This window comes from Mesobacillus harenae (assembly GCF_013343715.1).
GTDB classification, from domain to species: domain Bacteria; phylum Bacillota; class Bacilli; order Bacillales; family Cytobacillaceae; genus Mesobacillus_A; species Mesobacillus_A harenae.
Window position 1 is genome coordinate 115,344 of the sequence record NZ_JABUNR010000011.1, and the last position, 43,161, is coordinate 158,504.

The window sequence follows — 43,161 nt, forward strand, 5'->3', positions numbered from 1 at the left end:
TAGTAGCCGGTATTAATCATCAGGTGCATTAATAAAAGAATGCCCAAATTGGAGAGCACAGACTGAATCAAGAGAATCACCTCTGTTCCAAAAAACAGTAATATATACCTATTTTATAGGAATCATTTAAAAAAGCACTTATGATTGAATGAAAATTGTGAAAAATTATTGAACAATCGATTTATTCGGGAATTAATACATGCTTTTACAAGATTTGCTATAATAAGACATAATAATCATTAATCTATCCTTTGTAGGAGCTTTTATATGAGTGTATTATCAAAAAATCCTAAGCTGATTTTCGAAGAAGTAAAGGCAGTTAAGTTTTTTCTTTGGACGTTTTATATTATTTTACTTATTTATGACTTTTTTTATTACTTTTTTTACCCTTTCCAAATGGATGATCCAGTAGGCTTTCCGGATGGGAGTATAGGCTTCTTCCTTCACTTTATACTGGTGCTTATCCTGCCAGCATCTATTTATCTAGTAAAAAGAGGAAAGCCCGAACTTATTAAATACTTATACTTAATTACATATATCATTCTAGACTTTATAAACAATTTAATGATTTTCTGGGGAAGTTCAAAGGAATTTACCGGGGGGCATATAATAGAGATTTTCTTTATTTTATTTTCTCCGATATTTGTGAATAAACGTTTTTTTTGGATGGTATCTGCAGGGATTTTCGGTAAATACATTCTATTCGGACTGCTTTTACAGGCAGAAAGAGTTATCTTTCCGCTACTATTAATCGTATTTATGGCAGCAATTTCTTGGGTTCTCTTATCGACTTTTATTTCCTATGTGAAGGCAATCACTTCTGTGCATGAGGACCTGCGAAGAAAAGAAAAGCTTGCAGTTATCGGGCAGATGGCAACAGCCATTGGACATGAAATTAAAAATCCTCTTTCCGCTTTGCGGGGGTTTATCCAGCTAGAGCAGGAAAGAAATAAGGAAACGGACAATTACTACCGCATTATGCTAAGCGAAGTAGACAGAATAAATATAATTGCTACTGACTTACTAATTTTAGGAAGACCTAAAACTATTGTAAAAAGGCATGCGAATATTGAGGAGGTTATCTACTATGTAATCTCGATTCTTAAATATTTTGCTGAGGAACGTAATGTAACAATTAAAGTTTTACAAGAAAAACCGATTCCTCATTTGTTATGTGATGAGAATCAAATTAAGCAAGCGTTTATTAATATTATTAAGAATTCCATTGAAGCAATCTCTGATGGTGGTTACGTCAATATTAAATTCAGCAGTGACGGAAGTTTTGTTAAAGTTGTTGTTGAGGATGATGGCTGCGGTATACCAAGGGAAGATCTGAATAAAATTGGCGAGCCTTTTTATACCCTTAAAGAAAATGGAACTGGGCTTGGGTTGATGGTAACAAAGAAAATAATAGATGAGCATGATGGAGAGATCGCGATTGATAGCGAGGTAAATCAAGGGACAATAGTAAGCATCCTGTTACCGCTCTGACAATCCTTAAGTGCTAATTTCAAAAGCAAAGAAAATTCAGTAGAAAATCTATTCTGTAATTTAAAGGAATAGATTATAATAAAATAGATTGATGTCGAATTTTGTAAATTTTCTTTTCGAAAATGCTCCTTTAGAACTAAACTTTTTCTCTAAAGTGGCGATATGAAATAAGTAGATATTCTACAACTTTAGTGGGGTCTAATATGCCAAGTAAAATAAAAGATTCGAATTTTAAGAGTGAGGAACAAAGTGCTGTCTTATGGTTCATTGGCATTTTTTACATCATTTCTATTGTCTATGATGTTTTCTATTATTTTATATATAAAAAATACATACTTCATATCGAACCCGGTTTGCCCAGTGTCTTCGGTTACTGGTATTACCTCTGTTTATTTACACTGCTTCCTATCGTTTATTATCTGAGCAATAAGAAGCCCTACATGGTAAAGTATCTTTTTTTTACGAGCTATATCATATTGTCGATATTGAACGATGGATTTACCTATATGGGAAATCCAGTTGAATATAAAACCGGCAATATCGCAGAAATACTTCTCATCTTATTTTCACCTTTGTTTGTTAACCCGAGATTTTTTTGGTTTATATTCCTAGGTACTGTGCTGAAGTATCTTTTCGTGGGTGTGCTCCTGCAGACTACTCAAGTTTTTTTTCCAACAGTCATTTTATTGGTTATTTCTTTTATTGCTTACGTGCTGTTAAAAAGATTTCAGGGATATGTTGCAGCAATTAAATCATCATATGATAAACAGCTAGATGGGATTGTTAAGGGTGTTATTGCAACAATAGAATTGAAGGATCCTTATACAAGAGGCCATAGTGAAAGAGTTGCCTACTATGCAAAGTCGTTAGCCATTGCTACAGGGAAGTTTAGTGAGGATGATTTAACTTCCTTCCATTATGCTTGTTTGCTCCATGATATAGGGAAAGTAAATATACCGGACTCAATTCTTATGAAGCCCGGTAAATTATCAACAGAAGAGTATGAGGTTATTAAAACGCACCCAGTTGTGGGAGCGGAGGCCATTAGAAAAGTTAAAGGCCTAGGTGACAATATTGATGTTATCCTTTCCCATCATGAAAGATGGGATGGAAAAGGGTATCCTGAACAGCTGTCAGGGCAGAAAATTCCGGTGCTTGCAAGAGTCGTTTCGATTGCAGATGCATTTGACGCAATGACTTCTTCCCGGTCTTACCGCTCGGCTTTATCTGTAGAGGATGCTTATGAAAGAATTATTGAAGGACATGGAACGCAATTTGACCCTGAACTTGTAAAGGTTTTTAAAGACATCTATCCCGCTTGGGTTGATTTTCATAAGAATTATGAATGGCCAGAAGAGGTTGCCAGAAGTATTGTCTGAGAGGGGGTGACTCCATGAAAATCCGCAAATTAAAAAAAATCAAAACAACATGCTGGTGGTGTAACTTCATGCCGCGTATATAGTATTTTTGGAAGGGGTGCTTGCTACTGCAATGCATCCCGTATTTTTATTAGGAAAGTATAAAATTTTGAACATTGACTACTGTCTAGCTCCAGCGCCTAGCCCCTCGAGTCGCTTCGGTCCAGGCTGATGAAGTTCAAAGAACGACTTCACCGTCTGGCTCTCCACCGCTTGTCGGGACTGTTCAAGGTGCTTGCGCTTTTGTTCTTATTAAGGATGTTTTTATATGGAAATCAATTACCTATCCAAAATAACACTATATCCCTTAAAAGCCCGGGCTGATAAGAAGAATTATATTGTTGAGGATCTCTCGAACGATGAATTCTATGAAATGCCAAAGGTATGCGTTGATGCCATTGAACTGATTAACAGTGGGTTCGATTTAGAATATATCGAGCAGAATTTGAAAAAAACCCACCCTGAAGAAGACGTTAATATTATTGAATTTGTTAAGCAGCTGGCGGATCTAGAATTGATAAAAGAGATTAATGGGGAAGCAGTTGACCGAAGCGAAGGGACAACGAGCCCAACAGGTTATAAATGGATACCACCCCTTGTTGGCAAGTTTTTCTTTAATAAATATACAGCTGGAATACATATAGGTTTAATTATAGTAAATATCACTTTGCTTTTAATAAACCCCTATTTATTTCCTCATTACCAGGATATCTTTATATTTGATTTGATGATGGAAAATATCGTTGTCTGGGTGCTGATTACCTTCTTGCTAGTCTTAATTCATGAATTTGGACATGTTCTGGCTGTAAGAGCCTACGACTTTCCTACCAAAATAGAACTAGGTCACCGGCTATTCTTTGTAGTTCTGGAAACAGATATGACAAAGGTCTGGCAGCTGCCTCCCCGAAAAAGAAATCAGCTCTACTTCGCAGGTATTTACTTTGATAATATTTTGTTGTTCATTGCCTTAATTGGCCAAATGATGCCATTAAATGTGGTGGTAAAGGCACTGCTAGCAATAATGGTTTTCGATAACGTATTAAGGATTCTGTATCAATTTTGTATTTATATGAAAACTGATTTTTATTATGTTTTAGAAAATGTTACCGGTTCGTACAACCTAATGGATAATGGGAATCAATATTTAAGGAAATGGTTCCCTTTTCTACCCGAGGATCAATCTACCGAAGCTTTCAAAGGGGAAGAAAAATTAATACGCCCATATGTTTTCTTTTACTTAATAGGGATTGCTGTTACGATTGCTGTTTGGTTTTATTATTATTTACCGCAGTTAAAGTATGCTTTTAATCAAATAACACCAGGATTTAGTGCACCGCTGGGGAGTATTCCTTTTTGGGATGCTATTATATTTATCATACAATTTCCAATCGTGATTGCTCTGCTCCTCTACTCCTGGTCAAAAAAATACGTCCATAAACAGTAAATAAGGTGCTCTGTAGAAAGACACCTATAATTAGAGTATATTAGAAAATAGGTTCAAAGTGAATGGAACCTATTTTCTTTCATTTTTCTTGATGCTTTGGCAAGGCTTTTCTCTGTGAGGTCTGTTTTTTCGGTTTAAACCGTTTTAAATGTAGATCTCTCATAATATTTAGGATTGCCCTGAGTATCATCAAAATGCTGCCGCCCAAAAAAAACAAAATGGAAATAGTTTGGCTTACATTTGTTAAAAATAATATACTTCCTGTCAAATATAAGACTCCTAGCAAAACATCGTTTAGCAATGACAAAACTTTGTATCTCTGCCTAATAATCATTTGGTACTTCCCAATTGAAATGTAGACGTCCTCCTGATGACCATGGTCCTCTTTTTTTATCTGCATTAGACATTCCTCCTGAAGTGCTTTTCTAGCGGGTTTTCATTTGAAACCGTATTACAAAAAAGCCTGTAGACGGGGTCTGAACTTAAGACCATTGTCTACAAGCTAAGCCAGCTCGCGGGCATCTGTCTTTTACTTTGAATCAAAACCTTTTATGAAGTCTATTAAAATGTCTTTATAGGTATAAAGCGAGTCAAGGACGACGTTCTCTTCATTTCCATGCCAGTTTATACCGCTTGGGCCAAACTCAATGGCGGGAATTCCCTTTTTGGAAAAGAAACTTGTGTCCGCAGCCCCGTGCTGGCCGAAAAAGACCGCCTCTTTAGAGATGTGCTCTTCGACAACCGGCTGCAGGGCTTGCACAAATGGATCTTCTCTCTTTGTTTCAACAGGCCTGCCGACCATATTGACAAGAACCTTTCCATCGGCAGCATCCTCGATCTGCTGGATAATTTCATCTGCGGTTTGACCGGGTAAATAGCGGATATCAAAGAAGAGAGTGCAGGTTTCCGGGACTTTATTATAAGCATCTCCGCCGTTAATCTTCGCCAGGTTCACAGACGGGGCTTTATAGAATTCCGAACTTACTCTTGTGAAGGGGAGTTTAAGAATTTCACCATAGACCTCATAAGCTTTTTCAATTGCATTGACACCTTCCCATGGACGGCTGCCATGTGCAGGTTTCCCGGCGACTTCGATATCCAGGCGCAGTGAACCTTTTGCCTGCAGGGCAATGCCGAGGGTAGTCGGCTCTGCACAAATAACAAAATCCCCAGTATAGCCATTTTCAACTAAATAGCCCGAACAGTTAAAGCCGCCAATTTCTTCGTCAGAAACAATTTGCAGCTGTAATTTCACCCCGAGTGGCTCGTCCTTAAGCTTTGCCGCAGCATACATCATTGCTGCAACTCCTGCCTTCATATCGGCAGCTCCTCTTGCGTATAACCGTCCATCTTCTTCAACAGGGACGAATTGTTCCTCATGGCCGCTGACAACATCAACATGGCCATTTAATACAACCGTTTTATCCCCTTCGCCAATCTCACATACAATCATTCTATATCCGTTGTTTTCAAGCATCTCGGCAGGTAAGCCCTGCTCCTTGAGCCATTGGTTACAATATTCAATTGCTTTGTTAGCCCCAGCCTTTGTGGAACTATCTATTAAAATGAGTTCCTTTAATAGTTCTGTTAATCTCTCCATAATACGCCTCCTGATATAAGAAGTCTTACTGTTCTTTACCACTAGAGACTAGAGTGAATCATAACAAAATTTTCAAGTGTTTTGTGGGCTCTTTTATTTGGGGCGAAATAAATGAATTCGAAATCTTTTAATCCTAAAAGGGGGCAGGATAGGAAATTGATTATAAGTACCCAGGAAGAGGCCATACGGGAATAAAACAGTTCGAAAATTCAGGGCTATTGGAGCATTTCTAAAATAATGAATCTATTTAATAATTAAATAGGTTTGACTATTATAAACTTCAAAAGGAGCTGTTTTGCCTTGAAAAAGCCTATTCAAAAGTTTGGCAGAAAAGTTTTGGCAACTACTATGGCTTTATCGGTATTATCAACGCCGATCACATGGAAGTCGGTAGATGCTGCACCGAAGAGCAAAAGCGAAAATCAGGCAGGAAAACATGACGTAGAGCTCAGAATTTTGGGAACTACCGATATTCACACGCACTTATACAACTATGATTATTATAAGGATGCTCTTACAAATGAATTCGGCTTGGCGAAAACAGCAACATTAATTAAAAAGGCCCGTTCTGAAGCTGAAAATACGTTATTATTTGATAATGGCGACCTGATTCAAGGCAACCCGCTTGGGGACTACAAAGCAAAGGTAGACGTTCTTGAAGATGGTGAACTGCATCCAGTCTTTCAAGCTATGGAGCTATTAGACTATGATGCTGCCACGGTCGGAAACCATGAATTTAACTATGGACTAGATTATCTTGATGAAGTGCTTGATGATGCACCGTTTCCATATGTAAATGCAAACGTGTTCAAGGATGATGGGGACAGCGATCCTTCAAATGATGAAAACTATTTTAAACCATATCAAATTATTAAGAAAAAGGTTATTGATAAAAAAGGAACCAACCAAGTGATCAGAGTTGGAGTTATTGGCGCGGTTACTCCGCAGATTACCCAGTGGGACAAAGCCCATCTTGATGGAAAGGCAATTACGAAGGATATCGTAAAATCAGTGGAAGAAAATATCCCGAAAATGAAGGAGGAAGGGGCAGATCTAATCGTTGTCCTTGCACACTCCGGAATTGGTGATGCAGAATATGCTGAGCTGGAGGAGAATGCGACCTATGATCTTACTAAGGTAGAGGGTATTGATGCGATCATTACCGGACATAACCATTTGAACTTCCCTGGAGGATTTTCAGATCTTCCAGGTGTTGATGCTGAAAAAGGTACCATTAATGGTGTGCCGATTGTTATGCCAGGCAGCTGGGGCAACCAGCTTGGTGTTATGGATTTGACCATCTCCAAAATAAAAGGCGATTGGGAGATTAAGAATTCAAAAACATCTTTAAAACCGATCTATGATAAAGCAACCAAAACGGTCCTTGCCGAAGCTGATCAAGATGTCCTGGATGCTGTAAGAGAAGCGCATGAGGGAACAGTAGATTATGTGAATCAGCCGGTTGGAACGACAACTGCTGACATCCATAGTTATTTCGCGCTTGTTCAGGATGATCCGTCAATCCAAATCGTCACAAATGCACAAAAGTGGTACATTGAAAAGCAATTAAAAGGGACGGCAGATGAAAACTTGCCGATTCTGTCAGCCGGCGCACCGTTTAAGGCAGGTGGACGAAACGGAGCGAGCTACTATACGTATATTCCTGAAGGGGATATAGCGATTAAAAATGTTTCAGACCTGTATTTGTATCCGAACACAGTCGCGACTGTAAAAGTTACCGGTGCTGATGTAAAAGAATGGCTTGAAATGTCTGCTGGCCAATTCAATCAGATTGATTCCAAAGACAGCAGCGAACAAGCGTTAATTAATACTGATTTCCCGACGTACAATTATGATGTCATTGATGGTGTTACGTACGAGATCGATGTTACGGAGCCGGCCAAGTACGATGATAAAGGAAATGTTGTTCATGCTGATGCCAACCGAATTAAAAGCCTTAAGTTTAATGGAGAGGCTATCGACCTTGAACAGGAATTCATCGTTGTTACAAACAACTACCGTGCAAGCGGGACTTTCCCTGGTGTAAAAAATAATACAGCAGTTGAGTTATATCCGGATGAAAACCGCCAGGCGATTATTGACTACATCCGCGACCTTGGCACGATTGATCCATCCGCAGATGGCAACTGGAAGTTTGCCCCTGTCAGCGACAAAGTGAACGTAACCTTTGAAACGGCAATGGATGCTCAAAAAGCCCTTCCGGAAGGTGATGTCATTGAATTTGTAGCAGAAGCAGCGGACGGTTATGGTAAATTCAATCTTGAATTTCCAATTGCTCTGCAATTACTTGGAATTAACGATCTGCATGGCCAGCTTGATACTTTTAATGCCAAGCTGAATGCTGGTGGAATCGAATATCTTGCTGCATATTTGAAACAAAGAGATGCAGAAGTTGAAAATTCACTCATGATCCATGCGGGTGACGTTGTTGGTGCGAGTTCACCAGTATCTGCCCTGCTGCAGGACGAGCCGACGATCGATATTCTTAACCGGCTAGGCTTTGACGTGGGTACGGTCGGAAACCATGAATTTGATGAAGGTGTCGAAGAAATGAAGCGCCTTATTTTTGGGGGAAGTCACCCGAAAACCGTTGAGAAATACGGCGAATTTGCAGGAGCGAATTTTGACTATGTTGTTGCAAATGTTGTCGATGAAGTAACAAACGAGCCAATTCTCGAACCGTATGTGATTAAAGAAGTCGCTGGAGTGCCAGTTGGTTTTATTGGAGTAGCTTACTCTGATACACCTGGAATTGTTATTCCGAGCGGAACAGCAGGAGTTAAGTTTACAGATGAAGCAGAGGCTATTAATAAGTATGCAGCTGAGCTAAAGGAACAAGGTGTTAAGTCGATTGTTGTTCTAACCCATAACCCTGTTAATTCAAACAATGGCGTTGCAGCAGGAGAGCTTGCCGAAATAGCTGCTGCCGTTGATGATGAAGTGGATGTTATGTTTGGCGGACACAACCATGCCTATACAAACGCTGTTGTTGATGGCAAGCTGTTGGTTCAATCTTATTCCTATGGAACAGCATTTTCAGATGTTGACCTATTGATTGATCCAGACACGAATGATATTTTTGCAGCAAAAGCAGAAATCGTTACAGCTTACCGGGATCAGATTGAGCCAGATGCTGAAATTAAAGCAGTTCTGGATGCTTATGTCGCAGATGCTGCGCCAATTTTAAACAGGGTAATTGGCACCACCCCGAGTTTCATTTCACGTGAAACAAATGCCGCTGGTGAATCTCCGATGGGCAACCTGATTGCTGATTCAATGAGAGCGCAAACGGGCACTGATTTTGCATTTATGAATTCAGGTGGAGTACGAGGTGATATTGATGCTGGGGACATTACCTGGAAGGAAGCCTTTACTGTACAGCCGTTTGGCAATGACTTGGTTTCAATGCCAGCAACAGGAGAGCAAATAAAAACTCTCTTTGAACAGCAATGGGGTTCTAAAACCCGCATCATGCATGTATCAGGTTTGAAGGTAAGCTATGATGAGTCACGCCCTGCAGGTGACAGAATCGTTTCGTTAACTAAAACGGATGGCAGTCCGCTTGATATGAATGAATCGTACACAATCACAGTCAATAATTACATGGCTGGCGGCGGCGACGGCTATTCATTATTAGCTGAAATGGGACCACAGGTGATTGATATTGTCGACCTTGATGCTTTAGTAAATTATATTGAAGCAAAAGGCGAAGTTGATCCGAAAATTGAAGGCCGTATTACAAAATTAAATTAATAGAATACAAGAGGGTGTCCATATGGCCACTCTCTTTTCCGTGTTTAAAGGATAAACAAGATCTTACTAGAATACATAGGTAATAAAGGTATTATAGGGGGATGAAGGATGAAAGTTGAGGAATATAAACAGTATGATGCACTGGGTTTGGCGGAGCTTGTAAAACAGAAGGAGGTCCAGCCTAAAGAACTAGTTGAGAATGCAATCGAACAGATCGATCGTTTAAATCCAAAGCTTAATGCCGTGATCAACCGTATGTTTGAACAGGCAAGACAGAGTGCGGAAACGGCAACCGGAGATGGCCCTTTCACGGGAGTGCCGATGTTATTAAAGGACATTACCCAGGAGGTTAAGGGTGAACCCATTACATCGGGTTCCAGAGCATTTCAGGGGTACCGGGCAAAACAAGATTCATTCTGGGTTAAAAAGGTTAGAAATACAGGTGCACTTTTTGTCGGGCAGACGAATGTTCCGGAATTTGCGTTAATGGGTGTTACAGAACCAGCTTTTTACGGGCCGACTCGTAATCCTTGGAATAACGATCATACTCCGGGAGGGTCAAGCGGGGGGTCTGCAGCAGCAGTGGCCTCTGGTATGGTCCCGATTGCCGGGGCTAATGATGGCGGAGGTTCAATTAGGATTCCTGCTTCATACAGCGGCTTATTCGGCTTAAAGCCAACAAGAGGGAGGACACCAGTTGGGCCAAGCCTTGGGCGCCACTGGCAGGGGGCTTCTGTCGATCACGTGCTTGCAAGATCTGTCAGGGACAGCGCTGCTATGCTTGATTCACTTGCTGTATATGAAAAAGGAGCTGCGTTCCCTGCACTTCCTTATGAGGGCTCCTATCTTGAACAGGTTGGGATACCGCTTGAGAAAAAAAGGCGAATCGCTTTTACAGTAAAGTCACCGCTTGGAACTGAGGTCCATCCGGAATGTATGGAAGCTGTAATGAAGGCTGTAAAATTGCTGGAGGCAATGGGACATTCTGTCGAAGAACTGGAAGCCCCCGTAGACGGTAAGAAAATTGCGAGCAGCTATTTTACGATGTATTTTGGCGAGGTAGCAGCAGGCCTGTCTGGCTTGGAGGAAGTATTAGGCAGGAAAGCGAGATTTACTGACGTCGAACCGACCACATGGGTTTTGGGACTGCTAGGCAAAGCTACAACCGCTGAAGAGTTTGTTCTGGGATTACGAGAGTGGGACAAAGCCGCTTATGCTATGGAAAACTTTCATGAAACCTATGATTTTTATATTACTCCAACAACTGCGTTTCCCCCTTCCAAAATAGGTGAACTAGACCCAAGCTCTATTGAAAAATTCGCGATGAATCTAATCGGCAGAGCAGGTACAGGAAGGCTGCTTAAAAAGGCTGGGATGGTTGAGCAAATAGCCGGAAAAAGCTTAATGAGGACGCCTTTCACACAGCTGGCAAATTTAACTGGGCAGCCGGCAATGACGCTGCCGCTCCACATAACGAAAGACAACCTGCCAGTAGGAGTGCAGGTAATGGCTGGGCGCGGAAAAGAAGATCTTCTGTACCGGCTTGCAGGTGAACTGGAACAGTCCTCAGCTTGGACCAGATCTGATCAGAATCCTGGTTTTTCCTAATGGTCGTTAAATAGCCTTTAATCCTTATATTAACTATATGGGTATAAAGAACTGACTTTTCCTCTCTTAAACATTGGCCTCAATCGAAAATGAAGGCTGTTAAAAGAAAAAAGCTTCTATAGACCTACTATAACAGGGTAATATGGCTGAAATTAAATAAGAAAGACCTATTGACCTGAATTTTTAGGTCATTTTTTTTGGATTTTATAGGTAAATTTTATTATATTTCAATAATTTACAATTTTATAACAATTGTTTATTATGAGCATAGGTTCTTAAGTCAGAACAGTTAGAAAATCAGGGGGGGATTAATTTGAAAAAGAAGAGAATAGCATCAGCCGCTCTTGCTGTTGCAATGGGATTTAGTACTTTTTCTATAGGGACAGCTGCTCCGTTGCAAGAAGCAAGTGCTGCTAACCCGGCTAAAGGGCTGACAAGCTCACACCACGGGGTTTCAGTGGATTTAGGAATTGCCAACGATGAAAGACTTATAGAGTTTCTTAAGAAAGAAGGCAGAATTGCACAAGATGCCACGCCTGCAGAAACAGAAAAGGCGTTAAAGGGCTTCTTAAAAGCTAAAGCGGAATCTGCAAAAAAGGTAAAAGGTGAAAAGGTCGGCAAGGAGCTAGCCGTTGAAAGCAACGGAAAAAAGGATGTAAGCAACAGCCTGAAAAATGGACAAGGAAATAAGCTTGGACAAGCTAAGAAAAACACTGTCGATCCTGTTCAGGAAGAAAGCTATGATGGTTCAGTCCGTGAAGATAAGGTACTCGTACTAGCTATTGACTTTCCGGACTATTTAAACAGTTCAATCACTAAAGAAGAAACAGATATGTTCTATGAAGACTACCCACTTGGGCATTTTCAGGATATGGTTTTCGGCGAAAATGGCTATAAAGGGCCAAATGGAGAAAATCTTGTTTCAATGAAACAATATTACGAGCAGCAGTCAGGCGGAAGCTATACGTTTGAGGGAACAGTTGCTGGCTGGTATACAGCTGACAATCCTGCAGCATATTATGGTGCAAACGTTCCAGCTCCAGATGGAAATGATAAAGCTGCCAGAAGCTTAGTATATGAAGCGTTGAAGAAAGCTGCAGTAGATCCAAATGTAGATCTAAGTGAGTATGATCAGTGGGATCGCGATGACTATGATGCGGATGGTGTTTATAACGAGCCAGACGGCTTAATCGACCACTTAATGGTTATTCACGCTGGTGTTGGTGAAGAAGCAGGCGGCGGCTCTTTAGGCGGAGACGCGATTTGGTCTCATCGTTCTAAGCTTGGCTCGGGTCCTGTTGCCGTTCCTAATGCACACTCTGAAAGCGACCGTTGGGGCGGTGTATTGGGTGCATGGGATTACACGATCATGCCTGAAGATGGCGCAGCAGGTGTGTTTGCCCATGAGTATGGCCATGATCTAGGTCTTCCAGATGAGTATGATACTCAATACACCGGAGCAGGTGAGCCGGTTTCATACTGGTCGATCATGTCAGGTGGAAGCTGGGCAGGAATTATTCCTGGTACAGAGCCAACAGGCTTCAGCCCGTATGCCAAGCAAATGCTGCAAAATCTGCATGGGGGCAACTGGCTGTCAGGAACTTCTATTGATGCAAGTGATATAACGAGCGAAGGTACAACAGTTCTTGTTGATGAGGGAGTAACAAAAGGTACGAATAATGATGCCGTCCGGATTGATTTGCCGAGCAAGGAAAATGTGGTGAATACTCCATTTAGCGGACAGTATGAATATTTCAGCGGCAGCGGTGATGAGCTTGATCACTCTATGGTGACTTCTGTTGATTTAACTGATGCAGCTTCAGCTGAACTTAATTTTAAAGCTTGGTACAAAATTGAAACCGATTGGGATTATGCTTCGGTACAAGTTAGAGAAGATGGCTCTGATGAATGGACAGCTATTCCTGGTAACCTTACAACAGACACAGATCCATATGAGCAAAACCCAGGTCACGGAATTACAGGCTATTCGGACGGATGGGTTGATGCAAACTTTGATCTTTCCGCCTATGCTGGCAAGAATATTGAAGTGAAGTTAAACTATTGGACGGACGTTGCTTGGACTGAGCCAGGCCTATATGTAGATGATATCTCCGTCGTTGTTGATGGAGAGCGAGTATTATTTGATGATGCTGAGAGCGAATCAGCGTTTGAGTTCGAAGGCTTCAAGAAAGATGAAGGATTTTTCTACTCTGACCGTTACTATTTGTTAGAATGGAGATCTCATAATGGTGTCGACGAAGGCTTAGGCCATATTGCACGCGGAAACAGTGTGATGAGTTTTGATCCAGGACTTGTTGTCTGGTATGTTGATGACTCATTCACTGATAACTGGACAGGTGCTCATCCAGGTGAAGGGTATCTTGGAGTGGTTGATGCTGATCAGCATACTGTTATGACCAGCAATAACACACCAGCAATAACGAGGTTCCAGATGCATGATGCAGCGTTTGGATTGGAGAAATCCAATAAGATGTTTATTGATTACACTAGCTATACGATTAAAGACAATCATACAACAAGAAAGCCGCTGTTTGATGACAGTGCAGATTACAGCAATGCAGGGTTAGTTGATGCAGGTCGTATTGTACCTCAAGAAGGCCTTAAGTTCCGTGTAGTTGGCGAGAGTGCTGACGGAACTGTTGGTAAAGTATTAATTTTCAAGTAAGAAATTCTTTAAAACCTGCCGGGAGTATTCACCGGCAGGTTTTTCTATTACGGCAAGTTTGCCCGCTTATGCATATCCGTTTAGGGAATACTGGACTTATAACCAGCTTTTAGCTAGTATCATAAATAGAATCTAAGAGCTTAATTGAAGGAGAACAGAATGTCTGAAAATCAATCAACCCTTACTCATTTAAAAACTTTTTTACAGGATAATTGGAATAACGCCGGCTTCAACGAACCAACTTCGGTACAGCAAGCTACAATTCCGCTGATTTTGGAAGGCAAAGATGTGATTGCAGAGTCACCGACAGGAACAGGTAAAACCCTTGCCTACCTGCTGCCGGTTCTTAATAAAATAGATCCGGCAAAAAAGAACCCGCAGGCTGTGATCCTCGCCTCTTCCCAGGAACTGGTTATGCAAGTTCTATCAGAGATTCAGAAGTGGGCTGACGGAAGCGGGATCACTTCTGCTTCACTAATTGGAGGAGCAAGCTTGAAACGTCAGTTGGAGAAGCTGAAAAAAAGTCCTCAGATCATTGTCGGAACACCGGGACGGACACTTGAGTTAATAAAGCAGAAGAAGCTGAAAATGCATGAAGTTAAAACCGTTGTTCTTGATGAGGGGGACCAGCTCTTGGTTCCTGAACATCGCGGCACAGTTAGCAATATTATAAAATCGACACTGAGTGAACGGCAGGTGCTTCTCTTTTCGGCTACGCTTCCTCAGGAAACGGAGCAGGCAGCAAGGGACTTGGTTAAGGAACCAAAACTGATCGCGATTAAAAAAGATGAGACAATTACTTCCGCTGCGGTTGACCATATATACTTTATCACCGAACCACGCGAGAAAATAAAGGTTCTAGAAAGACTTTCACGGATAAGCGGAATAAAGGCGCTCGTTTTCATAAAAGATATTGGTACCTTAACAGTTACCCATGAAAAACTGTCCTATAATAGAGTTGAAGCCGGTCTGCTGCACAGTGACCTGACTAAGGTGGAGCGTCAAGCTTATCTAAATCGGTTCCGGGAAGGCACAGTTTCGTTGCTTTTGGTCACAGATGTAGCTGCAAGAGGGCTGGATATCAAGGGAGTCACTCATGTTGTCCATTTTGACTTTCCGAAGGATTACACGCAATATGTCCACAGATCCGGGCGGACAGGCCGTTTTGGAGCAGAAGGAACAGTCGCTTCAATTGTTTCGGATCGAGAGCTTAGGGAATTAAAAAAATACGGCAAAGAACTAGGATTTACTCCACAGGAAAAAACCTTTTATGGCGGAAATGTTGTAGATCCTGAAAAGCGAAGATAAAGAAAGGGCTATAGGGTGACCTGTAGCCCTTTATTATTAGGATTGTTAGCTTTCTTAGCTAGGGAGTCCGATTAAGTCATACTGCTGTATACGAGTTATTCAGAATGAGTCATGTCTTCAATTAGACGATTTTTGGAAATATACATACCAAATTAGTAGAGGATGAGTAATCCTTGATAGTAGCTTAGTTTTATGAACCTGCTTTAAAAGGTTCCCTAAGCAGGGATAAGACCGGCTTTTTTAGAATATATTTTATAAGCTTTTACTTTGCTAAAGTTTAATGATGATATATAACCAAGTGCTATCCGCAACTTTGACTCATTTTTAAAAAGTCACTACAGAACCTTTACATGAAAGGACATCTGCAAATGGAAAATACCAGGCTGGATAATCTGAAAAATGAATGGCTGATTGAAGCGACAATTGACGACATACAGACGAAACTCGATAGTGGAGAGATCACCTCCAAACAACTTGTGATGATGTACTTAGGGCGGATAGCGGAGGTTGATCGAAGTGGCCCGGTCATTAATTCAGTTATTGAAATCAACCCTGAAGCGCTTCACATTGCTGCAGCTCTTGATGCTGAACGCAAACACCATGGGCGGCGGGGCCCGCTTCATGGCGTTCCGGTCCTAATTAAAGACAATATTGATACAAATGATAAGATGCATACCAGTGCAGGATCGCTAGCCCTTGAAAACTCATTTGCAGCAGAGGATTCCTTTGTTGCCGCTCAGCTACGCAGTGCAGGAGCAATAATCCTCGGTAAAACCAATATGACTGAATGGGCTAACTTTATGACAGAAGGCATGCCGAATGGGTACAGTTCCAGGGGAGGCCAAGTACTTAATCCATACGGTCCAGGTAAGTTCGATACAGGTGGATCGAGTGCGGGTTCAGGGGCTGCTATTGCGGCTAATCTAGCAGCAGCCGCGGTTGGGACAGAAACTTCCGGATCGATTTTAAGCCCTGCAAGCCAGAATTCTCTTGTTGGGATTAAGCCAACAGTGGGTTTAATCAGCAGGCGGGGAATCATCCCGATCTCTCATACCCAGGATACAGCCGGACCAATGGCTAGAACAGTAAAGGATGCTGTGTACCTGCTGACGGCTCTGGCAGGTATGGACACGCAAGATCCAATTACGCTTACGAATACGGACCATAATGAAACGGATTTTACAGACTTTCTTGATCATGAGGCTTTAAAGGGGGCAAGAATAGGAATTGCCCGTGAGATATATTTTGATTATCTTACAGAGTCCAAATTGCAGGTTATGAGTAAGGCGGTTGGTAAGCTTGAAGAACTAGGTGCTGAGGTATTTGATGTCGTTATTCCATCGGAGAAGGAAGATTGGTCTTATGATGTCTTAACCTATGAATTTAAGGCCGGCCTAAATGTATATCTCAATCAATTACGTCCAGGGGCTGCAGTTCAATCCTTAAAGGACGTGGTAGAGTTTAATAAAAAGAATAGTGAAAAGGCTTTAAAATACGGGCAGTCCATACTTGAAGAATCTGAAGAAACTTCCGGAACATTAACGGAAGCAGGGTATATAGAAGTTCTCGAAAAGGATCACTATCTTTCGACGGAAAAAGGAATTGACTTTACTTTGAGTGAAAACAGGCTGGATGCTATAGTTTTTCCTAATAATTTTGGGGCAGCAATACCAGCGAAAGCGGGCTACCCTTCAATTACAGTCCCGGCAGGCTATACAGAAAAAGGCGAGCCTGTGGGCCTTACTTTCACCGGAACTGCATTTAGCGAACCTCAATTAATTAAGCTGGCTTATTCCTTTGAGCAGGGAACTAAATTTCGTAAGCCCCCTGTTTATGAATAATATCCCCGCCAGTGTTCATACTAGCTGTGATAACTGAAAAAGGAGTCGAGGTGTATGGGCCGGACAAAGCGCGGCAATCCTAATGCCCAGCGTAATAATAATAAGAAAAAAGGCAATGACACTAGTGAAGAGCTAGTAGAATTTACGACTGGCCAGAAGGACAAAAAGCTGAATAATCCAATTGATTAGGATTAAGTGCCCCGCCTGCGGGGTACTTTTTTTAGATATTCTTTTTGAAATAGCAGATTTATAGTTTAATAGAAATAGTGTTTTAGGGTAAATAACATACTAATGAATTAAGGAGGGAACAGTGTGGAGAAGAAAACAAAAAGCGGAAGGTCTGACCGGTTCCAAATTGCTTTTAACCGGATTCATAAAAGCCTGAAAGAACAGGTAAAGGGAACAGGCAGTGACGCGTTTGTGGAATTGCTTTATTCTGGTCAAAAAAATCACTCACTTATTCGGAAACATAAACATGAACTCCACCAATATGCCAAGCTGCGCAATGCAATTGTCCATGAAAAGGTAGATAGAAATTTTTATATAGCAGAACCGCACCAGGAAGTAGTCGAACGGATTGAGCAGATTGCCAAGGAGTTTGAGAAGCCAATACCAGCGATCTCAATCGCAACGAGTCCGGTTTTTTACTATTACGAGGACACCCACTTAAAAGATGTTCTAAAAGTTATTAACCGCTTGGACTACACGCGTTTTCCAATATACGATAAAGAGAACAATTACAAAACGCTGCTGACATCATCGGAAATAATAAAATGGATGGCCAATCAATTTTCTAGCAGAGTCATTGAACTGGAAAACGTGAGAATAAAAGATCTTTACACATCGGGCAACAAGTACTTTGTGGATTTTGTTCCCGAATCAGCCTCAATATTTGAGGTAGAGGAACGTTTCGAGGGTTATCATAAAAAGGATCAAAAACTTCAGGGGGTGATTATTACGAAAAATGGAAAAGCTGATGAGAAGCCGCTCGGATTCATTTCCCTTTGGGATTTGCTTGAAGTCGCTGAAACAGGAAGTAATTGACGGGCGGAAAGCGAATTGTTATACTCCTGCTAATCATATGAAAATAGTTTAATATAATGGAGAGAAAACCCTGCTATAAAAAGGGGTTATTTTAAAGAGAAGGTGACTTTATTGGCAGCGAAATTTGAAACAGAAGTACTTCACGGACTACATAAAAGTAAGCAAGCAATCAAGAGCAAGGCAACGCCTATTTATCAGACTTCAGCTTTTACATTTAATGATCTAGATGAGCTAGAGGGCTTTTATCAGGGCGAGGGTAATTATCTTTATTCACGGGTCGGAAATCCTAATACAGATGAACTAGGTTCCAGCGTTGCCTTACTTGAGGGTGCACCGGCAGGAGTCGCAGCATCCTCGGGATTATCAGCCATTATGGCTGGTATTTTAGCAGTCGCTAAAAGTGGTGACCACATTATTGCAGCAGATGACTTATACGGTGGAACCTTCCATTTAATCAATCATGAATTAAGGGAACTTGGGATTGATACAACCTTTATTTCATTCACTGACCTTGAAAATTTGGAAAATAACATTAAAGGGAATACGAAGCTTTTATATACAGAATCCGTTACCAATCCGCTATTGAGAGTTGAAGATTTAAAAAATGTTGCGGAACTGGCAAAAAAACATCAGCTTGCGGTAATGGTGGATAATACTTTTGCGACCCCTTACCATTGTAAGCCCTACACTTTTGGTGCGGATTTGGTCGTACACAGCGCCACAAAATATATCGGAGGCCACAGCGATGTAACTGCAGGAGTCCTCGTTGGCAGAGAGGACCTAATTGAAAAGGCAAGAGCAAAGGTTGTCAACCTTGGCGCTAATCTTAGCCCTTTTGAAGCGTGGCTGACAAGCCGGGGATTGAAGACGCTAGCTCTTAGGATGAAGACCCAATCAGGAAATGCGCGAAAGCTAGCTGATGCTCTCAGCTCAAATGACGGGGTTGATAAAGTGTACTACCCATTTGATGAGGGCGAAGAAGGCTTTGGCGCAATTGTTACAATAAAGCTATCAAAAAAAGTGAATGTTGATCAGTTTTTCCGTTCGCTCGGCTGGGTGAAAATCGTGCCCACATTAGCTGGTGTCGAAACAACTGTATCTCATCCATTAAAAACCTCACACCGTGCCCTGCCGCCGGCAGCTCAGCAGGAGCTTGGCATCACATATGAGTTAGTTAGAATTTCGGTTGGGATTGAACATAGCGATGACATTGTGGAACAGTTTGAACAAGCTATCGTATCATCAAAGCAGGAATAGGTTAGACATAACCCTGCTCCTTATCAAAGTTTTATAGCCCTTACTGGCGGGTATGGTTTAATAAGACTTGTCCAAAGGAGGGCTATTATGTTTGAACATGAAAAACATTTAGTTGGTGTTTATGATACCGAACAAGAAGCCATTTCTGCAGTGGAAGATTTAAAAAGACAAGGCTATTCAGAAGAAGAGATATCAATCATCGGTAAAAACGAAGAAGATGTTGAGCATGTAACAAACGAGACTGATACGAAAGCAGCAGAAGGAATGGCTGCGGGTGCAGCGACTGGCGGTGCATTAGGAGGATTAACAGGCCTCGTTGCCGGGCTAGGCGCTCTCGCTATACCTGGAATTGGACCAATTGTTGCAGCAGGACCTGTAGCAGCAACGCTTACTGGAGCCGCTCTGGGTGCGGGTGCAGGCGGAATTGCAGGTGTTTTAGTAGGAATGGGTATTCCTGAAGATGAAGCTGATCGTTATGAGGGCTATGTAAAGGAAGGTAAAATCCTTGTTCTCGTCGAACGTAGAGAAGTGACCGAGCCTGACCGCTTTAATGTAAGGGACGACCATAATCCAGTTGATGCACCTTTAACATCTGAAAACCCCGCTCATGTACGATTTGGCGGCCATAAGGAGTATTAATATTATTCAACTGTGAGATAAACCATTAGTTAATAGTATTCTAGGGACGGACCAAAAAGGTTCGTCCCTTTTTATCGGTTTATTTTTTGCCCGAGCCCCTTAAATGGTTAAGTTAAAGTACTAAAGGCAGAGGGTAATAAGGTCATTTAACTATTTGACTTACAGGCCACCTGTATCCGCCCCGCATGAACAGGCTCGATTTCACCATACTACAAGTAAAACGGTATGAGCGAAAGGAGCCGGTTTTATGCCTGAGTTGCCGGAAATGGAGACTTACAGGATCTTATTAAGCCCAAAGATTACTTTTAAACCTATATCATCAGTCGAAATTAACCGAGATAAATCGATAAATTTGAAACCTGCCCAGTTTAGGCAAGAGTTAATTGGCAGCCATATACAGTCAATAAGCAGGCGGGCAAAGCACCTGATTTTTCAGATGAATACAGGCAAAAGCCTTGTTCTGCATTTAATGCTTGGAGGATGGATGTATCTTGGCAATGAACATGATAATCCAAACAGAACAAAGCAGGTGATTATTACCTTTGGCGATATAAGCTTGTATTTCATCGGGCTAAGGCTAGGATACCTGCATTTACTAACTAGCGCCGAACTGGACAAAAAGCTGGAGGACCTTGGTCCAGAGCCACTAGATCCGTCTTTTACATACCAGCAATTCCAACAATTAATAGACAAGAAAAGGGGTGTTATTAAATCCGCTTTAGTTAACCAGAAATTCATTTCGGGAATTGGTAACTGCTACTCTGATGAGATATGTTACGAAGCTAAAATTAACCCGTTGAGAAAAGCAGAACAGTTTACGGAAACAGATAAACTGGCTTTGTATAATGCAATCCAGCATGTTTTGCCGAAAGCTGCCGATGCTGGGGGTTATATGGAAAATAAGTTGTACAGCGGTGATAACAAAACAGGCGGCTATTTATCTATTTGTACAGTTTATGATCGGGAAGGTGAACCTTGTAAACGATGCGGGACAGAAATTCAGAAAGAGACAGTTTCATCGAGGAAGACATTTTATTGTCCTATTTGCCAGCAGAAAGAAAAAGAGAAGCTGGCGTAACATAAATAGCCCTTATCCGTGAAGGGATGAGGGCTTTAGACTTTTTTGAATAAAGATTACTTACTGACAGCTGACCAATATTTTCAAAGGTTCAAACTTGAATTTTTTCACTTGATTTCAGGGGAACCAGTTGTTGTCTCGTGGGCTGGCAAAGGGTCAATTCGCGATGAATCCTCGCTGTTTAAAGCTGACTTTACAAAGTAAACAAACACTCCTCCAACTAATCCAAGGCAGATGACAAATCCTAAGGTTGTAACAAATAAATTTGCCAATGTTCTCCCTCCTTTTTAAGGTTATATGCTTGATGATCTGGAAAATTGCGAAAAAAAAGTGAGAAATGGAGGATTTTAGCTGCTTAATAAAGAAAGTAATTAAGAAAAAAGTGCCGGAGGAGTGTCATTATGAGTTTTAAAACAGCAGATTTATGTGATGATTTTTCAGGAGAGCTGGCAATTTGTATGCTGGAATTTAAATCATTGGGGAAGAAAAACCTTTTTTCAGGTCCAATTGCTACCGTTAAGGTGTTTGAAGACAATGTCCTTGTTAGAGAGGCTCTCGAAACAGTTCCTGAGGGGAGTGTTCTAGTAGTTGACGGCGGCGGATCAAAACGCTGCGCCCTGTTAGGCGACCGCCTAGGTGAGATTGCTGTAGAACGAAAACTAGCTGGCGTGGTAATAAACGGGTGTGTTCGCGACACAGCAGAATTGGCTGAATTAAACGTTGGTATTTTTGCGATAGGCTCAAATCCCTTGAAAAGTATTAAACAAGGTAAGGGAGAGCGCGATATAACAGTGTCTTTCGGAGAGATCGACTGGACACCCGGACATTATGCATATTGTGATGAGGATGGCGTTGTTGTTGCCTCTCGTAATCTTTTGTAAAAGAATTTAACATATTTGGTATATTTTCTTTCATTTTTCTCATCCTAACTTCGAGGAGGAGTGAAAATGATGAAACGATTTTGGATCGTTTTGGCATTGTTGGTTTCGTTACTAGCAGTCCCAACGAGTTCTTTTGCACAGCAAGTTCATACCGTTCAGTCTGGTGACACTCTTTGGAAAATAGCCGTGAGATATCAAGTTGGATTATCTGAGATTATTGGAGCTAATCCGCATTTTAAAAACCCTAATCTTATTTATCCTGGCCAGAAGGTTACGATTCCTGCTATGAGGGGCACCACTAGTATCGAGGTTCAAGTTATTCAGTTGACTAATCAGGAACGCTCAAAAAATGGTTTAAAGCCGCTTGCATCTAATTGGGAGTTATCAAGGGTCGCCAGATACAAATCAGCTGATATGAGGGACAAGAATTACTTTGCCCACAACAGCCCAACGTATGGAGATCCATTCCAAATGATGAAGAGCTTTGGCATCACTTATAGACGTGCTGCTGAAAATATTGCAGCCGGCCAAAGAACACCTCAGGAAGTGGTTCAAGCTTGGATGAACAGTCCCGGTCACCGCAAAAATATCTTGGATCCGAATTTAACCCAAATTGGCGTGGGATATGTCAAAGGCGGTTCGTATGGACACTATTGGACTCAGATGTTTATTACCAAATAGCTTTAAAGCCATGGAGATAACCCCCATGGCTTTTTTGATGCTGCAAAATCTTATTTAATTCAATTGGCTTTCCAGACACAATCAGAAGAAGAGCAATTGCTTTCCCGCTGGCGTTTCCATAACCTGAGAATGGCCTTCCCGTCACTAGGGTAGCCATCTTGAAAATCCATCGGCAGCATGGCAAAAAACATATAGTAAAATGAAAAGTAAACAAACTGGTAGGTCAGCATCGACTTGTCCGCCCAGCCTGCAGCAATCAGTAAATTTATAAAAAAAATACTTAGGAGATTAAACAGGGCTCCGCCAAGAAAAACCAATGATAATGCACCCCGATTTTTCACTTTAAGCGACCCGTACTCACAATCGCCAAACCAAAAGTAAAACCATCTAACTTCCACAAATCCAATTGAAAATAACCTCTTGCCTGAACCGATTTTAACCTTAAGGTCTTTGCCTCCAAAGATAGAAGCGAAAGTAATGTGGCCAGCTAAATGAATGAGGGTTACGACTGGAAAAACGATAAAAAACGCTTGTAAAAACTTGATGAAATCGTCCATTCCAAACATATCTAATCCCCCTTTTTACATACCGTAAATCCATGAATCTAATGTACTGTTACCCCGTGGTAAAGTCAGGTTAACTTCCAATTTACACCTCTAACTATGCGGGTCCTACGGCTACTAAGCCTCAGGTCCTACCTTAAAATAAAGCGCTAGTTCGTTATGGGGATTTTGCGTGGAAGGTAAGATGTAAATATAGAAAGGAGGAAATTCACATGAAAAAATCCGGTTTACTTTTGATAGGCGGGCTAGCGGTGATGGTGTTGATTGCTAACCTTGGCCCAATAGTCGGGCTGGCGATCAGCCTGGTCATACTGTACTTTGCTGCGAAGCAATTTCTTAAGGCTAGCTCATTATGGGGGAAAATAGGATGGGGTGCTGCTGGCTTAATCGTCTTACTGGCCACTGCGTCAAATATTCCAGCTGTTTTAGGAATCGCAGCAGCGTATGTTCTCTACCTTGTTTATAAAAAATGGAATGAAAACGAAAAAGTTCTAGATAAACAGGCAGAAACTGACCCATTTGTAAATTTTGAAAAGCAATGGTCTGAACTAAACAATCATTAACAAAACTACGATTTCAAAGGAGAGATTGGAATGGCAAATTTATTTACACGAATTAAAGATACAGTAATGGCAGATCTGCACGAGGCATTAGATCAAAAGGAAAAAAAGAATCCAATTTCGCTGCTCAATCAATATCTTCGGGAATGCGAGCAAGAAACAGAAAAGGTCCGCAAACTTCTTGAGCGGCAGCATCAACTGTTAGAACAGTTCAACCGTGAGTACCAACTAGCTGAAGACATGGCCAGCAAAAGAGCGCGCCAGGCAGAGGTGGCTGATAAAGCCGGTGAAAAGGAGCTTCATCTGTTTGCCGCTAATGAACAGGGGCAATATGAAGAACGTGCTGCCCGCTTGAAAGATGCGGCAAGAAAGGTGAGTCAGCAGCTTGAGGAGCTTGAGCAGAAATATGAAAGCATGAAGCATAAGCTTAAGGACATGAATATTCGCCGTTTAGAACTAATGGGCCGAGAGAATGTAACCCGTGCACATAATCAAATGAACCAAGTTCTGGATCAAGAAGATTTTCAAGAGAATAAATCCCAGTCCCGCTTTACAGAAATTGAGGCCTATCTGGACCGGCTTGAAAATCAAGTGACCAGCTCCTATTATCGAACTACGATTGATGCCCGAATTGCCCAGCTTGAAAAAGAAATTAAAAGTGATGAAACTCGTTCTATTTCATAACCAAAACATGGTATTCTAAAGAGGCGTGGGAGTTGTGCCGCGCTCTTTTTTTGTAATAACAGAAATTTATATTAGGGTTTTGCTTCATCCAGCTCCAGAGCCCAGCGACTCGTGTACTTCACCCACCTCCCTACGATAAGTCAAGCACGAATGCGCTTCCGCTCTTCGTGTTTCCTTTATCTTAGTCGGTGTGCTCCAGTCCATACGTCGCTTAACGGGCACTTACGCTTTTGTTCGGTAATTTCACAGAGAGGAGGAAAAAGATAATGGATCATATGAAAAAGGATTATATCAGCTGGATGGTTATCGGTGGTGTTGTTTTACTTCTGCTTGAAATATCATTTTTTAACTCTGGCCTAATCTTTTCACTGCTCGTAACAGCAGCAATGGTGTATTTTGGCCGGAAAATGATGCCAAGAACAATTGGAAAACTGTTATTTTGGGCTGGGTTATTCTTTTTCTTTACAAGCATCCTAGGTATGATGACCTTTAAATTTTTCCTCCTTGCTGTTCTAGTTTATATTGTTTTGCAATTTGCACGGTCAAAGAAGAATCCAAAAGAGTACCGGCCGGACATTAAGGAATCAGAAAAACTGGAGACGGAAGGTACGATCATCAGAAAACCGCCCATATTCGAAAATCTATTTTTCGGACAGCGCCAGACTTCCGAGCAGGTGTATGAATGGCGTGATGTTAACATTCAGGCGGGTGTCGGTGATACAATTATTGATTTAAGCTATACGGTTTTACCTAAAGGAGAAGCCGTGATTTTCATCCGTAACATCGTTGGCAATATTAAAATAATGATCCCGTATGATCTGGAAGTGAGTGTCCATCATTCTTCTTTAGCGGGCACAACCTCTGTTTTTGACTATCATGAATCTAAAATTCTCAACCAGACTCTATTTTTGCAAACCTCTGAATATGATACTGCAGAACGGAAAGTGAAAATCTTCACCTCAATGCTAATTGGCGATTTAGAGGTGAAAAGAATATGACAGCTTTACAGCGGCAAATTATATGGAGCTCAACACTGTCTTTTATGGTGTTTGTTTTTTTGACAGGGGCTTATATGTTTGTTTTTCCATTATCAAGCTGGGCCGATTTATGGAAGCTCCAGTTAATGGATATCCCGTTTATCATTTTAACCTTAAGTGTGAGCATGGCAATTGGGATAATTACAGGTATCGTGTCGGGCGTTTATGGGCGCCGGCAAATGAATAATATTGACAGTTGGCTGTATGAACTGGAACAGGGCCGTAAACCTGAAGTTACCGAAGACAGTCTATCACCAGATTTACAAGGAATATCGCGGCGGATAGCCAAAATCCAAACACAAATTGCTGAAAAAGCGATGCATTCCCAGCGGCTTGCAACCGAAAAGGCAGAGGAACAGGAGACACGGATACAGGAAATCATCTCGCAAGAACGAAACCGTCTTGCCCGTGAACTTCATGATTCAGTCAGCCAGCAGCTCTTTGGAGCCTCGATGTTAATGTCGGCCATCAATGAAACTAGGGAAGAATCCAATGGAAGAGAAACTAAACAGCTAAAAATGGTTGAGGAAATGATTCATCAGTCCCAACTCGAAATGCGTGCTTTGCTTTTGCATTTGCGGCCTGTTGGACTAACTGGAAAAACCCTTCAGGAGGGAATTGAAGAATTGCTTCAGGAGCTTTCCCAAAAGGTCACAATGGAAATCAAATGGAAGGTGGAAACCTTCCCGATGGATAAAGGAGTAGAGGATCATTTATTCCGTATTCTCCAAGAGTCTGTTTCCAACACTCTGAGGCACAGCAAAGCACTCAGTTTGGACGTTTTACTAATTAAGAGAGACCAGCAGGTAATCATGAGAATTGTGGACGATGGGCTGGGATTTGATACAAACGAAGCGAAGGCAGGCTCATATGGTTTGCAGAATATGCATGAGCGTGCAGGTGAAATTGGCGGGACAATGAAAATTGTCAGTGTGCAAAACAAGGGTACAAGGCTGGAAGTTAAGGTCCCAATTTTAGATAAAGCAGGTGAAGAATGATTAAGGTAGTGTTTGTGGATGATCATGAAATGGTAAGGATTGGTGTTTCCTCCTATCTATCGGCTCAGCCAGATATTGAAGTAATTGGGGAGGCAGATAACGGCAGGACGGGGGTGCAGATGGCGCTAGAACTCCGTCCAGACATTATTTTGATGGACTTAGTTATGAAAGAAATGGATGGAATCGAAGCAACAAAGCAAATTATTGATAATTGGCCCGAAGCGAAGATTATTATTGTGACTAGCTTCCTTGACGATGAAAAGGTCTACCCAGCGCTTGAGGCGGGAGCAACAAGTTACATGCTCAAAACCTCTAAGGCGAGTGAAATTGCTAATGCTGTCCGGGCAACTTATAATGGAGAGCCCGTTCTTGAACCTGAGGTAACCGGAAAAATGATGATGAAAATGCGCCAAAAGAATAGATCTGTTCCTCATGATGAACTCACCACCCGTGAAATGGAGATCCTTTTATTAATGACTGAAGGAAAAACTAACCAAGAAATTGCGGATGAGCTTTTTATCGCTCTAAAAACGGTAAAAACACATGTCAGTAACATTTTGGGTAAGCTTCAGGTTCAAGACCGGACCCAGGCGGTTATTTATGCATTTAAACACTCCTTAGTTAAGTAATCCTCAAAAGAGTCCGCTGTGTAAGCAGATGAACTGAGAATGGATCTGAATTATAATTCTGCTTTATAAAAAAAGGAGACCTAAAAGGCCTCTTCATCATCTATTTTTCTAGCTCTGTGATCGAACCCGCTAAGTCTCAAAAGCATTTCGCTTAGAGCTATTGAAATCACTTCACGTTCTTCATAATCTTCTGCATTAGCGGGAAAGGTACCATTTACATAGTTGGATTCAGCAAGCTTTTCTCTGATCTGACTGCACATCCAGAGTTGGTAGTCTGAAAGCTCCAGTTTTTTAAACAAATTAACCCACTCCTTCATTATCCAATACCCATCAGACAAAGATAATAAAACGAAAAGCTGAAGGAATCTGATTCGAATATTTGGAAGTTTAATTCAAAGCCCTTTGCGAGAGGGTTTTTTGTATTCCTCCAGTTTTTCTGTCAGCCTGATTAATTTTACGAGGACAATCATATTTCCCTGACTTTTAAATTCAATCAAACGTTTGATTAAAATCTGAGCGGCCGGGAGTCCAGTGTTATTGCGGTTTAATCAAACGGATGATTAAAAAAACATATATGGGCGGTTTATTAATTAGAGCTTGCCATACTATTATCGGGACATGTCTCATATCTTCTTAGGGTAGATGTTTTTGCGGAGGCGAGGCTAGCATGAATTCGTTTGTAAAAGGAACATTAATCCTGATTGTCGCAGCCTTTTTTGGCGAGTGCTTAGAATTCCTGATAAATATGATTCTTGCACGCGAACTAGGTGAAGGGGGACTTGGCCATTATATGACCATTCTTCCAACCATCTTTTTGATTGTTTTGCTGGCAAGTTTTGAGCTGCCAGTTTCTGTTTCAAAATTAATTGCCGAAAAAGACGATCAGTACCATCGAAGCATGATTGGGCATGCTGTCAGGTTAACGATCATTTTTACCTCTGTTCTGCTTTTATTGGCGGCTGTTATATTCCCGTTCCTTTCTGTGTTTAATGCCTATCATCCAATGTTAAAGTGGATTGTGTACCTGTTAATTCCGGTTATCTCCTTTTCATCCATTGCCCGGGGATTCTTCATGGGTAAGCAGCTTATGGGGAAAATTGCTTTTTCTCATTTCCTGAGAAGAATTGTACAACTGCTATTGTTGGCAGCTGTTTATCAGTTGTTTGAATTTGATCGGCCGACTGCTATTTTGATTGCTTTCTGTACGCTGGCTGGAAGTGAGCTTGTCGTTTTCATTTATCTGACCCATTTGTTTATTGTTCAGTATCAGCAGCTCAAAAAGGCTCCTGGCGTAAATGTGAATCGGAAGCAAGTGCAAAGACAGTTAATGGCCGTGTCTGTTCCAACGACTAGTTTACGGATCTTCCATGCTTTAACACATGCAGTGCAGCCCTTCCTAATTAAAGGAGCGTTGCTTCAGGCTGGTATGTCAGCAGATATGGCTACTGAACATTTTGGAATGCTTGCCGGCGTAGCTATGACCATAGGCTTTTTTCCAGCCTTTATTGCGCACTCATTCTTAATTATTCTTATTCCAACCGTCTCCAAGGCGAATGCCAATGAAGAGACGGCCAAACTTCAGAAACTGCTGATGCAGGTAATGTTAATGACATTTTTGTATGGAATTCCTGCTGTTACCTTGTTCTACTTTATGGCGGAGCCGCTGACCAATCTCTTTTTTCAAAGCACCTCAGCAAGCTACTATTTGCAACTGCTTTGGCCCTATTTTTTATTTCATTTTTTTGTGATGCCAATGCAGGCCTATCTGATCGGATTGGGGCTTATAAAAGATGCTTCCATACATACAGTTTGGGCAACAGCTGTTTCATTTTTACTTATTTATTTTTTAGGGCGAATGCCCGGGCTGCAGATGGATGGAGTTATTATTGGAATGAACACAGGGAGTGTCCTGCTGACGATGCTTCATTATTTAACTATTTGTAAAAAAATCGGTATTACCTGGACTGGAAAACATGCAGTTACTATTCGTCATTAAAGGGAGACGTAGTTCTAGAGCAACCCTATCTTACTGAGCCGGTTATTTTAGTCGAGTTCACTTTCTCGCTTGGTGTTCATTCATAATAATAGTTAAAAAGGGATTCGGAATGAATATCCGAATCCCTTTTGTCAAAAACTGAGCCTTGCTTCAGCAGCAGGTCCCAGTTTAGAAGTTTAGCTTTGGCGCCCTGCAGGGTAATGTCTAATCAGGTTGTTTGGAAACTTGTTTTCAATGGAGGTGCTGTCTCCATACAAAACGGCCTGATCACCAGCCTGAATCTCAGTTGTGAGACGGTCTCTGCGAATTTTAATTTCTCCCCGCTTTATGAAAAGAACCATGATGTCATCGTTATCGTCTAATAGATCATCAAATCTTTTTCCAATAAAATCTGAATCACGCTCAATCGAAAGTTCACAAATTTCATCATCATCACTCGTCAAAATAACATCCCGTACGGGCAAATCAGAAATCTTGTAATGGTGAACCATTTCCTTTTGCAGCTTGTCTGAAAGCCTCCTTTGAATAAGCGGTGCTTTTAAAATGAAGAGTACAATAAATAAGCCTCCTGCCACATACGCTATGTTATAGGAGAAGAAGTTATCAGAAAGTAGGGTGCTAATGCCAGAAATAATGACGGCGAGGGAAAAGGCGCCAAACAAAATTAAAAAAGCACCCAATGTGCGCCTGACGGGATGCTCGATTATTAACTCTGATTCTCCTGTGGTAAAGCCTGTACCTGTTAACATTGAGATAACCTGAAATCTAGCAACCTGGTGTTCGAGCCCTGTCATTTTAAACAGAATGACATTTATTTCAATCACCACAAGAATAATAGCTAAATAGATGACTATAAATATCATAGGGTTAAAAATACCTCCCAATGGAGCTAAGCTTGTAAGCTCAATTGTAAAAATCTAAGAAGCCCGGGGAAAACCCGGGTTCTTGTTATTGTTTTTGCTCGTTATAGTAGTTAACCCCATACATTGATCCTTCACTAACCATCTTGTTATCTTCAAGGTCATTTGGGTCGGGATTCCCGGCCTTAGCAACGGGTACAACATCTGCATCATCATATCTTGAGGGCATAATTTTCTCTTTGAGTTTTTCCGTGGTTTCCTGGATATTTCCAGTGTTCTTTTTATATGCCAGAACCAAAGCTGTAATGCCAACACCAGCTAAAACAAAGGGTTTCATAGATACTGTTTGCATGATTCCATCCACTCCTTTAATTAGTTATAAATATTATGTCCGTTATATAGAGGAGAAACAATTCCTCTTGTTCTATTAAATACCCTATTGCACTTCGTTAAAAACATAGGAATAGTTGATAATTATGTTAAAGATGTCCTCACATGGCGTAGTTAGACAAATAGGGTAGTTTTTAGGCGGTTTTATTTTCGTGGAGAAAGGGAAGATACAAGAATTAAGATAGAAAGAAGGAAAGTGGTAATATGAAACACTCTTTTAATAGTTGGGATTGGTACCAATTAGACCTGAATAACCTGAATACGATTGAGGACATTCCTGGAATAGATCCGAGCTACAAGGAATGGCTAGAGGAGGTCCGTGACTCTAACTCTAATAGACTAAAAGTTGTGACTAGGGAAAGAGGGGAAGAGTTCTTATGGGGTTCGCTTATTTACCAGCAGGATATGGAAGAATCCGAGGAAAATCACTTTTTCCACTTTTATGTAGCCAAGGACTATTTCATAACAATTGAAATGGACTTTGATGTTATCGAAACCGCAGATTTTACTGGAATGAGTGAACAGATGAAGTACTCTAAAAGTGCTGTTGAGGGTTTCTTAGTGTTGATGGGTGAAATCTTAACTAACTACCTGATTAATATTGACCGTTTTGAAAAGCAGCTTTTCGATTTGATGTGGGAAATGAAGGAGAAAAATGGGAAGAGTACTTTAGAAAAAATCAATCAAAACCGCCATGAAGTCTTAATTTGGAGAAATTTATTTATTCCCGTGATGGAACTGAAAATGGGGATTGAAGAAGCCTTTGGAGATGAGGTTCTAGGCTATGTTGAATATAAGAGAACTGCTAAACGACTGGAGCGCGGCAGGAATATTTTAAAAGAATATTTGTATGAAATTGAAACGATGGTGCATCTTGAAGAAGTTGTCTCGTCTTACCGAGGCAACGAAATTATGAAGACACTGACGGTTATCACCATGCTGTTCACTCCAGTTATGGCGTGGGGAGCGTTATGGGGAATGAACTTTAAAGTGATGCCTGAACTTGAATGGAAACTAGGTTACGCATTTGCCTGGTTACTGATTATACTATCCACACTTTGGCTATACGTATATCTGAAAACGAAAGGATGGATTGGTGACCTATTAAAAGGAAAGAAGAATGGCACATTTTTTGACTAGCTGCAAAAAAAATTCGCCTGCAGTAGGCGAATTTTTTTTATTGGTAGTGGTCTTCTTTTGCGAATTTAACAAGCAGATGAGCGAATTTATGACGCTCTTCTTTATTACCTGCTTTCCAAAGCTCTTTTAATAGCTTTTCTTCACGGTTTTTCGGCTCTACGTTCTCTGCCAGATACTCGGCAATTTTCTCGGCGGTCACTGCAAGCTGCTCTTCATTTAAACCAATGTTTTTTCCAACTTCAATTCGTTTATGCAAGTATTCTTTAAATTCATTAAAGTTTTCAAGGATATCTTCAGTTCGCCCAGAATCAATCCTGTCTAATGTGCCTGGCACCTTTTCTTCCTCAACTGTACCGTTCTTCTTAATCATATGGTTTTTTTCTGTCATGAAAACGTCCTCCTCTATGAATTTACTTTTTACATATCCAGCAAAGCTGTTCTATAAACCTCACCATTTAAGAGAAACAAACATGAATACAATTAAAAAAGGTGCAGACCACAAGGCCCGCACCTTTTTTAAGTCCGAAAGACGGACACTTCTGGAAGAAGAATACTTGAATGGGATGAATCGACCAAAACATATGTCGTCGATTCAGTACGAACTTGCCTATAGGCAGCTCAGTATATCTTCCTTTACAGGACATCTTGCATACGTTTTTGAAGTTACGGCTGAGTCTTCCAACTTAACCAGTCCCTTCTAATTGCGTTCGCTGTTGCCTAAAGGAATTTAGTTGCTGGGGTGAACCGAATCCTGCGTATATCGGTTCATGACGAGCGTGCCTTTAGCCAGCTGCGCAAATCTTCCTCCAGATGCAATGCCAATGTGTTCTGAAGTCGCTGTTACGTTTTTCATCGTGAACCAGTCCCTTCGTTATAATTGGCTTGCATTACTTATTTACCCGGGGTATAGAGACTAAAACAATATAAACTAAAACAAAATATGGTAATTTTGTGAAAAATGTTAAATAAGCCCTGTATTAAATGCCGTTAACAAACAGAAGGTAAGGAAGAAAAGCAGACGCTATAGTTGCGCCTGCATTGATTAACGTTATTTTTTAGCGTTTTCTTTTAGCAGATCCCGAATCTCAATTAGTAGTTCTTCTTTCGGGTCAATTACTAAAACATCTTCGCTTTTTTCTTCCTCTTGCTTTTTTTTCAAGTGATTTATAAACCTTATAAACATAAAAATTGAAAAGGCGATAATTACAAAGTCGGTTACAGTCTGAATAAAGGCACCATATTTAATCTCTGCATTAAAATAAGGATAGGAGAGTTCAGAAAAATCAATACCTCCCATGAACACACCAATTACCGGCATAATAATGTCATCAACAAGAGACGTAACGATCTTTCCGAATGCTGCCCCGATAACCACCCCAACAGCTAGATCCAGTACATTTCCCCGCAAAGCAAATTTCTTAAATTCCTTAAACATATAATAGCCTCCTGCTAGTAGATAATCTCTATTTTATTATGGAAGGTGTCTATAAACAAATTGAAAACCTTTTTTTCAATTAGCAGAATGTTACCAGATTGAGTTACTTCCTTCTAAGCAGGCAAAGGTTTATTTCTATTGGTACTTTTTTATAACCCGACACTTGACGGGTTACCCTATATAATAACTATATTTTCAGAGTTGTAGTTTTAATAAAATTCAGATATGGTATAAGAAAGACAAAAGTTTTTATAATATTTAAAAAACTACGGAGGTGGACTTCATTGAACGAGGCTATTCTAATGAAAAGCAAAACAAATAAGAAGGTATTCTTTACTTCACTTGCTTCGGGTTTATTAGCACTGGGGCTCCTGTTGGTATCTTTTGGCCTTTCAGGCGTCGCTTATGCTGTACCGATCGCGGGAGTTGGAGACTTTTATGTAGAGTTTGACAAGCTAGAGGGCGAAGGCTATCAGTTTTATCCAAAGATAGGAGAGACAAGCGGTGAGGCTGCTGCTCCTCAGGGAACCAACCTAATCGAAACCGTCACTATTACGAATCTGAAACTCTATAAAGATTTTAAAGTGGGTGGCGAATGGATAAGGGTCCTTATTACCGCTTCGAAACCAGTGAAAATTACTGGTCTTCACCAGGATGCGGGCTCTGTGGAAGCTAACGCAACTTTTGCGAATCAGAAGCTTGAAGAAAATTTCAGTGACGATTGGCAAAAACAGTTTTCTCTTTCCTCGAGTACAATCGTGCTTGAAAACGCAAAGCTAAAGACACACTATTTATTCCAGGAAACCATTAATATGAACGGTATGAAGCTGACAGTTGAAAAAATTAAAAAATAATAGGGGGGTTGGAGAATGATATTTCGAAAGTGGAGGCATTCGCGGCCTCTGTGGGGTTCCATTATAACTATTATTAGCGGCCTTCTCATTCTCTGGGTTCCATTTAATTTATACCTGAGCACATTCCTGCCTGGTTCGGTCGCTATTATCGGCCTGCTGTTTGGCGGTTTAATTACCTTGTTGGGGATTCTTGCCTTTTTCTTTCCAAGCTCATCGAAGGTTTTGGGGATCATTACAATTTTCCTTTCAATATTATCTGTTATAGGTGCGCTCGGAGGCTTTTTATTTGGTACGATATTTGGAATTATCGGAGGATCGCTCTTAAATGCATGGAGAATGGTACCAGATGAAGAGGAAGAAGAGGCAGAATCCGACTTAACTCGGACTGCACAAACCGGTTAAAGGAGAGACAGAATGAAGCTAAAAAAACGGGTGAAGCATAAAGCACTGATATTATTTCTAAGTTTCCAGCTCATTGGGTTGTCTGTCCTCCCGTTTGTAAACGCTGCCACTTCCTCGAGTGATGAAGGGTTTATCATCCAGGCTGACCGCGTAATTGGTGAAAATATGAAAGTGACAATTGTAAGCTCAGAAACATCTAGATCTTCTGGAAAACCAATGCTCCGCTTCACCTATGATTCCGCGCAAATATACGGAATGAAACTGACCAAAAGGTTTAACACACCAAACGGTCCAGTCAGCTTAACGATGAAGGCAAGCGGTCCAGTGCATATGAAAGGGATGACTGTGGATGCTAGCAATGTTTCTTTTAATGGAGCATGCTTATATGCCTTAAAAGTAATTCCGGATGCAGGACTTGATAATGTAACCATGGTGGCGCATTACATGAATGCGGAAAACAGCAGTTTGAGTAACCTGAAAATGGAAACGGTTAATGGAGATGGCGGAGTATCCATGCCAGGAAAACTTAAAATTCTGGAAGACTTGTCAGCTATGCCGTTTGAACAAATGAAGAGAGAGATTGCCAGAATTTCAAGCGGGAACCTTCCGCTGACTTGTGAAGAGGCACAGGATGATAATACAGATAGTCCAGCCGTCAGCATTGAAGACGGAGCAGAGCAGGTCGGAGAACTAATTGAAGAGATTACAAATCCAGTCTCTGATATAACAGATCCTGTTACAGAAATTGTGGAAGATGTGACAGACCCGCTAAAAGATGTAGTGGATACAGTGAAAAACCCTGTAAAAGACGTGGTAGATGTCGTTGACAAGGTAACCGACCCGGTCAAAGATATAGTAGATAAGGTAACCACCCCAATAAGAGATACAGTGAAAGGGCCGGTGAAGGAAACCGTTGATAAAGTAGCCGAGCCAGTGGATGAAATAGTACAGAAAACAACAAAGCCTGTTCTAACTACTGTAAAAAAAGCCACAGAGCCTGTTACAAAGCCAGTTGTAGAAACTGTTGATAAAGTGGCATTAACGACTTGTCAAAAATTATCAGAGGCAAATGGTGTTATTACAAAAGAGCTCGGTTTAGAAATGATTGATAAGGCTCTTAAAGAGGGTAAAACGCTTGAGCAGCTGTGCCCAACAGATAAAACTCTAACAGAGCGCCTTCTGAAGTGGGAGACGGGATTACTAGATTCACTCGGTCTGTTATCTTTGCTCGGTTTAAAAAACACAGACCCCGAAGTTAACCTGAAGAAGTTACGCGATGTAATCTTGAAAGCTGAAGATGGCTCGGTCATTAAGCCTTAATTCGAAAAAGCAGAGGATAATATTCCTCTGCTTTTTCCTATCTTGGGAAACTTTTTAAAAAAGCTGCGGCACATCCTCAGCTTCTCATGAATACTATTAATACTTGATTGTAAAAGAGGAATAATTCTCGCTTCTCTCTATTTCGTTCACTTCAACATTCTCCACGTTTGAGAAAGGGTTTCCATGGCGAATCTCATTTATGAACTTATTTAAACCTTCTTCTAAGCCAAGTGCACTAATTTCTACTTTCCCATCTGGCAGATTTTTAGCCCAGCCCCTAATGTCATGCTGGATCGCCTTCATTTGTGAAAAGTAACGGTAACCTACTCCTTGAACATTTCCAGAAACAATAATTTGAACTTGTTTCAAGACTTCGCCCCCAGATATTACTCTATTTAGAATTTATCTTTTACCACCTTATTATATCAATAAAGCATTAAGTCGTATAGAAAGCCAGAGCCCCTAGTTTTTTGACGGAGCTTATCGACATTTAAAAAGGCAGTACAGAAGTGTTGCTAATATCAACGTTTAAATTAAATGCTTATTTGAAAAGGGAAGCAGGGAAGGCTTAATCCAGGAATGCTAGTAGTAAGTCTGAATCCGGGGGCTAACCAAAATCAAAGAAGCAACGCTAATTAGACTGAAAAAGAAAGACCAAATCATAGGTGATTTGGTCTGCTCATTTATGGGTGTCATTTGTTCAGGAATGCGGAACTACTCACTGTAAAAAAACTTCTTTGTCAAAATTCCTAATAAAACTTAGCAGCTAAACAAGCTCCTAAACAGCTTTTAAACTGCCCAGTCTCCATTTCGAAATACTGGCTCAGATGTTCCATCTTCGGTTATCCCGTCGATATCCATCTCAGAAGAGCCGATCATAAAGTCCACATGGGTGAGACTTTCGTTCAAGCCATTTTCCTGAAGTTCTTCAGAATTCATTTTCTTGCCGCCTTCAATACAGAAGGAATACGCACTTCCGATCGCTAGATGATTTGAAGCATTTTCATCGAACAAAGTATTGAAGAAAAGAATATTCGATTGTGAAATAGGAGAATTGTAAGGCACAAGAGCCACTTCACCAAGGTAGTGGGAGCCTTCATCTGTCTCTACAAGGCGCTTTAAAATCTCTTCACCTTCCTCAGCCTGAAAATCAACAATTCGGCCATTTTCAAACGTTATCTTAAATCGATCAATGATATTTCCGCCATAGCTTAACGGCTTTGTACTGGAAACAACCCCGTTAACCCCAGTTTTCAATGGAACAGTGAAAACTTCCTCAGTCGGCATATTGGCCATAAATTCATGACCTTGTTCATTCACACTTCCTGCCCCAACCCATAGGTGGTTTACGGGAAGTTCGATTGTTAGGTCAGTACCCGGAGCCCGATAGTGCAGCTTTTTATAGTGCTTGCTGTTTAGGTAATCAACTTTTTTATGAAGGGAGGCATCATGCTCTTTCCACGCTGCAACAGGGTCTTTAGTATCCGCCCTGACTGCCTTGAAAATGGCTTCCCACAATTTATTTACACTACTTTCATCTGTCTCATTCGGAAATACCATTTTAGCCCAGGCTTGTGAAGGTACGGCGATAACTGTCCAGCTGACCTTATCAGATTGAATATATTGGCGGTATTGCTTAAGTGCTTGCCCGGCAGCTTTTTGAAAATTAGATATTCGTGAAGGATCTACTCCTTTTAGCAAATCAGGACTAGAGGAAACAATCGACATAAAGGCGGCACCTTTTTCAGCAAGTTCCTGAGTTTCTTTAGCACGCCATTCAGGGAATTCTTGAAACGCTTCATCAGGGGCTAAGTCATATTTCGTTCTGGAAACAACATCGTCATTCCAGTTAACGATGACATTTTGTGCTCCTGTCTCATAAGCTTTTTTAACAGCAACCCGTACAAAATCAACTGCGTCAAGAGTCGCGTTAATTACAAGGGTTTGCCCCTTCTGGACATTTACTCCTACTTTTATTGCTAGTTCAGCATATTTCTCTAAATTTGTTTGAAATTGGCTCATGGACTTGTCTCCTTTTCAGAAAGTTCTAGTTCATTGTAGCGATAAAAATGACCATAGTGCAAGCATGGTGACAGGCACCTTCCATTTTTCTGGAGGATGCCTGTCACCTATAGGTCACTGATTAAGAAAAAATGATGCTCTCAAACCAAATTAAGTAGGTTACAATTATGTATAAGGGAAAAAGTTCATGTTATATCAATTTATAAAAAAGTATGTCTGTTGAGGGGAGAAATACATGGATATATTACTGATTCTTGTGTTCGTTATTATTGCGGCTGTGTTAATTGGCACTTTGGCTTTGGCTGGGAAAGGTGATTCGGATTACACCTCAGCAACAAAAGGAAATGTGACCCGGCTGACACTTATCTATATAGCCTTGACAGTCATTTTGGTGGTTGGTTTAGGAATCTATATCTTTTTAATATAATCAGCAAGCCCAGTCGTAAAAAGAAGGAAAAGCGAAAAGTCGCTTTTCCTTCTTTTTTACTTTTTATCTTCCAATGCCGCCTTTAGCAAATCTCCAAGGCTGTTGCCAAAACTAGATTCTTCAGGACTGTATTTTTCTTTTAGTTTACGTTCTTCGCGCTTTGTTACACCCTTTTTCTTTTCCTCCGCTTTTTCTACTACGTTGCAGCGCCTGCACTGAAAATAGGCTCCAGCTTTGCCGTTGTGGATCTCCATTCGCTTTTTACATTGCGGACAGCGGCGCTGCGAAAGTTTCGGATCTTTATGTTTTCTAAAGCTGCACTCCATACTGGAACAAACGAGAATCCGCCCTTCCTTTGTTTTCCGCTCTTTTAAGAGGGAGCTGCATTCTGGGCATTTAGATCCGGTGAGATTTGGGGCACGGTAAGATTTTTCACTTTTTTTGACTTCTGAGACAAGCTGAGCGGTTTGCTTTCGAATATTTTCTGAGAAAACCTTTGGATCCCCTTTGCCGCGTGCGATCTGTTCAAGCTCTTTTTCCCATTTGGCAGTTAATTCAGGAGAAGCTAGTTCATCATTAACAAGATCGATAAGCTGTTTTCCTTTTGCGGTCGGGAAGAAGCGTCCATTCTGCCGTTCGACTGCTTCGGTCTCAACTAGACGTTCGATCAGGTCGGCCCGCGTAGCTGGAGTGCCGAGCCCAAACCTTTCCATTTTCGTGAGCAGGTCAGCCTCTGAAAATCGGAGGGGCGGCTCTGTCAGCTTTTTATGAAGCTCGGGCTCTGACAGAGAAAAACTCTGGTTCTTTGTCAGGGTGCCAAGGTTTAGTTTTTTCGAATTTTCTTCCGGTTCCTTGCCAGCCACCTTTTTAAAGCCGGCATCCAAAACAAGAGTTTCGCGTGCAGAGATTGTTTCCCCGTTCACTTCAAAAACAGCATGGAGGGTCTCAGATTTAAAAGCCGGGTAAAACATCGTAAGAAAGCGGCGTGCAATTAAATCATACAGCTTACGTTCATCAGTAGATAAGTCACCTAGATGGAGCTGTTCCTCTGTTGGTATAATCGCATGATGGTCAGTCACTTTTTCATTGTTAAAGACCCGTTTGGCTAAAACATTGCCTTTTAAAACAGGCCGAACTTCATCCTTATAGCCGGAGATCATTCCCTGGAGCCGGTCCGCCATTGTTGCTTCCATATCTTTTGTAAGGTAGCGCGAATCAGTTCTAGGGTACGTGACAAGCTTATGCTGTTCGTATAAACCCTGAAGCACATTCGATGTTTTCTTAGCTGAAAAACCAAAGCGTTTATTTGCATCTCGCTGCAGCTCAGTAAGATCATAAGGCAGAGGCTGCTGCTCTTCTTTGGTTTTCCGGTTAATGGTTTGCAGAACTGCCTTTCTTCCTGAGAGGTTTGACTTCACTTTTTCGGCCTTTTCAATTGTAAAGATTCTTTTCTCACCGTTATGTTCCCAATCGGCGGACAGTGGGCCGACATTGGCGGTAATGGTCCAATAGTCTTTTGGGACAAATTTTTGAATTTCCTTCTCTCGTTCGAAGATCATTGAGAGGGTAGGGGTTTGAACCCGGCCGGCAGAAAGCGGATCCTTGTATTTCGTGGTCAAGGCTCTAGTTACATTTAGGCCAATCAGCCAGTCTGCTTCAGCTCTGCATACGGCTGATTCATATAAAGCTTCATATTGTTTTCCGGGCTTAAGATTTTTAAAGCCTTCACGAATTGCCTGATCGGTTTGGGAGGAAATCCATAACCGTTTGATTGGTTTACGCCAATGTATTTTTTCGAGAATCCATCGAGCAACGAGCTCTCCCTCACGGCCGGCATCGGTTGCGATGATGAATTCATTAACATCATTTCGCTTAGCCAGCCCCTCGATTGCTTTGAATTGGTGGCTCGTTTGTTTAATCACCTTTAGTCCCATTTTTTCTGGAATAATCGGCAGGTCCTCAAGATTCCATGTTTTATAGCGAGTGTCATAGTGTTCAGGCATTTTTAATTCGACAAGATGGCCAAGGGCCCATGTTACAATATATTGAGTTCCTTCAAGATAGCTCTTATGCTTTTGAGTACAGCCAAGAACTCTTGCAAGTTCGCGAGCTACACTAGGTTTTTCTGCAAGTACAATTGATTTCATATAAGCTCCTTTCATAAAAAAGGGTTGATTCGGTATCATATAATGTAGTCCAGCTTCTAATGTGAAGGTGAACACTTTACTTAGTATAATGGAAAATGAGATATTTTGTAATGGAGCGAGTATTATCCAGTCGAAATCATTTATGTGCAAAGGAGTACACCAATGGAACAGCACAAAGAAAATAAAACAAGAGCAGCTAAGATTGTTCCAATAATAATTAGTGAACGAAAGGCAGCCTGTGAGGTAATCGCTCTTCAACGAGTCTCCTACCAAGTAGAGGCAGAGCTAATTGGTACGAATGACATTCCCCCGCTAAAAGAGACCGCAGAAGAGCTGTCGGCTTGTGGGGAGACTTTTATTGGCTATTATGAGAGGGAGAACCTAGCCGGGGTCCTTTCTTATAAACTGAATGGGTCGCAAATTGATCTCCATCGAGTAATGGTACACCCTGATTATTTCCGAAATGGAATCGCAGGTAAACTGCTAGATGCTGTAGAGGTAAAGTTTCCAGAGGCAAGAGAGATGATTGTATCAACCGGAGCAGAAAATTTACCTGCAGTCCGTTTATATGAAAAGTTAGGTTTCCTGCCTGCAGGTGAAATAATATTTATGAGCGGTTTGAAAATTGCTCATTTTAAAAAACAGCTGAAGTAAAAAAAAAGAACAAGCTAGGTGGCGGCCTATCCTCGTTCTTTTTTGCTTTTTTGTAAGAGTAATAAGGTAAAATCAACATTCCTTGGAGAAGCAAAAAACGGCTTCTGGTTCGGGAACTCCTAGTTTACATGTTCTAGGCTGTTCCTTTTATTGCTTCACGTATACGGCTGTTCCGGTTGCAATGCACATCATCATGCCTTCACGCAGCGTTTCGAAGTCCAAGTCTACGCCAATGACTGCATTGGCTCCTAATTTCTGCGCTTTTTCTTCCATTTCTCGAATGGCGATTTCCCGGCCTTCAGCTAGCTTGTTTTCGTAAGCAGAGCTGCGTCCCCCGATTACATCTGTAACGCTTGCAAGAAAATCTCGGACTACATTTGCACCCATAATGGCCTCACCAGAAACAATCCCTATGTAACGTTCAATTTCTCGGTTCTGTAATGTGTGTGTCGTTGTAATAATCATATTTGAGTTCCTCCCTTAATTTGGCTTTCTAATCTATACGTCTGGATTACTTGGAAAGTTTCAAATTTATATGTAATTTTGGAAAAGGTACCCAATAGTTCCAGGCCAGCAGGAAATGATCGCCCATATCATCCCGAACTAGTCTTAGTTTGAACGGCACATCTAAATGTAAAAAAATCGCAGTTCACTTATAATTTTAAGCTATTTAACTTTCTTCGCTCCATCGAATCAATTCCGAACGATGGACCAACTCGATTTTAAGTGGGTTATCAACCTTTTTAATTTCACAGTATCCTGAATCATACTGATAAATAACAACGTATTTATCTTCTTCATAACAAACATATTGTTCCTTCATAGCACACAACCTTTAAACACTTTTAACCCATTATATAACAAAGTTAAGTAGTCCGAGTTGTTTAGTTGGAAAAAACCAATAAATATTGCAAATGCAGCACCATGTTAAAAAATTTCAAGAAAAAAAAGAACCCCATTAGAGGTTCTGTTCGGAAGTAACATGATCGATCATGTCATCTTCATCTTCCTCGGCCCGATTCTTGAAGGCCTCCTGGACAACGATAAGCTCTTCGTCTTCCTGTGCTTCCGTAGTATGTCTTTCTGTCAGGGTGCCTTCGGGAAATTTCCCTGGGTGGCCCTTTTCTTTATGGTGAAAGCCTTTTCCGCGTCCCATAACGAACACTCCTTTCTAATCATAAAGTATCATGCCCGAATCGAAACAAAATATGAAGGAGTCCCGTCTGATTGGCCACAACATGCATACTAATATAAAGATGACTTCTAAAAGGAGGAGGTGCTGCTTTGGATAAAAACCTGCCGGTGAAGAATACTCCTGGGAATACTGAGGCTTTTTGCGCAACATTGGAGGATAAAGCCCCTTTGTTTACGGCTGAGGCAGTTATAGACCGTAAGATTGCTAAAATAAATCTTGAAGATTTCCGAGGGAAATGGATACTTTTATTTTTTTATCCTAGTGATTTTACATTTGTTTGACCGACAGAGCTAGCGGCGGTCGCCGCAGTTCATGGAGATCTGCAAGCACTAAATGCAGAAGTGCTTGCTATAAGCACAGACAGCGTATATTCACATGTTGTTTTTAGAAATACATCGCCTTCCTTGAAGTATGTAAATTATCCAATATTGAGCGATAGGACACATCAAATTAGCCGCGCTTATCGAGTTCTTGATGAGAGTAGCGGAGCTTCTTTCCGTGCATCAATTTTTATTAGCCCCGAACAAATAATTAAGGCCAAGTTGATCTACTCGCAAGAGGTTGGGCGGAACATTTTCGAACATATCAGGATTCTTAAGGGTTTTCAGTATACAGAGCAGACCGGCAAAGGGACTCCGGCTAACTGGGTCCCAGGTTACTCCGGTATCAACGTAGATTCAGAATCTATTGGTAAAATTTAAGGATCGATCCCGTTTTCTGAAAACCTGGAAATATAATAAGACTAACTTATTAGCCGTGTTAAAGGTCTTTTTGGGTTTTGAAACATGTTGATTGCAGCGGGGGCGCTAGAGTCCTCGAAAATGTATTGGAATTTCCCTTGTACTGGGTTAATTCGAGGTGTCTAATCAATTTCCCGCGGCTCACTGACCGTACTGAGGAAATCACCTTCCTATTTATACAGCCGGGCTAAAAATCAAAAAAAAGAGTGCCCAAAGGTTGAACTAGGCCCCATATTTCGGACACTTTAATAAAAAGTGCCTATGCTGCTAATAAATGATCCCGGTATTGTACCGGGGTCATTTTCTTTAATCCCCATTGATACCGTTGACAGTTATAATATTCAATCACACGGTCTAC

The 43,161-nt window shown here is 41.1% G+C and carries 45 protein-coding genes (1 of these 45 cut by a window edge); 29 read left to right on the forward strand and 16 right to left on the reverse strand.

Translation table 11 applies throughout. The features are described 5' to 3' along the window. Positions 1 to 71, reverse strand: partial view of a GGDEF domain-containing protein gene (locus tag HRJ06_RS14435; RefSeq protein WP_174733645.1) — the start only. It extends 994 nt beyond the left edge of the window; only the first 71 of its 1,065 coding nucleotides appear in the window; the start codon lies at positions 69 to 71; the stop codon falls past the left edge of the window. A 196-nt stretch (positions 72 to 267) separates the two neighbouring features. Here HRJ06_RS14435 and HRJ06_RS14440 point away from each other — a divergent pair, with 196 nt between their 5' ends. The 3 genes from HRJ06_RS14440 (at position 268) to HRJ06_RS14450 (ending at position 4,353) form a co-directional block, all read left to right on the forward strand. Beyond that, a complete protein-coding gene (locus tag HRJ06_RS14440; RefSeq protein WP_174733646.1) occupies positions 268 to 1,491 on the forward strand; it encodes an ATP-binding protein in 1,224 nt (407 codons plus the stop codon). A 203-nt stretch (positions 1,492 to 1,694) separates the two neighbouring features. Continuing rightward, complete coding sequence (locus HRJ06_RS14445; protein ID WP_174733647.1) at positions 1,695 to 2,870, forward strand: HD-GYP domain-containing protein; 1,176 nt, start codon at positions 1,695 to 1,697, stop codon at positions 2,868 to 2,870. A gap of 307 nt (positions 2,871 to 3,177) precedes the next feature. Then, positions 3,178 to 4,353, forward strand: a complete 1,176-nt coding sequence (locus HRJ06_RS14450) for a zinc metalloprotease (RefSeq protein WP_174733648.1) — start codon at positions 3,178 to 3,180, stop codon at positions 4,351 to 4,353. A gap of 79 nt (positions 4,354 to 4,432) precedes the next feature. On the opposite strand, the gene HRJ06_RS14455 is transcribed toward HRJ06_RS14450, so the two are convergent. Together HRJ06_RS14455 and HRJ06_RS14460 are read right to left on the reverse strand one after the other, a co-directional pair. Next, positions 4,433 to 4,753 carry a YrhK family protein gene (locus HRJ06_RS14455; protein WP_174733649.1) on the reverse strand — a complete coding sequence of 107 codons (321 nt, stop codon included), beginning with the start codon at positions 4,751 to 4,753 and terminating at the stop codon, positions 4,433 to 4,435. Between the two features lie 129 nt (positions 4,754 to 4,882). Next, positions 4,883 to 5,953, reverse strand: a complete 1,071-nt coding sequence (locus HRJ06_RS14460) for a M20 family metallopeptidase (protein ID WP_174733650.1) — start codon at positions 5,951 to 5,953, stop codon at positions 4,883 to 4,885. Positions 5,954 to 6,253: 300 nt separating this feature from the next. Here HRJ06_RS14460 and HRJ06_RS14465 point away from each other — a divergent pair, with 300 nt between their 5' ends. The 10 genes from HRJ06_RS14465 (at position 6,254) to mutM (ending at position 21,188) form a co-directional block, all read left to right on the forward strand. Further along, positions 6,254 to 9,727: a bifunctional 2',3'-cyclic-nucleotide 2'-phosphodiesterase/3'-nucleotidase gene (locus tag HRJ06_RS14465; protein WP_242035259.1), complete on the forward strand. Its 3,474-nt coding sequence runs from the start codon at positions 6,254 to 6,256 to the stop codon at positions 9,725 to 9,727. A gap of 108 nt (positions 9,728 to 9,835) precedes the next feature. Further along, positions 9,836 to 11,335 carry an amidase family protein gene (locus tag HRJ06_RS14470; protein WP_174733651.1) on the forward strand — a complete coding sequence of 500 codons (1,500 nt, stop codon included), beginning with the start codon at positions 9,836 to 9,838 and terminating at the stop codon, positions 11,333 to 11,335. A gap of 313 nt (positions 11,336 to 11,648) precedes the next feature. Continuing rightward, a complete protein-coding gene (locus HRJ06_RS14475) occupies positions 11,649 to 14,021 on the forward strand; it encodes an immune inhibitor A domain-containing protein (RefSeq protein ID WP_422392733.1) in 2,373 nt (790 codons plus the stop codon). A gap of 159 nt (positions 14,022 to 14,180) precedes the next feature. Beyond that, a complete protein-coding gene (locus tag HRJ06_RS14480; RefSeq protein WP_174733652.1) occupies positions 14,181 to 15,329 on the forward strand; it encodes a DEAD/DEAH box helicase in 1,149 nt (382 codons plus the stop codon). 368 nt (positions 15,330 to 15,697) lie between these two features. Next, positions 15,698 to 17,170 carry an amidase family protein gene (locus tag HRJ06_RS14485; protein ID WP_174733653.1) on the forward strand — a complete coding sequence of 491 codons (1,473 nt, stop codon included), beginning with the start codon at positions 15,698 to 15,700 and terminating at the stop codon, positions 17,168 to 17,170. Positions 17,171 to 17,224: 54 nt separating this feature from the next. After that, on the forward strand, positions 17,225 to 17,359 hold the full coding sequence (locus HRJ06_RS23505) for a hypothetical protein (RefSeq protein ID WP_277874685.1): 135 nt from the start codon (positions 17,225 to 17,227) through the stop codon (positions 17,357 to 17,359). A gap of 123 nt (positions 17,360 to 17,482) precedes the next feature. Next, entirely contained in the window at positions 17,483 to 18,214 is a 732-nt protein-coding gene (locus HRJ06_RS14490; RefSeq protein WP_174733654.1) for a CBS domain-containing protein, read from the forward strand. A 111-nt stretch (positions 18,215 to 18,325) separates the two neighbouring features. After that, positions 18,326 to 19,471, forward strand: a complete 1,146-nt coding sequence (locus tag HRJ06_RS14495; protein ID WP_174733655.1) for a trans-sulfuration enzyme family protein — start codon at positions 18,326 to 18,328, stop codon at positions 19,469 to 19,471. Positions 19,472 to 19,558: 87 nt separating this feature from the next. Beyond that, positions 19,559 to 20,110 (forward strand): YflT domain-containing protein, encoded by a 552-nt coding sequence (locus HRJ06_RS14500; protein WP_174733656.1) that lies wholly within the window; start codon positions 19,559 to 19,561, stop codon positions 20,108 to 20,110. Positions 20,111 to 20,357: 247 nt separating this feature from the next. Beyond that, a complete protein-coding gene (gene mutM / locus HRJ06_RS14505) occupies positions 20,358 to 21,188 on the forward strand; it encodes a bifunctional DNA-formamidopyrimidine glycosylase/DNA-(apurinic or apyrimidinic site) lyase (protein WP_174733657.1) in 831 nt (276 codons plus the stop codon). A gap of 107 nt (positions 21,189 to 21,295) precedes the next feature. Here mutM and HRJ06_RS14510 read toward each other — a convergent pair whose 3' ends face one another. Beyond that, positions 21,296 to 21,460, reverse strand: coding sequence for a hypothetical protein (locus tag HRJ06_RS14510; protein WP_174733658.1), 165 nt, complete (start codon positions 21,458 to 21,460; stop codon positions 21,296 to 21,298). 129 nt (positions 21,461 to 21,589) lie between these two features. Between HRJ06_RS14510 and rraA the strand changes: the two genes are divergently transcribed. Together rraA and safA are read left to right on the forward strand one after the other, a co-directional pair. Next, positions 21,590 to 22,069 (forward strand): ribonuclease E activity regulator RraA, encoded by a 480-nt coding sequence (gene rraA, locus HRJ06_RS14515; RefSeq protein WP_174733659.1) that lies wholly within the window; start codon positions 21,590 to 21,592, stop codon positions 22,067 to 22,069. A 66-nt stretch (positions 22,070 to 22,135) separates the two neighbouring features. Continuing rightward, a complete protein-coding gene (gene safA, locus HRJ06_RS14520; RefSeq protein ID WP_422392734.1) occupies positions 22,136 to 22,750 on the forward strand; it encodes a SafA/ExsA family spore coat assembly protein in 615 nt (204 codons plus the stop codon). 59 nt (positions 22,751 to 22,809) lie between these two features. Here safA and HRJ06_RS14525 read toward each other — a convergent pair whose 3' ends face one another. Further along, positions 22,810 to 23,316: a hypothetical protein gene (locus HRJ06_RS14525; RefSeq protein ID WP_174733660.1), complete on the reverse strand. Its 507-nt coding sequence runs from the start codon at positions 23,314 to 23,316 to the stop codon at positions 22,810 to 22,812. Between the two features lie 209 nt (positions 23,317 to 23,525). On the opposite strand from HRJ06_RS14525, the gene HRJ06_RS14530 reads away from it, so the two are divergent. The 5 genes from HRJ06_RS14530 to HRJ06_RS14550 all read left to right on the forward strand — a co-directional run bounded on the left by HRJ06_RS14530 (position 23,526) and on the right by HRJ06_RS14550 (position 27,221). Then, a complete protein-coding gene (locus tag HRJ06_RS14530; RefSeq protein WP_174733661.1) occupies positions 23,526 to 23,876 on the forward strand; it encodes a lmo0954 family membrane protein in 351 nt (116 codons plus the stop codon). 30 nt (positions 23,877 to 23,906) lie between these two features. Beyond that, positions 23,907 to 24,557, forward strand: coding sequence for a PspA/IM30 family protein (locus tag HRJ06_RS14535; protein WP_174733662.1), 651 nt, complete (start codon positions 23,907 to 23,909; stop codon positions 24,555 to 24,557). A 266-nt stretch (positions 24,558 to 24,823) separates the two neighbouring features. Continuing rightward, complete coding sequence (gene liaF, locus HRJ06_RS14540) at positions 24,824 to 25,555, forward strand: cell wall-active antibiotics response protein LiaF (protein ID WP_197969968.1); 732 nt, start codon at positions 24,824 to 24,826, stop codon at positions 25,553 to 25,555. Then, positions 25,552 to 26,592 (forward strand): sensor histidine kinase, encoded by a 1,041-nt coding sequence (locus HRJ06_RS14545; protein WP_174733663.1) that lies wholly within the window; start codon positions 25,552 to 25,554, stop codon positions 26,590 to 26,592. The genes liaF and HRJ06_RS14545 overlap by 4 nt, the downstream gene beginning before the upstream one ends. Then, entirely contained in the window at positions 26,589 to 27,221 is a 633-nt protein-coding gene (locus HRJ06_RS14550) for a response regulator transcription factor (protein WP_174733664.1), read from the forward strand. The genes HRJ06_RS14545 and HRJ06_RS14550 overlap by 4 nt, the downstream gene beginning before the upstream one ends. 80 nt (positions 27,222 to 27,301) lie before the next feature. Here the strand turns inward: HRJ06_RS14550 and HRJ06_RS14555 are convergent, their stop codons facing one another. Then, positions 27,302 to 27,520 (reverse strand): hypothetical protein, encoded by a 219-nt coding sequence (locus HRJ06_RS14555; RefSeq protein ID WP_174733665.1) that lies wholly within the window; start codon positions 27,518 to 27,520, stop codon positions 27,302 to 27,304. A gap of 368 nt (positions 27,521 to 27,888) precedes the next feature. Here HRJ06_RS14555 and HRJ06_RS14560 point away from each other — a divergent pair, with 368 nt between their 5' ends. Next, the gene (locus HRJ06_RS14560) at positions 27,889 to 29,217 is read left to right on the forward strand and encodes a polysaccharide biosynthesis protein (RefSeq protein WP_174733666.1); all 1,329 of its coding nucleotides are present in this window, start codon (positions 27,889 to 27,891) and stop codon (positions 29,215 to 29,217) included. A gap of 176 nt (positions 29,218 to 29,393) precedes the next feature. On the opposite strand, the gene HRJ06_RS14565 is transcribed toward HRJ06_RS14560, so the two are convergent. After that, positions 29,394 to 30,080, reverse strand: a complete 687-nt coding sequence (locus HRJ06_RS14565; protein WP_174733667.1) for a hypothetical protein — start codon at positions 30,078 to 30,080, stop codon at positions 29,394 to 29,396. 85 nt (positions 30,081 to 30,165) lie between these two features. Next, a complete protein-coding gene (locus HRJ06_RS14570; RefSeq protein WP_174733668.1) occupies positions 30,166 to 30,429 on the reverse strand; it encodes a hypothetical protein in 264 nt (87 codons plus the stop codon). A 242-nt stretch (positions 30,430 to 30,671) separates the two neighbouring features. Between HRJ06_RS14570 and HRJ06_RS14575 the strand changes: the two genes are divergently transcribed. Further along, positions 30,672 to 31,607, forward strand: a complete 936-nt coding sequence (locus HRJ06_RS14575; protein WP_174733669.1) for a magnesium transporter CorA family protein — start codon at positions 30,672 to 30,674, stop codon at positions 31,605 to 31,607. A 37-nt stretch (positions 31,608 to 31,644) separates the two neighbouring features. On the opposite strand, the gene HRJ06_RS14580 is transcribed toward HRJ06_RS14575, so the two are convergent. Next, on the reverse strand, positions 31,645 to 31,995 hold the full coding sequence (locus HRJ06_RS14580; RefSeq protein ID WP_174733670.1) for a DUF3243 domain-containing protein: 351 nt from the start codon (positions 31,993 to 31,995) through the stop codon (positions 31,645 to 31,647). An 82-nt stretch (positions 31,996 to 32,077) separates the two neighbouring features. On the opposite strand from HRJ06_RS14580, the gene HRJ06_RS14585 reads away from it, so the two are divergent. Next, complete coding sequence (locus tag HRJ06_RS14585; protein ID WP_174733671.1) at positions 32,078 to 32,308, forward strand: hypothetical protein; 231 nt, start codon at positions 32,078 to 32,080, stop codon at positions 32,306 to 32,308. Between the two features lie 347 nt (positions 32,309 to 32,655). Here HRJ06_RS14585 and mscL read toward each other — a convergent pair whose 3' ends face one another. Beyond that, entirely contained in the window at positions 32,656 to 33,042 is a 387-nt protein-coding gene (mscL, locus tag HRJ06_RS14590) for a large conductance mechanosensitive channel protein MscL (protein WP_174733672.1), read from the reverse strand. Positions 33,043 to 33,344: 302 nt separating this feature from the next. Here mscL and HRJ06_RS14595 point away from each other — a divergent pair, with 302 nt between their 5' ends. From HRJ06_RS14595 to HRJ06_RS14605, 3 genes are read left to right on the forward strand one after another with little or no spacing between them, the layout of a single operon-like run. After that, entirely contained in the window at positions 33,345 to 33,896 is a 552-nt protein-coding gene (locus HRJ06_RS14595) for a DUF6230 family protein (RefSeq protein WP_174733673.1), read from the forward strand. A gap of 15 nt (positions 33,897 to 33,911) precedes the next feature. Continuing rightward, a complete protein-coding gene (locus tag HRJ06_RS14600; RefSeq protein WP_174733674.1) occupies positions 33,912 to 34,298 on the forward strand; it encodes a DUF6114 domain-containing protein in 387 nt (128 codons plus the stop codon). A gap of 12 nt (positions 34,299 to 34,310) precedes the next feature. Further along, positions 34,311 to 35,618, forward strand: coding sequence for a hypothetical protein (locus HRJ06_RS14605; RefSeq protein ID WP_174733675.1), 1,308 nt, complete (start codon positions 34,311 to 34,313; stop codon positions 35,616 to 35,618). Positions 35,619 to 35,714: 96 nt separating this feature from the next. Here HRJ06_RS14605 and HRJ06_RS14610 read toward each other — a convergent pair whose 3' ends face one another. Together HRJ06_RS14610 and HRJ06_RS14615 are read right to left on the reverse strand one after the other, a co-directional pair. Continuing rightward, positions 35,715 to 35,987, reverse strand: a complete 273-nt coding sequence (locus HRJ06_RS14610) for an acylphosphatase (RefSeq protein WP_174733676.1) — start codon at positions 35,985 to 35,987, stop codon at positions 35,715 to 35,717. 420 nt (positions 35,988 to 36,407) lie between these two features. Then, on the reverse strand, positions 36,408 to 37,640 hold the full coding sequence (locus HRJ06_RS14615) for an aminopeptidase (RefSeq protein WP_174733677.1): 1,233 nt from the start codon (positions 37,638 to 37,640) through the stop codon (positions 36,408 to 36,410). Between the two features lie 235 nt (positions 37,641 to 37,875). Between HRJ06_RS14615 and HRJ06_RS14620 the strand changes: the two genes are divergently transcribed. Then, positions 37,876 to 38,067, forward strand: a complete 192-nt coding sequence (locus HRJ06_RS14620; protein WP_174733678.1) for a hypothetical protein — start codon at positions 37,876 to 37,878, stop codon at positions 38,065 to 38,067. 56 nt (positions 38,068 to 38,123) lie between these two features. On the opposite strand, the gene HRJ06_RS14625 is transcribed toward HRJ06_RS14620, so the two are convergent. Then, positions 38,124 to 40,214 (reverse strand): DNA topoisomerase III, encoded by a 2,091-nt coding sequence (locus HRJ06_RS14625; RefSeq protein WP_174733679.1) that lies wholly within the window; start codon positions 40,212 to 40,214, stop codon positions 38,124 to 38,126. A 162-nt stretch (positions 40,215 to 40,376) separates the two neighbouring features. On the opposite strand from HRJ06_RS14625, the gene HRJ06_RS14630 reads away from it, so the two are divergent. Next, entirely contained in the window at positions 40,377 to 40,868 is a 492-nt protein-coding gene (locus HRJ06_RS14630) for a GNAT family N-acetyltransferase (RefSeq protein WP_174733680.1), read from the forward strand. A gap of 147 nt (positions 40,869 to 41,015) precedes the next feature. On the opposite strand, the gene HRJ06_RS14635 is transcribed toward HRJ06_RS14630, so the two are convergent. Together HRJ06_RS14635 and HRJ06_RS14640 are read right to left on the reverse strand one after the other, a co-directional pair. After that, positions 41,016 to 41,333, reverse strand: coding sequence for a YbjQ family protein (locus HRJ06_RS14635; protein WP_174733681.1), 318 nt, complete (start codon positions 41,331 to 41,333; stop codon positions 41,016 to 41,018). 493 nt (positions 41,334 to 41,826) lie between these two features. Next, on the reverse strand, positions 41,827 to 42,024 hold the full coding sequence (locus HRJ06_RS14640; protein ID WP_174733682.1) for a hypothetical protein: 198 nt from the start codon (positions 42,022 to 42,024) through the stop codon (positions 41,827 to 41,829). 146 nt (positions 42,025 to 42,170) lie between these two features. Here HRJ06_RS14640 and HRJ06_RS23510 point away from each other — a divergent pair, with 146 nt between their 5' ends. Further along, positions 42,171 to 42,764, forward strand: coding sequence for a peroxiredoxin (locus HRJ06_RS23510; RefSeq protein ID WP_338421105.1), 594 nt, complete (start codon positions 42,171 to 42,173; stop codon positions 42,762 to 42,764). A gap of 298 nt (positions 42,765 to 43,062) precedes the next feature. On the opposite strand, the gene HRJ06_RS14655 is transcribed toward HRJ06_RS23510, so the two are convergent. Then, positions 43,063 to 43,161 (reverse strand): IS3 family transposase (locus tag HRJ06_RS14655; RefSeq protein ID WP_174733683.1); only part of this gene is annotated, 99 nt, incomplete at its 5' end.

Coding starts and splice junctions, on each gene's coding strand:
- HRJ06_RS14595 (WP_174733673.1), top strand. CDS start 33,345: ATGAAAAGCAAAACAAATAAGAAGGTATTCTTTACTTCACTTGCTTCG.
- HRJ06_RS14525 (WP_174733660.1), bottom strand. CDS start 23,316: ATGTTTGGAATGGACGATTTCATCAAGTTTTTACAAGCGTTTTTTATC.
- HRJ06_RS14550 (WP_174733664.1), top strand. CDS start 26,589: ATGATTAAGGTAGTGTTTGTGGATGATCATGAAATGGTAAGGATTGGT.
- HRJ06_RS14560 (WP_174733666.1), top strand. CDS start 27,889: ATGAATTCGTTTGTAAAAGGAACATTAATCCTGATTGTCGCAGCCTTT.
- HRJ06_RS14615 (WP_174733677.1), bottom strand. CDS start 37,640: ATGAGCCAATTTCAAACAAATTTAGAGAAATATGCTGAACTAGCAATA.
- HRJ06_RS14445 (WP_174733647.1), top strand. CDS start 1,695: ATGCCAAGTAAAATAAAAGATTCGAATTTTAAGAGTGAGGAACAAAGT.
- HRJ06_RS23505 (WP_277874685.1), top strand. CDS start 17,225: ATGGGCCGGACAAAGCGCGGCAATCCTAATGCCCAGCGTAATAATAAT.
- HRJ06_RS14470 (WP_174733651.1), top strand. CDS start 9,836: ATGAAAGTTGAGGAATATAAACAGTATGATGCACTGGGTTTGGCGGAG.
- safA (WP_422392734.1), top strand. CDS start 22,136: ATGATGAAACGATTTTGGATCGTTTTGGCATTGTTGGTTTCGTTACTA.
- HRJ06_RS14500 (WP_174733656.1), top strand. CDS start 19,559: ATGTTTGAACATGAAAAACATTTAGTTGGTGTTTATGATACCGAACAA.
- HRJ06_RS14635 (WP_174733681.1), bottom strand. CDS start 41,333: ATGATTATTACAACGACACACACATTACAGAACCGAGAAATTGAACGT.
- HRJ06_RS14460 (WP_174733650.1), bottom strand. CDS start 5,953: ATGGAGAGATTAACAGAACTATTAAAGGAACTCATTTTAATAGATAGT.
- HRJ06_RS14535 (WP_174733662.1), top strand. CDS start 23,907: ATGGCAAATTTATTTACACGAATTAAAGATACAGTAATGGCAGATCTG.
- HRJ06_RS14625 (WP_174733679.1), bottom strand. CDS start 40,214: ATGAAATCAATTGTACTTGCAGAAAAACCTAGTGTAGCTCGCGAACTT.
- HRJ06_RS14530 (WP_174733661.1), top strand. CDS start 23,526: ATGAAAAAATCCGGTTTACTTTTGATAGGCGGGCTAGCGGTGATGGTG.
- liaF (WP_197969968.1), top strand. CDS start 24,824: ATGGATCATATGAAAAAGGATTATATCAGCTGGATGGTTATCGGTGGT.
- HRJ06_RS14455 (WP_174733649.1), bottom strand. CDS start 4,753: ATGCAGATAAAAAAAGAGGACCATGGTCATCAGGAGGACGTCTACATT.
- HRJ06_RS14575 (WP_174733669.1), top strand. CDS start 30,672: ATGAAACACTCTTTTAATAGTTGGGATTGGTACCAATTAGACCTGAAT.
- HRJ06_RS14440 (WP_174733646.1), top strand. CDS start 268: ATGAGTGTATTATCAAAAAATCCTAAGCTGATTTTCGAAGAAGTAAAG.
- HRJ06_RS14620 (WP_174733678.1), top strand. CDS start 37,876: ATGGATATATTACTGATTCTTGTGTTCGTTATTATTGCGGCTGTGTTA.
- HRJ06_RS14580 (WP_174733670.1), bottom strand. CDS start 31,995: ATGACAGAAAAAAACCATATGATTAAGAAGAACGGTACAGTTGAGGAA.
- mscL (WP_174733672.1), bottom strand. CDS start 33,042: ATGTTTAAGGAATTTAAGAAATTTGCTTTGCGGGGAAATGTACTGGAT.
- HRJ06_RS14485 (WP_174733653.1), top strand. CDS start 15,698: ATGGAAAATACCAGGCTGGATAATCTGAAAAATGAATGGCTGATTGAA.
- HRJ06_RS14630 (WP_174733680.1), top strand. CDS start 40,377: ATGGAACAGCACAAAGAAAATAAAACAAGAGCAGCTAAGATTGTTCCA.
- mutM (WP_174733657.1), top strand. CDS start 20,358: ATGCCTGAGTTGCCGGAAATGGAGACTTACAGGATCTTATTAAGCCCA.
- HRJ06_RS14545 (WP_174733663.1), top strand. CDS start 25,552: ATGACAGCTTTACAGCGGCAAATTATATGGAGCTCAACACTGTCTTTT.
- HRJ06_RS14605 (WP_174733675.1), top strand. CDS start 34,311: ATGAAGCTAAAAAAACGGGTGAAGCATAAAGCACTGATATTATTTCTA.
- HRJ06_RS14585 (WP_174733671.1), top strand. CDS start 32,078: ATGAATACAATTAAAAAAGGTGCAGACCACAAGGCCCGCACCTTTTTT.
- HRJ06_RS14600 (WP_174733674.1), top strand. CDS start 33,912: ATGATATTTCGAAAGTGGAGGCATTCGCGGCCTCTGTGGGGTTCCATT.
- HRJ06_RS14480 (WP_174733652.1), top strand. CDS start 14,181: ATGTCTGAAAATCAATCAACCCTTACTCATTTAAAAACTTTTTTACAG.
- HRJ06_RS14570 (WP_174733668.1), bottom strand. CDS start 30,429: ATGCAAACAGTATCTATGAAACCCTTTGTTTTAGCTGGTGTTGGCATT.
- HRJ06_RS14640 (WP_174733682.1), bottom strand. CDS start 42,024: ATGGGACGCGGAAAAGGCTTTCACCATAAAGAAAAGGGCCACCCAGGG.
- rraA (WP_174733659.1), top strand. CDS start 21,590: ATGAGTTTTAAAACAGCAGATTTATGTGATGATTTTTCAGGAGAGCTG.
- HRJ06_RS14565 (WP_174733667.1), bottom strand. CDS start 30,080: ATGATATTTATAGTCATCTATTTAGCTATTATTCTTGTGGTGATTGAA.
- HRJ06_RS14450 (WP_174733648.1), top strand. CDS start 3,178: ATGGAAATCAATTACCTATCCAAAATAACACTATATCCCTTAAAAGCC.